This is a genomic window from Mycoplasma sp. AC1221, from assembly GCF_054353815.1.
In genome coordinates this window covers 1-57,671 of the sequence record NZ_JBTHHH010000002.1, presented here as the reverse complement: position 1 = coordinate 57,671, position 57,671 = coordinate 1, and the positions used below count along the sequence as shown (strand labels likewise).

At 27.2% G+C, this 57,671-nt stretch carries 40 protein-coding genes (1 of these 40 running past the window's edge); 29 read left to right on the top strand and 11 right to left on the bottom strand.

Features of this window, described 5'->3' with window-relative positions:
- The 17 genes from ACXYRK_RS00575 to ACXYRK_RS00495 form a co-directional block, all read left to right on the top strand.
- Positions 1 to 290: the 3' portion of a hypothetical protein gene (locus ACXYRK_RS00575; RefSeq protein ID WP_458614514.1), read on the top strand. Its footprint begins 412 nt before the window's first position; 290 of the gene's 702 nt are visible here — the last part of the coding sequence; its start codon lies beyond the left edge, outside the window; the stop codon is at positions 288 to 290.
- Positions 291 to 498: 208 nt separating this feature from the next.
- The gene (rpmF, locus tag ACXYRK_RS00570; RefSeq protein ID WP_435128492.1) at positions 499 to 702 is read left to right on the top strand and encodes a 50S ribosomal protein L32; all 204 of its coding nucleotides are present in this window, start codon (positions 499 to 501) and stop codon (positions 700 to 702) included.
- Positions 703 to 776: 74 nt separating this feature from the next.
- The gene (gene ruvA, locus ACXYRK_RS00565; protein ID WP_435128490.1) at positions 777 to 1,370 is read left to right on the top strand and encodes a Holliday junction branch migration protein RuvA; all 594 of its coding nucleotides are present in this window, start codon (positions 777 to 779) and stop codon (positions 1,368 to 1,370) included.
- Complete coding sequence (gene ruvB, locus ACXYRK_RS00560) at positions 1,351 to 2,304, top strand: Holliday junction branch migration DNA helicase RuvB (RefSeq protein ID WP_458607254.1); 954 nt, start codon at positions 1,351 to 1,353, stop codon at positions 2,302 to 2,304. The genes ruvA and ruvB overlap by 20 nt, the downstream gene beginning before the upstream one ends.
- A gap of 114 nt (positions 2,305 to 2,418) precedes the next feature.
- Positions 2,419 to 4,857: a protein translocase subunit SecDF gene (gene secDF / locus ACXYRK_RS00555; protein WP_458617509.1), complete on the top strand. Its 2,439-nt coding sequence runs from the start codon at positions 2,419 to 2,421 to the stop codon at positions 4,855 to 4,857.
- An 89-nt stretch (positions 4,858 to 4,946) separates the two neighbouring features.
- On the top strand, positions 4,947 to 5,972 hold the full coding sequence (locus ACXYRK_RS00550; RefSeq protein ID WP_458617507.1) for a glycosyltransferase: 1,026 nt from the start codon (positions 4,947 to 4,949) through the stop codon (positions 5,970 to 5,972).
- Positions 5,972 to 6,625 (top strand): RDD family protein, encoded by a 654-nt coding sequence (locus ACXYRK_RS00545; protein ID WP_458617505.1) that lies wholly within the window; start codon positions 5,972 to 5,974, stop codon positions 6,623 to 6,625. Before ACXYRK_RS00550 ends, ACXYRK_RS00545 begins: the two co-directional genes overlap by 1 nt.
- A gap of 9 nt (positions 6,626 to 6,634) precedes the next feature.
- Positions 6,635 to 8,812, top strand: coding sequence for an ATP-dependent helicase (locus tag ACXYRK_RS00540; protein WP_458617503.1), 2,178 nt, complete (start codon positions 6,635 to 6,637; stop codon positions 8,810 to 8,812).
- A 1-nt stretch (position 8,813) separates the two neighbouring features.
- On the top strand, positions 8,814 to 10,427 hold the full coding sequence (locus ACXYRK_RS00535; RefSeq protein WP_458617501.1) for an MHO_4530 family protein: 1,614 nt from the start codon (positions 8,814 to 8,816) through the stop codon (positions 10,425 to 10,427).
- 130 nt (positions 10,428 to 10,557) lie between these two features.
- The gene (gene dnaE / locus ACXYRK_RS00530) at positions 10,558 to 13,512 is read left to right on the top strand and encodes a DNA polymerase III subunit alpha (RefSeq protein WP_458617499.1); all 2,955 of its coding nucleotides are present in this window, start codon (positions 10,558 to 10,560) and stop codon (positions 13,510 to 13,512) included.
- Positions 13,505 to 14,392, top strand: coding sequence for a 5'-3' exonuclease (locus ACXYRK_RS00525; RefSeq protein WP_458617497.1), 888 nt, complete (start codon positions 13,505 to 13,507; stop codon positions 14,390 to 14,392). The genes dnaE and ACXYRK_RS00525 overlap by 8 nt, the downstream gene beginning before the upstream one ends.
- Complete coding sequence (locus ACXYRK_RS00520; RefSeq protein ID WP_458617495.1) at positions 14,368 to 14,949, top strand: dephospho-CoA kinase; 582 nt, start codon at positions 14,368 to 14,370, stop codon at positions 14,947 to 14,949. Before ACXYRK_RS00525 ends, ACXYRK_RS00520 begins: the two co-directional genes overlap by 25 nt.
- A gap of 45 nt (positions 14,950 to 14,994) precedes the next feature.
- Complete coding sequence (locus ACXYRK_RS00515; protein ID WP_458617493.1) at positions 14,995 to 15,984, top strand: replication initiation and membrane attachment family protein; 990 nt, start codon at positions 14,995 to 14,997, stop codon at positions 15,982 to 15,984.
- Positions 15,984 to 16,913, top strand: coding sequence for a hypothetical protein (locus ACXYRK_RS00510; RefSeq protein ID WP_458617491.1), 930 nt, complete (start codon positions 15,984 to 15,986; stop codon positions 16,911 to 16,913). Before ACXYRK_RS00515 ends, ACXYRK_RS00510 begins: the two co-directional genes overlap by 1 nt.
- Complete coding sequence (gene fmt / locus ACXYRK_RS00505; RefSeq protein WP_435128455.1) at positions 16,913 to 17,749, top strand: methionyl-tRNA formyltransferase; 837 nt, start codon at positions 16,913 to 16,915, stop codon at positions 17,747 to 17,749. Before ACXYRK_RS00510 ends, fmt begins: the two co-directional genes overlap by 1 nt.
- Positions 17,750 to 17,766: 17 nt before the next feature.
- Positions 17,767 to 18,147: a S1 domain-containing protein gene (locus ACXYRK_RS00500; RefSeq protein ID WP_458614103.1), complete on the top strand. Its 381-nt coding sequence runs from the start codon at positions 17,767 to 17,769 to the stop codon at positions 18,145 to 18,147.
- A complete protein-coding gene (locus tag ACXYRK_RS00495; protein ID WP_458614102.1) occupies positions 18,134 to 19,399 on the top strand; it encodes a hypothetical protein in 1,266 nt (421 codons plus the stop codon). Before ACXYRK_RS00500 ends, ACXYRK_RS00495 begins: the two co-directional genes overlap by 14 nt.
- Positions 19,400 to 19,425: 26 nt before the next feature.
- Here ACXYRK_RS00495 and pgsA read toward each other — a convergent pair whose 3' ends face one another.
- From pgsA to ACXYRK_RS00465, 6 genes are read right to left on the bottom strand one after another with little or no spacing between them, the layout of a single operon-like run.
- The gene (gene pgsA, locus ACXYRK_RS00490; RefSeq protein ID WP_458617489.1) at positions 19,426 to 20,076 is read right to left on the bottom strand and encodes a CDP-diacylglycerol--glycerol-3-phosphate 3-phosphatidyltransferase; all 651 of its coding nucleotides are present in this window, start codon (positions 20,074 to 20,076) and stop codon (positions 19,426 to 19,428) included.
- Complete coding sequence (locus tag ACXYRK_RS00485; protein WP_458617487.1) at positions 20,063 to 20,707, bottom strand: MHJ_0274 family protein; 645 nt, start codon at positions 20,705 to 20,707, stop codon at positions 20,063 to 20,065. The genes pgsA and ACXYRK_RS00485 overlap by 14 nt, the downstream gene beginning before the upstream one ends.
- Before the next feature lie 8 nt (positions 20,708 to 20,715).
- Complete coding sequence (locus tag ACXYRK_RS00480; protein WP_458617485.1) at positions 20,716 to 21,066, bottom strand: hypothetical protein; 351 nt, start codon at positions 21,064 to 21,066, stop codon at positions 20,716 to 20,718.
- 2 nt (positions 21,067 to 21,068) lie between these two features.
- On the bottom strand, positions 21,069 to 22,655 hold the full coding sequence (gene mgtE / locus ACXYRK_RS00475; RefSeq protein WP_458617484.1) for a magnesium transporter: 1,587 nt from the start codon (positions 22,653 to 22,655) through the stop codon (positions 21,069 to 21,071).
- Between the two features lie 2 nt (positions 22,656 to 22,657).
- Positions 22,658 to 23,239, bottom strand: a complete 582-nt coding sequence (locus ACXYRK_RS00470) for a diadenylate cyclase (RefSeq protein WP_458607241.1) — start codon at positions 23,237 to 23,239, stop codon at positions 22,658 to 22,660.
- Between the two features lie 9 nt (positions 23,240 to 23,248).
- The gene (locus ACXYRK_RS00465; RefSeq protein WP_458597448.1) at positions 23,249 to 23,470 is read right to left on the bottom strand and encodes a hypothetical protein; all 222 of its coding nucleotides are present in this window, start codon (positions 23,468 to 23,470) and stop codon (positions 23,249 to 23,251) included.
- A 316-nt stretch (positions 23,471 to 23,786) separates the two neighbouring features.
- On the opposite strand from ACXYRK_RS00465, the gene ACXYRK_RS00460 reads away from it, so the two are divergent.
- The 5 genes from ACXYRK_RS00460 to ACXYRK_RS00440 all read left to right on the top strand — a co-directional run bounded on the left by ACXYRK_RS00460 (position 23,787) and on the right by ACXYRK_RS00440 (position 29,483).
- A complete protein-coding gene (locus ACXYRK_RS00460) occupies positions 23,787 to 24,995 on the top strand; it encodes a hypothetical protein (RefSeq protein WP_458617482.1) in 1,209 nt (402 codons plus the stop codon).
- Positions 24,982 to 25,953: a DHH family phosphoesterase gene (locus ACXYRK_RS00455; RefSeq protein ID WP_458607239.1), complete on the top strand. Its 972-nt coding sequence runs from the start codon at positions 24,982 to 24,984 to the stop codon at positions 25,951 to 25,953. Before ACXYRK_RS00460 ends, ACXYRK_RS00455 begins: the two co-directional genes overlap by 14 nt.
- Positions 25,944 to 26,918 (top strand): DHH family phosphoesterase, encoded by a 975-nt coding sequence (locus ACXYRK_RS00450; RefSeq protein ID WP_435128423.1) that lies wholly within the window; start codon positions 25,944 to 25,946, stop codon positions 26,916 to 26,918. The genes ACXYRK_RS00455 and ACXYRK_RS00450 overlap by 10 nt, the downstream gene beginning before the upstream one ends.
- Before the next feature lie 73 nt (positions 26,919 to 26,991).
- Positions 26,992 to 28,977, top strand: coding sequence for an excinuclease ABC subunit UvrB (gene uvrB / locus ACXYRK_RS00445; RefSeq protein WP_458617481.1), 1,986 nt, complete (start codon positions 26,992 to 26,994; stop codon positions 28,975 to 28,977).
- A complete protein-coding gene (locus ACXYRK_RS00440) occupies positions 28,977 to 29,483 on the top strand; it encodes a hypothetical protein (RefSeq protein WP_458607237.1) in 507 nt (168 codons plus the stop codon). The genes uvrB and ACXYRK_RS00440 overlap by 1 nt, the downstream gene beginning before the upstream one ends.
- Before the next feature lie 13 nt (positions 29,484 to 29,496).
- On the opposite strand, the gene ACXYRK_RS00435 is transcribed toward ACXYRK_RS00440, so the two are convergent.
- Genes ACXYRK_RS00435 through trpS form a run of 3 tightly spaced genes read right to left on the bottom strand, consistent with a single transcriptional unit; the run spans position 29,497 to position 32,687 of the window.
- Complete coding sequence (locus ACXYRK_RS00435; protein WP_458597440.1) at positions 29,497 to 29,946, bottom strand: hypothetical protein; 450 nt, start codon at positions 29,944 to 29,946, stop codon at positions 29,497 to 29,499.
- On the bottom strand, positions 29,939 to 31,687 hold the full coding sequence (gene thrS / locus ACXYRK_RS00430) for a threonine--tRNA ligase (protein WP_458617479.1): 1,749 nt from the start codon (positions 31,685 to 31,687) through the stop codon (positions 29,939 to 29,941). The genes ACXYRK_RS00435 and thrS overlap by 8 nt, the downstream gene beginning before the upstream one ends.
- Positions 31,674 to 32,687, bottom strand: a complete 1,014-nt coding sequence (gene trpS / locus ACXYRK_RS00425) for a tryptophan--tRNA ligase (protein WP_458617477.1) — start codon at positions 32,685 to 32,687, stop codon at positions 31,674 to 31,676. Before trpS ends, thrS begins: the two co-directional genes overlap by 14 nt.
- 400 nt (positions 32,688 to 33,087) lie before the next feature.
- On the opposite strand from trpS, the gene ACXYRK_RS00420 reads away from it, so the two are divergent.
- Positions 33,088 to 45,507, top strand: coding sequence for a beta-N-acetylglucosaminidase domain-containing protein (locus ACXYRK_RS00420; RefSeq protein ID WP_458617475.1), 12,420 nt, complete (start codon positions 33,088 to 33,090; stop codon positions 45,505 to 45,507).
- 32 nt (positions 45,508 to 45,539) lie between these two features.
- Here the strand turns inward: ACXYRK_RS00420 and ACXYRK_RS00415 are convergent, their stop codons facing one another.
- Complete coding sequence (locus tag ACXYRK_RS00415; protein WP_458617473.1) at positions 45,540 to 47,867, bottom strand: HsdM family class I SAM-dependent methyltransferase; 2,328 nt, start codon at positions 47,865 to 47,867, stop codon at positions 45,540 to 45,542.
- 266 nt (positions 47,868 to 48,133) lie between these two features.
- Here ACXYRK_RS00415 and ACXYRK_RS00410 point away from each other — a divergent pair, with 266 nt between their 5' ends.
- The 3 genes from ACXYRK_RS00410 to rlmD all read left to right on the top strand — a co-directional run bounded on the left by ACXYRK_RS00410 (position 48,134) and on the right by rlmD (position 52,794).
- Positions 48,134 to 50,902 carry an exonuclease/endonuclease/phosphatase family protein gene (locus ACXYRK_RS00410; protein WP_458617471.1) on the top strand — a complete coding sequence of 923 codons (2,769 nt, stop codon included), beginning with the start codon at positions 48,134 to 48,136 and terminating at the stop codon, positions 50,900 to 50,902.
- A 67-nt stretch (positions 50,903 to 50,969) separates the two neighbouring features.
- Positions 50,970 to 51,515, top strand: coding sequence for a 16S rRNA (guanine(966)-N(2))-methyltransferase RsmD (rsmD, locus tag ACXYRK_RS00405; RefSeq protein ID WP_458617469.1), 546 nt, complete (start codon positions 50,970 to 50,972; stop codon positions 51,513 to 51,515).
- Positions 51,505 to 52,794, top strand: coding sequence for a 23S rRNA (uracil(1939)-C(5))-methyltransferase RlmD (rlmD, locus tag ACXYRK_RS00400; protein WP_458617467.1), 1,290 nt, complete (start codon positions 51,505 to 51,507; stop codon positions 52,792 to 52,794). The genes rsmD and rlmD overlap by 11 nt, the downstream gene beginning before the upstream one ends.
- 37 nt (positions 52,795 to 52,831) lie before the next feature.
- Here the strand turns inward: rlmD and ACXYRK_RS00395 are convergent, their stop codons facing one another.
- The gene (locus ACXYRK_RS00395; protein ID WP_458617465.1) at positions 52,832 to 55,162 is read right to left on the bottom strand and encodes an HsdM family class I SAM-dependent methyltransferase; all 2,331 of its coding nucleotides are present in this window, start codon (positions 55,160 to 55,162) and stop codon (positions 52,832 to 52,834) included.
- Positions 55,163 to 55,359: 197 nt separating this feature from the next.
- Between ACXYRK_RS00395 and rpmG the strand changes: the two genes are divergently transcribed.
- The 3 genes from rpmG to ACXYRK_RS00380 are packed head-to-tail and all read left to right on the top strand — an operon-like array spanning position 55,360 to position 57,604.
- The gene (gene rpmG, locus ACXYRK_RS00390; protein ID WP_458607229.1) at positions 55,360 to 55,512 is read left to right on the top strand and encodes a 50S ribosomal protein L33; all 153 of its coding nucleotides are present in this window, start codon (positions 55,360 to 55,362) and stop codon (positions 55,510 to 55,512) included.
- 35 nt (positions 55,513 to 55,547) lie between these two features.
- Complete coding sequence (locus tag ACXYRK_RS00385) at positions 55,548 to 56,594, top strand: M24 family metallopeptidase (protein ID WP_458617464.1); 1,047 nt, start codon at positions 55,548 to 55,550, stop codon at positions 56,592 to 56,594.
- Positions 56,594 to 57,604, top strand: a complete 1,011-nt coding sequence (locus tag ACXYRK_RS00380) for an alpha/beta fold hydrolase (RefSeq protein WP_458617463.1) — start codon at positions 56,594 to 56,596, stop codon at positions 57,602 to 57,604. Before ACXYRK_RS00385 ends, ACXYRK_RS00380 begins: the two co-directional genes overlap by 1 nt.
- Positions 57,605 to 57,671: the final 67 nt, after the last annotated feature.

Below are 57,671 nucleotides of genomic sequence, written 5' to 3'. Positions count from 1 at the left end.
ATCATAAAATACTAGATAAAAGAGAGAACACACAACTTAATTTCCGAAGCAACGGAATATTTGTTTATGCAAAAGATTATGATATGCAGCAGAAAAAGTCAGATTATTTTTACAAGATACCATTATCTAGGCATTTTCATTATCCAGCCAAAATATTAACAAAAATCAAAGATATTCAAACCCGAAATTATGTGTTTATTTCACAAGATTATAAAACTTTATTTTATAAAAACCAACCCGTTGTCTCAGGGATGTTTTACGATTTATATCAAGATACATTAAAATACTAACTATAATTATCTTCCAGTTGTATTTTTACAACTGTAATATAGTTAAAAAAGTAAAAGTTAATGTTTTTGGAAGAATCTATTAAGTATAAATTTCATTAGATAAAAAACATAATTTTTTTATTTCTATTTATAATCTTTTTTAATATAATTAAAAAGCTTTCAATTATTAAGATAATTTTTATTAAAAAAACCACAAAGGAGGAAAACCATGGCTATTGTACCAAAACGTAAAACATCTAAACAACGTAAACACAAAAGACAAACACACAGTGCTTTAACATTACCTAATTTAGTAAAATGCAGTAACTGTTCAGAAGCAATTGAACAACATGTTGTATGCTGAAATTGTGGTTTTTACAAAGGTGTAAAAGTTAAACACTATGTTGCACAAAGTGACAGAATTCAGAAATAGTAGCATTTGCTATTTTTTTTCGCCTTTTTTAGTTTGTAATTAGTTCTTTTTTTATATATATTGTGGAGGAAAAAATGATACTTTATAAAATTGGTGAAATAGTTCACAAAAATAAAAATAACTTGATATTTGAAAACAAAGGAGATGGCTACATTGTAACTGTTCCAAGTATAAATCGCTTTGAATTAGGACAAAAATTGAAAATATACATTTATGAACATTCAACAGATTATCTACATAATTTCTATGGGTTTAAGGAATTTAAAGAAAGAATCCTATTTATGGATTTACTAAATGTAGATAAAGTAGGACCAAAAGTAGCGATTATCATCTTAGATAAAGGTTGAGAATTAATAGCAAATGCAATTGCACAAAATAATTGAGAAGAAATTGCAAAATGTCAATTTGTAAGTGAAAAAACAGCACGACTTATATGCTTAGAATTAGGTGATAAATGAAGAAAAATGGTTGATAAAAGCATTCAAACTAATTCTGAATCAACTGCAATGATTAATGAATTATCAAACACATTATCAACATTAGGATTCAAGAAAAAACAAATTGATTATGCGCTTTTAAATATTACTGAGAAAAAAGACTTTGATAAGATGCTTGAAGAAAGCATTGGTTTAATTACTGGAAATAAAGATGGAGAAATTAGAGCTTAGACCTCAAAATTTTGATGATTTTATAGGACAAAATCATTTAAAAAATACACTAAAAACAATTATAGAAAGTTCAAAACTCCAAGACAAAGTACTTCCACATATACTTTTTTATGGTTCACCCGGTATGGGTAAAACAACATTAGCTACAATTATAGCAAATGAATATGGCAAAAGCATTCATTATGTTCAGGGAGCAAATATTGAGAAGAAATCTGATTTAATCAGTATGCTTTCTGTAATTAACGAAGGAGATATATTATTTATTGATGAAATCCATAGTATTAATAAAGCAGTGATTGAATTTTTATATAATGCAATGGAAGATTTTGTTTTTGACTTAATCATAGGTGTAGATGGTAATTCTCGATCGATGCGTATGAAGATAAAACCATTCACTTTGATTGGAGCAACTACTAAAATTAATGAAATAATCCAACCACTTAAGGATCGTTTTGGCTATATTGGTAGAATTATTAATTACACAAAAGATGATATTATACGAATTCTTGAGAATACATGTACCAAATTGAATATAAAAGTTGCAACTGAAATTTTAGAAATTTTATGTGAATATTCAAGGTTAACACCTAGAATTGCAAATCACATCATTCAACGTGTTCACGATTTTGCTATCTCTCATAATAATGGTATTATTGATAAAAAGATTACTAAGAAAACTTTAAGAAGTTTGGAAATTTATAAATACGGATTAACAAACGAACATATTCAGTATTTAGAAATTCTAAAGGATGGTTTTGATCAAAATAGTGTGTCATTAAACACTATTTCAGGTCTAACTATTCGAGAAAAAGGCGATATCCTAACTGAAATTGAACCGATTTTGCTTTATCTTAATTTAATTGAAAAAAGTTCACGAGGAAGGAGAATTACATCTAAAGGGATTGATTACTTAATTTCACAAAAAATATTATAACAAATACTAAATCTTACTAAAAAAAACCATAAATTGTGGTATATTATATTTATGAATAATATGAAAAAATTATTATTTTCAAACAAATTTTTTAGATCCATAATAAGTATTTTTATGCTCATTTCTGCAATCATTACGATTGTGTTTGGTAGCATTTTTTATATTGGTAAATCATCGAACACATCCATAGATTACACTAATGGGATTAAAACTGTTATATCGGTGAAATATAATGGTAATTTAGCAAATGCTTCTGAAACAGAGAAAGTTAATCTAGATATTGCAAAGAGAATTAGTGGTAGCAATGTTACAACATTATCCGATGGTTATTTGTTGGTAAATAAAAGTGGAAATTTTAACGATGATGAAAAATCAAAATTTGAACATCAATTGGTAGATAAACCAAGTTTATTAATTACGGATTCTGATTTAAGACCATTATTCTTAGAAGGTAAATATAATTCTAATCTTAGTTTAGATACTGCTGATTATGATAAATTATTCCCACCATTTAAAAAAGATGGTGCTAGTTATACACCTTCAAATTTTGATAATTCAAACTTTATATCTATTGCTGTTTCAGAAAATTCAGAATGGGCACAAGCAACTGAGGGTGTATTAAGATCGAAAGATAAACATATGCTTTTTTGACTTAATTATAAGGATTTAGAATTAATTGCAAAAAATGATGCATCAGGTTGACAAAAAGCAAACAAAAATCTTTGAAATTATGTACATGTTAATGAACGTGTTAGGGAACCAAATGCACAAAAAGATAACTTGATTAAAGAAAACCTTAAAAAATATTTTATCGGTAGTTTATTGATTAATCAAAACGGACAACCAATTCGTCTATCAAATAATTATACAAATAATCAAGCTACAGATTTGGCAAATGAGATTAATTTTGCACTTGATGATTATAAATTAGATCTTGTTTCAAGTGTATATGCTCATCAAGAAATTGATAATTCTACAATGTTTTATACAATGATTGCTGCAATTACTATTTTTGTAGTTCTTTCTATCTTTATGATAGTTAATTATGGTATTTTAGGAGCATTAAACACTATTTCTGCAGCGTTATATATTTTCCTAACATTATTAATCTTTACAGCATTACGAGGGGAATATTCACCATACACCTTTATTTTTGTTATTTCTAGTTATTGATTCTTTTTGGATACTAGTATTTTACTTTTTGATCGAATGAAGCATCGGATAAAAAAAGGAGATACTCAGAAAAAAGCAATCAAAAATTCATATCGCGATTCAGTTAGGTCGATTGTTGATACGAATATTTTAATCCTAATACTTGGTATATTTACCTATTTCCTTGGACAAAACACATTTAATATTGCTTCGGTAATATATGTAATCGCTTCAGTCTTTTTAGTTTTTGTTGTTTTAATATTTAATAAATATACTCTTGAATTTATAATAAATAATGGTTTTGAAAAAAAGAATTGAATTTATGGAATTTATCGAAAAACAGACACATTACCTAAATCAAACTTTTCAAAAGTTAATTGAATAAAAACATCTAATTACTTAATTATTTTTATTTTCATTATAATAGTAGTTGGATTAATTGTTTTTATTGCTTTATCTACAGTTTATAAAAATACATTAGCATCATTTAGCATTGATACAAATGCAGGTCGTGGAACAATGTTTTTTATTACTGATAATTATAATAATTCGCATTTAGGTTTATCCAACTCAATTGCAAAAGAATTAGTAAATAAACTAAATGAAAATTCAGAACTGAAATCTTATAACATAGTATATAACATAGCAAGAAATTCAAATTATGATTACTATAGCATCATTGCAACATCTAAGCAAAATTTATCGGGTCAAGAAATTATCCAGATTCAAAAAATAATAAAAGGTGCAACCGATATAAGTTTAAAAATTGATTTTATCAAACTTTCTAACAAAGAACTCAGCAAATCATTAGTTATTTCAATTATTTTATTTGCTATTTTCTCTGCATTAATTGTAATTTACTATATTATCCGAATAGGTATTACATATGCTGTAGCAGGTTTATTAGGATTTATCTTATTGTTTTTAAGTCTATATGCAATTTTATTCATTACTAGAGTACCATTAAATAATTATGTTCTAGTAGCATTCTTAATCTTGGAATCAATATATATTTATATTACAACTACTTTATTTGCCAACATCAAAGAAGTAATACGACATAGATACCATCAACACAGTTTGTCAAAAACGGATGTTAAATTAGTTATAAACGATGTAATTAGCAAATCGATTACTAAGTTTATTTATCTGCTCATAATAATAATGATCACTTTAATCATTTTAATAGCTCTTAATAAAACAACAAACCTATGATTTGGTGTCTTTATGTTGCTTGGATTATTAATATTACTTATATCAAGTTTATTTGTTACAACAAGATTTTTTGTATTCTTTGAACAAATACATCAAAGAATTAAAATCAATCGTGATGCAAGTGGTTATTGAGAAGTTAATAAAACAGAAGAGCAAGTCTTCAATGGGATTAACGATTATAAATAAAAATGACTTTTCACAGTTTGAAAGGTCATTTTTAATGAATTTATGCATAAATATGATAAAATTAATGTTATAGTAAATAAGGAGTTCAAATGAAGCTTTCATTGATTTCGCTTGATAATAAATATAAAAAAGATGTTAAAAAATATTTAAAAGATTTAGTTGAACAAGATAACCAGGATTTTGAGGTTATTTTATGCCTTAATCATAGCAATGAAGAAGCACAAGTTATGAAGGTAATTAGTGAATATTACGACTTCTTTAAAGAACGCTTAATTGTTATATATAACAGTAAAATTAATTCATATCAGTATAACTTACTTAGTGCTTTTAAACTCGCTAATGGCGATTTTATCGCTGTAATAAATAGCAAAAGTCATTTAAAGAAAAATTATGTTTCTGAAATAGTCAATCAAGCAAAATTTTATGATGTTGATATATTAGAACTTAAACCAAGAATAATTGGTTCTATTAGTTGAAAACCAAAACTTCGACAACAAATTGATAAGTCTGTTTTAATTAGCAAAAATAAATCAGTAATTGCATATGCTTTCCCTTTTATTTTTAATAAAATTTTCAAAAAACAACTAGTAAAAAAGGTAATAAATTATATTCCTGCAAACAATTATGATACTAAAATGTGTATTGAAATAAATTATATTTTATTATTAGAAGCAAAAACTTATATGTATTTAGATTACAGAATATATCGTGAATATTTTGATTCTGATATTTGATTTAATACCAAATATTTCCTTGGTAGTTTTAATGGAATAGAAAAATGAATGCTAAATAAACCAATTGAAGATAGATGTGCTGAAGAATTTATATATGCTAAATCCTATTTTATTAAGTTGCTTTTAACTGGATTTTTAACTGGTACTTCTTTAATGTATCGTACAATTTTCTTTAATGAAAGAAGTATAATTAAAGAAAAAAGAAGTAAATTTTTACTTGATAAACATTTTGAGTTATTAACGAAGTTAGAAAACCAATTTTGTGCAAATAATTACGATTCATCAAATCCATATATAAGAAAAGCATCAACTGAAGCTTCACTGATTTTATCTGATAGCAAGAAACTTCGCAAAATACCTATTTTGTCAGCATTAGAATAATGTATCAAAATGTTAATTTTTTAAGAAGATTTACAATCGATTTAATAAATTTTATTATTTATGCAATAGTTATTTATTTAATCTTTTGAGGATTTTCACATAATTCAGTTATAAAAGAAAAAATAAATGCTTTAAATTACTATTTAGCATTTGTTATCGCAATATTTTGATCAAATTTATATTATTTCTTTTTCCCTTGACTAACAAAAGGAAAAATGCTCGGTGAATATATTTTTAAATGTAAAGTAATTGACACCGACAGTAAAGTATTTAAGATAAAAATGCTCTTAAAGAGAAATATTATTGCTGCATTTTTTATATCATTTATTTTTTTATTTTTTCTTGCGACTATTTATCCATCTGATATAAAAGTTACAGATAAAAAAATCCCACAACTCAATGAAAGTATCAAGAATGATATTGCTATTAAAGTTAGCACTACCTTATTTTCTATACTTGGTTTTACTAAATTTGCTAATTATTTTTTATTAGTTTTTTGAAAAAAAAGACTTTCATTAACTGATTTTTTAACTAACTCAAGAGTGGTTTTTAATAAACAAATTGAAGCAACTTCAAACAATCAATATATATTAGAACCATTTCGCTATCAATGAAGACAAATATATCGTAGTGATCAATTTAACTTACCATAAAGGAAGCATATGAATATAAATAAGAAGATTAATTTGCTTGCTGATCTTAATGAACATCAAGCACAGGCAGTTAAATATTTCGATACCCCTTTACGTATTATAGCAGGAGCCGGAACAGGGAAAACTAAGGTACTTACTCGAAAGGTATCCTATTTAATCAATGCATATGGAATTTCTCCAAGTAAAATCCTAGCTGTAACCTTTACTAACAAGGCTGCACAAGAGATGTCGGGTAGAATTCAAAAATACTGTAATGAAAGCAAAGATAAGCTTAACATTATGACATTTCACTCCTTTTGTGCTGGTATTTTGAAAAAAGAAATTCATTTATTAGGATACAAAAATAATTTTATTATTATCGATGAAGCTGATAAAGAACAAGTTCTAGCAAAAATATACAAAGAATTTGATATTACAACAAATGAAGTAAGTTATAAAAGTGCATTGCAACATATTTCTCACATAAAAAACTTTAATAAAAACATTTCTGATTTATATAAAGAAGAAGGTGAAAAAAGTATTTTAAACAAAATTTATGTACAATATACTAATTATTTAGCGCAAAATGGAGCATTAGATTTTGATGATTTAATTTTACAAACTAATAATTTATTTACATTACGTCCCGATGTTTTAATAAAATATAAGAATAAATATGATTATATTTTAATTGATGAGTTTCAGGATACATCGGTGCTGCAATATCAAATTATTAAGAGTATTATTACACCACATACACATTTAACAATTGTAGGTGATCCAGATCAAACTATATATAATTGACGAGGAGCAGATGTTAATTTAATTTTAAATTTTAACAAAGATTTTCCAAATGCTAAAACAGTTGTTTTGGATGTTAATTATCGTTCTACAAAGAAGATTTTAGATGCTGCTAATAAGTTAATTAAGCATAATAAAATTCGTTTTAATAAAGATTTAGTTACTGATAATGAATCGGGAGTAAATATTAAATATATGCATAGTTTCAACGAAGAAGCAGAAGCTCGATGAGTTGTAAATGAGATAAACTTACTTAAAAAAGAGAAAAATCAACTTAAATCGATTGCTATTTTGTATCGTTCTAACTTTTATTCACGTGCTTTTGAACAAATCCTTATTGAAGAAGGAATTCCACATCGGATTATGAATGGGACTAAGTTTTATCAACGTAGTGAGGTCAAAGACACAGTTGCATTTTTAAGAGTAATCTTTAACGGTCATGAGTTATCAATGCAGCGGATTATTAATGTTCCAAATCGTGGTTTAGGTGAAAAAAATCTTCAAATCATTAAACATTTTGTTGATTCAACTAATGAAAACAGTACCTTAACAGCATTGATGAAAAACTGAAGTAGATTTATTAAGGAACATCGTTATGTTTCGGAAAAAATTAAAGGTTTTATCGGTTTAATTGCCAGATATCATAAAGCCTTGATTAAACCAAAAGCAAAAATTGCACAAGTCATTGAGTTTTTCTTAAAAGAAATACAATATTTTAAATTTATTGAAAAAAACAAAAACCTACGCGGAACTGCCGAAGAAAATGTTAATGAATTAATTAACTCAATTGCGATTTGGGAAAAGAAAAATCCAGATAAAACAATTGAAGATTATTTAAATTATATTAATTTCTTATCTGTAAATGATGATTCAGATGGTAATACCAATTTTGTTACTTTGATGACTATCCATTCAGCTAAAGGATTAGAATATGATAACATCTTTTTAGTCGGGCTTACTAAAGGAGTTTTTCCGACTCAAAGATTGTATGATAAAGATAACAAAATCCTTGATGAAGAGATGCTTGAAGAAGAACGCAGATTAGCATATGTTGCTGTAACAAGGGCAAAAAAGAAATTATTTATAAGTTCATCACGAGGCAAAATAATCGGAACAAATTTAGATAAGGAACCATCTCAGTTTGTAAATGAAATAGGAATTAATGTGCAAGATTCGTTGATTGCTGGCTCAAACTACGGATTAGATTTAAGCATTACAAACGAAGATGAAATCAAATCAATTAATTCAAAAATGATTATAGGGGATAAAATTTCGCATACAATGTTCGGTGAAGGTGAAGTAGTTGATTTAGGTGATAACAATGACGCTGTGATTAAATTTAAAGATGGAGAAACGCGAACGTTAAATAAAACCCATCATTCTATTCGGATTTTAAAAGAGAGATAAGATGCTGCTTTGAATTATTTTAGCTATTATTTGTGCAATTTTAATTTTAATTATCATAGTTGTTTTTGCTTTGGCTATTTTTTATCTATATCGCCGAAGTGCATCTGGTGTTATTTTGTTTAAAATTGATTTTAACAATAAGCGAGTAATACGATTAAATCCAAGGTTTTATTTTCTAGCAACAATTTTTGATTCTAAAAAAAGTGATTTTAAAATGTATAAGTATATACCATTAAAAAAATTTTTAGAATATTTTGATTCAGAGAGTGTAAGCGAGATAGAAGTTATCTTAGAAAATCAAAATAATAATTTTTCGTTGCAAGATTTACAGGTTTTTATAAATAATAAAATTCGTAATGACTTTAGTTTTATTGACAAACTTATTTTTAGATTTGATAGAAATTTTACTCACAAAAAACCTTATCATATGCAAGTTACAAACAACCAAAAAGGTGAATTTTTTTGTCAGATTAAATGAACAAATTTTAGAGAAAACAAACCATTAAATATCATAAATAATTCATATGAAGAAAAAACAAATATAAGACTCGGTTCATATATAGTTTTGGGTTTTGCTTTAAAACCACATACCTTAATTTCAAATCATATAAATGATACAGATTTAAGTAATATTGGTGATTTATTTAATTTTAATATAAAGAAATCATACTTTTTTAATAAAGATGGATTGATTTATTTTCTTATAAAAAAGAATTTTTTAACTAAAATAGAGCATTATATTAATAAAGTAAAAAACATCAATGAATTATCATTATATACACAAATATTACTTGCAGCAACGGTATTTGAACGTAAAATTGATTCGCTAAATCAAATATCAGCAGTAGAAGAAATTTTAAAATTTTCATTATATAACATTGTTGCAAAACCAGATTCATACAATGAATTTCTTAATAAAAAACTAATAGAAAAAGATAAAGAGTTTTTGAAATTTAAAACAGATTTATCGCAATATTTATTTATTAATAATAATTTAGATGAAAATTTTGATATTAGTAAACACAAAATATTAAAATATAATTCCAATGATGTCACAAGATTATCAGTAGCAGAATTAAAATGCAAAAATAACTTTGAAAACAATAAAAATTTTATATTATTTAAAAATAACCCTTACTTAAACTTTATTTTCCAACCAAAATGAAATGATTTTTTATCGCAAAAATTGACAAAAAAATCAAAAAATAAGTTATTTAAAATTTCTCAGGAAGTTTTTTTGCAAGATAATTTTTTTATAACACAAGAATCACCAATCCCACTAGTATATAGCGAAAAAAATATATTTGATGTTCCAAAACTTAAACAGAAAATATCGGAAAATTTAAAAAAGCGTATTGCAACAACATTATATGTTAATACAATTGACAAAAATTTATTTAATATAATAAACGATGTTAAATTAAAAGCTATTGTAATAGGAAAGGATATATCAAAAAAAATTCATTTAAACAATAACATCTTCTTAGAAGTGTTTTCATTAGTTACATTAGCAAAGAATCGCAACATTCTTATAATATATGAAGATGTTATTAAAAATATTGATACATATATAATGCAAAAAGCAGAAGTAGAATATTTTTATACATCTGAATAACTAATTGTAATCTACCTTTTTCTCCTTTGTAAAGGTGGGAAAAGGTATTTTTTATATATATAACTTGTGAATAAGTATGTTAATAATATTATTATATTTATTTAAAAAATAAATATAATAGAATTTAAATATGAGAAAAAAAATCTATCTACATACAAATACTGAATATTCATTTTTAAATTCTACAATTAGGGTTGCTGATTTGCTGCATTTAAGCAAACTAATGAATCAAGAATATATCACCTTAACTGACTTTCAAAATTTTTATGCTTTGCAGTATTATTGAGAATTTATGGATGAATATGATTTTAAACCTATCATAGGAGTTGAATTAGAACTTATCCAAGGTTTTAGAGTTATTGCTATAGCAAAAAATAATAATGGATTAAATTACTTATATAAAATCGTTACAAATATTTCACAAAGTCAAATCCCTGATTATTATTACCTTGATAATAATGATATTTACTTAATTGATCATGATGAATATGGACATATAGCAAAAGAAATTAATTTAGATTATTATTTAGATAATTTCTATCTTAATTCAAAAAAAGTATTACATCATCAAAGTGTTTATGCTCCAACCAAAAGGATTCTACATTTTGATGACAATGAACTATTACCTATCTTAACTTTTATAGCAGGCAAAAACAAAACAATAAGAGTATATAATGATTATTTTGATGATAATGAATTTGAAGATATTGATGAGATAGTTTATCTAAATATGCTAAAAATAGTTGAATCAATATCAATTAGTAAACCTGATTCAAAAATCAAATTAGCAAAGTTTTCCGAAAATTCCAAAGAAATATTTCAGTCAAAGGTATTAGGTAAACGCTACCAGCAACTAATTAAACATTATGACAAAGAACAAGTTATTCAAAGAATTAAACATGAAGTAAAAGTGATTGATTCGCTTGGATTTATTGATTATTTTTTAATTATTCATGATGCACTCTCTTATGCCCGCGAGCATAAGATAAATATCGGACCAGGTCGAGGTAGTTCATCAGGTTCCTTGGTAGCATATTTATTAGAAATTACATCGATTAATCCACTTGAATTTGACTTACTTTTTGAAAGATTTTTGAATGTCGATCGTGTGTCATTACCTGATATTGATATTGATATTCAAGATAACCGTCGCGATGAAGTATTAAGTTATTTAAAACAAAAATATGGAAGCGAAAATTTTGCATTAATATCGACTTTTCAGACATTGGCTAGTAAAAATTCAATTCGCGATGTTGCTCGTTATTTAATTTCAAAAAATTTAATCAATATCAGCAAAACTGAAATAGATAACATTGCATCAACACTAAGTTTAAATGATAAAAACCTTTTAGATGCTTACGAAAATAATTCAAAATATAGATTACATATTTCTAAATTTCCTTTATTACATCAACTAGCATCAAAAATTGAAGGACTACCACGACAGGTTGGTTTACATGCTGCTGGTGTAGTGGTTGCAAATCAACCAATTAATCAATTAGTAGCAACTCATTATAATGATAATAGTTTTCAACAAATAGAAATGACAATGAATTATTTAGAACGTTTCGGTTTAATTAAGATAGACTTTTTAGGACTAAAAAACCTTACTTTTATACAAGAAATTGAAAACCAACTACCTGAAGAAAACCATTTTGATAATATAATGAATCAATCTTATTCACTTTTTAATGATAAAATAACATTTGATTTATTAAACAAACAATATACTGATGGAATTTTTCAACTTGAATCTCCTAAAATGAGACAAACTATAAAACAAGTGCATGTTGATAGTTTTGATGATATTTATGCAATTATTTCACTATTTAGACCAGGACCTGCAAAATATATACCGATATACGCTAAAAATAAACAGAATATTCACTTAATCGAAAAAGTACATCCGATTTATGATGCTATTGTGAAGCAAACATATGGGATTATAGTATATCAAGAACAAATTATGCAAATAGCTCAAAAATTGACAGGGATGACTTTTTCACAAGCAGACCTTTTACGTCGTGCAATTTCTAAAAAAGATGAGCAAGAGTTACATAAATTAAAAGGTTTATTCTTTGAAGGTGGACTAAAAAATAATATTCCAGAAGAAAAGCTTGAAGAAATTTATAGTAAAATAGAAAGTTTTGCAAATTACGGATTTAACAAAGCTCATGCTGTCGCATATGCATTGATAGCATATAAATTAGCCTATTATAAAACACGCTATCCACAAATTTTTTATCAAGCATTATTATCAGATGCAGGGATGGATTCATCAAATATCAAAAGATATTCAGAAGAGGCTTATATGCAAGGTATTTTAGTTGTAGCTCCTGATATTAATATCTCTAGTGCCTCAGCAGTGTTTTGAAAGGATCGTATTTATCTTTCCTTGCAGATTATCAAAGGTATTGGTTCGGTTGCTGTAACTAAGATTATCAGTGAACGCAGTAATTACGGATATTATCCTGATTTTATAACTTCTATTTTAAGATTAAAAAGGGTAGGTATTGGTGAAGCAGTTATAGATATTTTAATTAAAGCAGGAGTTTTCAGAAGCTTTGGTGGAGTTAAATATTTACTTACTATGATTCCAACTATTAATGAACTTTTTGCCGCCTATCAGATGCAAGTAAAAAGAAGTTCGGAAAATTTAGATGATTTTAATTTTTTATTAACATATATATCAAATGCACAGCTCTCACAAATGATATTTCCACCAGTTACCGAAGATTTAACCGAGCAAGAAGCATATGAAATTAAATATTTAGGGGCCAAATATACAACGGATAATAAAGAATATTTAAAAAAAATAAAAGATGATCATATTCCGTGTCTGATTAATGTTAATGAAGTAGGTTTATGAATCGATGTTGAGATTTTATCAGTTAAAAACGGAAACAATCCTAAACACACAAAGGTAAAAGTTAAAGATATTTCAGCGGTTGTAGAACTGCAAGGTTGAAGTCAAAATATAAAAAATTTATTAAATCGAAAACCAAAAACACGAATTCGAGCATTTGTAAAAAAGCACAACGGATTTTATAATCTTATCGAATACAAGGAACTAATCAATGACTAAGCAAGAAATTTCATTAGTAATAGATGGAAATTATTTAATTTTTCAATCTTTTTATGCATCATATCGAGGCGAATTAACTAATATTTTAAGAAACGATGAAGGTTTTCCAACTAATGCATTACAACTATTTTTAATGCAAATGATTAAGTTAATTAAACACATAAAACCAAAATACCTTTTCATCGCTTTTGATGCACCAGGAAAAACGAAAAGACACTTGCAATATAGTAAGTATAAATCAGGTCGTGCTTCATCTCCGAATGAGCTATATTTGCAAATTGATAAAATCAAAGAGATTTTAAGTGTGTTAAAATTACCATGATTTCAGCAATTTGGTGATGAAGCAGACGACCTTGTTGCAACTTATGTCACAAAAATACCAGGTAAAAAGTTTATTTTTTCAGCCGATAAAGATTTATTACAATTAGTTAGTTCAGATGTTGAAGTTATATTGAATAAAAAAAATGAATATCTTCATATTAATGAGCAAAATTTTGTTGAATTTTATCATATAAAACCTAATCAAATAGCTACATATAAAGGTTTAAAAGGTGATCCATCGGATAATCTACCTGGAGTATGTGGAATTGGTGATATAACAGCAATTAAGTTAATTAAGGCTTTCAATGACTTTGATAATATCTATAAAAATATCGTAAACAGCAATCTCTTTACCAAATCAATTAAAGAAAAACTTTTAGCAGGTTATAGTGATGGAAAAATGTGCTATGAACTGGCAAAATTAAACACAGATGTAAGTGATTTTGATCTGAATATCCAAAAATATCTGCTCAACATCGATTTAGAAGCTGCAAATGATGTTCTTGATCAACTACAACTTAATACGGTAAAATCATGACTAATAAAACTAAAAAAATAGCAATTGTAGGTAGAATCGCCTCAGGAAAAAGTTATTTTCTTAACACATTAGCTTCCTTGGGCTATAAAACCATAAATATGGATGAATATGTATTAAATATATATCAAAATGATTTAGCCTTTATCAAACTGATACAATGCAGCATCGGAGAGTTTTTAATAAAGGATGGTAGAATATCAAAACAAGTTTTAAAAGATTGATTAGCACTTGATTATAACAATTTTGAAACTCTTGAAAGACTTTTATATCCATATTTAAAAACAAAATTACTACAAGAAACATTTGAGTTTGTTGAAATACCAATTTTATTTACTCAAATAACAGATTTTAGTGACCTTTTTGATGAAATTTGAAATATGTCTATATGTCCGAAAAAGCGCAAGGAATTTGTTAATAAGCGCTTTGTGGAAAAGTCATTTTTTGAGTATTTAGATAAAAAAAATAACTATAAATGAACTAAAAACGAATTTTTTAGAAACAAAAGGGTTGTGAATATCCCTATGAGAAGTCGTGATACTAAGCAAAAAATTATGAAAATTCTGCAAAAATATAAATAAGTATTTAAAATTATTCTTACCTGATTATCTAAAAAGGAGTACCAGATGAGTTTAATGCAACATTTGGAATATAATAATTTTGTTATTTCTAAAAATTTTAATATCTCTACAGATGATTTACATAACCTAAGACAATTTTATGGAAGTTTTTTAGGCCCTGAAGGAGTATGTTTATACGAGTATTTACTGGATTTAGCAGGTGGGCAAGATTATAGTGTGGTTGAATATGATTTTTCAACATTAGCAATTTTTATAAATATACACGAAACGCAACTTCAATCGGCTCGTGTCCGTTTAGAAGGAGCTGGTTTGATTAATACATATAAAGATAATAAAAAAGCCTTAACAATTTTTGAAATTCAAAAACCACTTACACCTGAAAATATCCAGCGAAATACCTTTTTGACTAATTTAATTGTAAGTAAAATAGGGAAGATAAATTTTGATAAGTTCATAAAATCCAGAAGGCAAAAAATTGTGTCTTCATATGAATTTAATTATGAAGATATTACATCAGATTTTTTTAGTGTTTTTTCAACTGTAAATCAAACAGAATCAGAGCAAATTGAAAGAAAATTAATTATGAATCAAGGTGCTACTTTAATAAGTGATCAAGAAATTAAGGTTTATACTAAAAAACATAACCTTCCTATTCCATTAGAAATAGGAAATGTACAATATTCTAATGCATATGAAGCAATTTTAAAACTTACACCACAGGCTTTTTTTAAACAACTAAGTAATGAAGAAATTTCATCAGCTGATGAAATTTCATTAAAAACATGAACAGATAGAATTCCAGAAAGCAAATGTTTAAACTTAATTATGTATATAGCACGTTTAAAATATAAAAGCGATAAGTGACATAAACACATCTGAACAATGATTTTAGAAATAAGTTCACAAAACTTGTTTAAATTTGAAGATATTGAAAAATATTTAGATGGTAAATTAAAAATTGATAAGAGATACACCCATATTTTTGAGCAAAAAACTGTATTAAAACAAGATTTTCTCACCAGAAAGACTAGTTAATGTTTGATTTTTCAAAACCCAGATCTAATTTTCAAAACCCACATCTTTCTTTAACAAATTTACCATCAAAACAACAAGTTATTAATGAAATTAAACAAAATCCAATATTATCACCTATTTTTAAAACATTAGCATTTACAGAGAATGATATTATTAATTCATATGCCAATTTAATTGACTATGTTCAAGAACAAAATGATCCGAATCGTTTATTTATTACAAATATTAAACGTGGGTATAATGGTCAAATAAATTTTACCAAGACACTTAATCACAAATCACCTTATATAACTGACTATAAATTATTGAATAACATAAAATTTAAATACATTTCTTCGCCGATGACATCTGAAAGTTTGTCACATTTACAAATTAACTCAGAATCAGAAAGTGGATTTAAACATATGATGGAAATAAATTCACCATGATTAATTAATGAAAATAAATTTCGTGGGTTTTTCTTATACGGTGATGCAGAAAGTTCACGAAATCTAATGTTATCAGCTTTGACTAACGAATTTGCTTTAATGAATAAAAAAGTTGCCTATTTAAATATTAATAATTTAGATTCATATTCAAAAACTTTCATAAGACGCAATAGCGAAGATATAGTAAGTGAAATTAATGATTTTTTAACCAGTATTTTGTACTTAGATGTAATTATTTTTGACGAACTTGGACTAAAAAAGTTTTCAAATTGATTTTTAGAAACTTTTTTAGAACCTTTATTAACAGAATGTGTAGCGAATAAAAAAATAGTTATTTTCGGTTCTTATTATACCCCTGAATTACTGGATAAACAGTTTTTCAAAGACGGGTATAAAGATGATCGAAACGGATTAACACCGATGGCTAAAAAAATACTAATGCTTATAAATAAACTATCAAACTATCGTTCCTTATGAATTGGTAATAAAAAGGATAAATAATGAAAATTATCTTAGCAGGAACACCTGAATTTGCTGTTAAACCCTTTGAACAAGTGATAAATAACTTTGATGTAGTTGCCATTGTCAGTCAGCCAGATCGTCCAGCATCACGTGGATATAAAGTAAATCCTACACCAGTGAAATTACTTGCAAAAAAATATAATATTCCTTTATATCAACCCCAGAAAATATCGCAAATCTATGAGCAGTTAGCATCATATCAAGTTGATATATTTTTAACTTGTGCTTTCGGTCAATATATCCCAACAAAAATTCTTGATTTACCAAAAATAGCATCTATAAATATTCATGGTTCTTTACTTCCTAAATATCGTGGTGCAGCACCGATTCAATATAGTTTGTTAAATAACGATTCAGAAACAGGAATTTCACTAATATATATGACCAAAGAATTTGATGCAGGAGACATTCTGTTTACATCAAAAATTGCTATCTTACCAAGAGATACATCACAAACAATGTTTGAAAAACTTTCAAATTTAGCTTCTGAAAATATAGTAAAATGACTAAAAGATATAGAGTTGAATAAAATAAATCCTATAAAACAAGATGTATCCAAAGTAGTTTTGTCTCCTAAGTTAAGTAAAGATGATGCACTTTTAACTAGTTATATGAGTAAACAACAAGCATTTAATATCATACGTTGTTTTTCAAGCAATCCGGGTGCATATATAATTTATCAAAATAAACGCTTGAAAGTATATTATGCTTATTTTGAGCCAATTAAGAATGCAATAAAGTTAGATTTTAGTGACGGTTCATTATATGCTAGTGATTATCAATTCGAATCTAAAAGACGGGTAATTTTAAAATAATAAGATATAATTATATAATGAAATACAAGGTCGGTGATATTGTTATAGCAAAAGTGTTTAAAGTAGGTCCACAATATGTTTCATTGCAAACCAAGGATTCTACTAAGTTTTTTATTTATCGCGAAGATATTAGCGATTATAAACCTTGCAAAATTTACGATATATTCAAAATAGGAGATATCGTAAATTTTGTCTGTTTATATTTTAATATAAACAAAAACTATGGATATGGAAGTTATAAAAAAAATCATCCTAATGAATTAAGAACATATGGAAATTATTGATTAAAAGAAACTTCAAAAGGTTTTAAAAACTTAATTAATTATATGAACATACGCATCAAGGAATTTTCAAAACGAGAAAACAACCAGGATGTAAATAAAGATGTCAAAGGTTAAAATAAATACTTTATACAAAGCAAAATATCTACAAAAAGAATTATACATTTTTAACACTAATATTATCAGTAAACTTAAAAGTTTAAATTTTAAAGGTTCACAACACCTAGGATTTGATGATATAGCAATAAATTATAGTGTTAAAGGATTTAATAATATTATTAATTTTTGTAATTTATTATATAAAAATAATATTAAATATTTGCTAGTAATAGCATCAAAACAGACACAATTGATGCTTCAATCAGCACTTGAATTTATTTTTGGTAAATATGATTTTTATTCTGATGTAAAGATAAAATTAATTTTTATTAATAACGAAGATACAAAAGTTAACATTGAATCTAAGATTTATGCATATTTTCATCACTGTGATATAAAACATACAGGAATAATGTTTTTAGATGTATTTGATAACATCAATAAATTAAAAAGTAAATGGCTGGTTGAATTAGTTCTATCAAAATTTAACCAGCATGCAAGTGAATTTTTTGTGCAAAAACTTATTTATTTTATTGGTAAAAAAGAATGGTTTGCTAATTTAGCAAAATATAATATCCCTGATTCTAATATATTGTTTGTCTCATCATCAGTTCATAACCAATTTTCTTTTTTCTCAGAGTTATATTTAGTATTATTAGCTACACAAGGAGTAAATTTAAATAAATTAATTCACGGGTATAAAAACATTTCTGAAAGCATTTATGCAAACGATTCATATTTTAACAAAGCACTAGGTTTGTTTTTACATTTAGTTAATTTTTATAAAGCAAACAACACAAAAAAAGATATTTCATTAAATATCTTTGTTGGTTATGATGATTTTTTAGAAAATTTATCAAAGGTGTTTGCTTACCATTTTAATATGCTTACAGTAAGAAAAAAAGTTTTTAATGATAGTTGTGTTTTTTCTCGGGATATTTCTAGCATAGGTCAATCTATTTTATCAAACGGTTTACCAAAAACTTTATTTTATTTTGTATTTAAACGTAAATATTTTGATTATCAATTATCTTCGAATATTGATTTTGATGATTTATTATCAAATCTTTCTAATTTTACCTTACATGCCTTTAAAAATACCAGTCTTAATTCTTTTAATAACTATTTTATTTCATATATTGATGATTCTAAATCTGTTGAGATAGAAATAGCTAATAACGATGAAGAAGCATTTGGAGAACTAATTGGTTTGTTATATTGAAGCAAAATATTATATGCAATTTATTATGATTTAGATTTATTTACATAAAAAGTTGGTAACACCAACTTTTTGTCTTAAAAGAAAAATTTTGTTGCTAATTTTATATAAATATATCCAGAAAATAACGAGAATAATTGTGCTATAAATAAAGGAATGTTTATTATATAAATTCAGTAATATAAATAACTATGATAATATGAAATATTAGGTATAAATTGCATAATAATTACAAATAAAAGTAATATAGGTATAGCAAAACTCATTAATAAAGTCTTTAGTTTACCTCAAAAGTTTGCTGAAATTTCCTGATTATTTTTTATCAATAACCCACGACATCCATCAACAATTATGTCACGTAATATGAATAATACTGTTGACCAAATTGGCGTATAAGAAATAACAGAAAGATAAATTAAAACAGAAGTTGTCATTATTTTATCAGCTAGAGGATCTCATAACTTACCAAAAGCAGTAATAATACGGTTTTTACGTGCTATTTTACCATCATAATAATCAGTAATCATCGCAGTGATAAAGATAATAAAAATAAGGATGTTAAAAATTAAATACATAATAGCTAAAAGCGAATTAGTTTGATTTAAAATATCTTTATTTGCAAAGAAAATCGTTGCATTAATACTAATAAGGATAATAATTGGTATAACTAAAATAATTCTTATTAAAGTAAGTTTATTAGGAATATTTAATGATTTAATTCATTGCATTACGTTTTTCTAACAATCTTTCTTTATATTTTTCTTCAAAAGCAGATTCGATTTGTTCAGGTGTTTTTAAATCATCTACATTTGTTCGTGCAACTTCCGTTGCTATTTTTTGTGCTTCTGGTACATATTTTTTAAAGTCAGCAAGCAGAATACCAAATTTCTTTTCTCAAAGATTAGAATTTAAATCTCTTAGCATCTGTATTTCTTGCACTTCTTTTTGAAATTTAGGATTTTGAATAATAAAATTTTTAAATTCATATTCATCTAAGATATCATTAAGAAGGCTTTTTGTAGCCATATTGATATGTGACATTTTGTATTCACCAATACTTACAACAAAATTTTCATGTGTTTGGTGATTTAAATCAATCAATTTATTTAACTTAACAGTAGTCTCATACCAATATAACTTCGAATTTCGTTCATATTCAGCAGCAGCAGCCTTTGTTCTTTTGTTTTCAACCTTAGTTTTAATTGATTGATAAACAAAATAACCTATTAGTGCAAGAATAACTACACCAAAAATAACTCAAATAATAATCCCACTACCACCAAATGGAGAAGCAGTGGTATTAGTTGAAATTGAGCCTTGGTTTGCAGTCGGGGTTTCTTCAAACCTAATAATATTCATATATCTCCTTATTTTCTTTTAATTTGTAATCTTCATTTAAATGTTTTTTCAAGTCGACAACCTAAAGCGATTTTAGTTTTCAATTCTTCAATGTTTGGAGCTTTCTCTAGCTCACCTTTACTTAAGCGCATAATTATATCGATAAGCATTGCATTTATTAAGTTTTTACTAATCACTTCTTTGTTTTCAGGTTTTTCATATATTACGAATCCACCATCAGAAAGTCTTTCGTGAATAGCAACTTGAGTACCAGATACAAGTTGATTCATCTCTTTTTTTATTTCTTTTAATTCATCATTAATTTCGTTATAGTGTTCTGCTAATAACTTTAATTTTTCAATATCTACTGTATTATCCATAATTAAACTCCTAGATTTGGTAAGTTAATAGGTGTATAAATATTCATATTTTGAATTATCGGGATGCCGATGTCTAATAATTCTTTGCTATGATGTTCGTTGTGTGATTTTGATGATATGATACCAACTTTTCAGGCAAATCATAAAACAAATAAATTCAGTCCAAAGAAAACCAAGGTTGATAAAGCATCAGAAAGAGTGGTTAAAATAGGTGCTGACATAACAGCAGGATCTTTTTTGAAGCGTATCGCTAAAAGTGGAATAGTAGTTCCTAAAAACTTAGCAAAAATTACTACAAATCATAAAGATAAAGAACTAGCAATAATGATAAATGATAATGTTGCTCAGTCACCAATTTCATCTTTAAATTTTGGTGAAGCACTGTAAATACCATAATAAACATATAGACGCATAACATTTACCGTAAACATTATTGCACCAATTATCAAACCTACATTAAGTTCTTTGAAAATTACCTTTCGATATTCTTTTTTAGTAAAGTCACCTAATGCAGCAGCTCTGGTAATTGTTGTTGACGATTGTGAACCGGCATTTCCGGCGGCACCTGAGATAATAGGAATAAGTGAAACTATAATCGCTGTTGATACTGTAATACCAAGTCCTTTTATGACATTTTCAGAAAGATTTGTAAATTCTTGAATAATAAATTGTGATGCAGTTGCAGATAGCATAAGGATAATAAGTCATAAAACACGGGATTTGATAATTTTCAAAATTGATGTTTTTAAATAACTTTCTTCTGCTGCATCAGCATTAATACCAGCCATTTTATAAATATCCTCAGTTGCTTCATCTTGAATAATATCAATAACATCATCGGAAGTGATCATCCCGATAAGTCGGTTATCACTCGTTACAACTGGTAAAGTTGCTTTATCATGGTTTGAAAAAACCTGTGCTGCAAATTCTTTATCATCAGTAGGTTTAACACTTGCAACAGCATTATATATATCTTCAAGCAAGACATCTTCATCGGAAAAAACAAGTTCTTCTAATGTTACATCACCTAATAAAAAACCATGTGGATTAGTTATGTAAAAATTATAACCCATTAAAATATTTTGATTATAATCTCTTTTAATTTTAGCAATCGCTTTTTTACAAGTTCAATTGGATTTAAGGATTGAAATATCCACGCTCATGTAACTTCCGACTTGATCATCATTGAAAGAAAGAATTTGATTAATTTTTTCTCTTTTTTCCTTAGGTGTCTGTGAAAGAATTTTGCGAGTTAAATTTGCTGGTAATTCTTCTAAAATGTCTGCTAATTCATCAGTTTCGATTTCTTGTAAAACTTTTTGTCCTAAGTCATCAGTAAATAAATTAACAAGTTTAATTTTTACATCATCATCTAAGTATGAAAAAACCTCAGCAGCTTCTTCAGTTTTTAAAATACGCAAAATATAAATTTGATGTTCATCAGGAAGTGATTCAACCGCTTTGGCGAAGTCAGCGTGTGGTGTATCTTCTTCAAGATCCCGAATTTTCTTAACACTTTTTTCTTTTGTTAAAATTTTAAGTTTACCAATAAGAGTAGCAAGGGTAATTTCAACTGTGTTGTTTTCCATAATTACTCCTTAAGATACTTAATCAATTGTTCTTGAAATTCATTCATTTTGATTACTTCAATGCTACTACGTTTCAAAATCCTTATCGAACCATTTTCTTCAGAAACAACAATTGTAACTGCATCAGATTGTTCAGAAATACCAATTGCAGCACGATGACGCGAACCGTAATCTGCACTTACTGATTTACTTGTAATTTTATAAAATGTAGCAGCATAAAATATCCGATTTTCACGTATTACTACTGCCCCATCATGTAAAGGAGATTCTTTGTTAAAAATTGAAATAAGCAGAGAACTAGAAATATTTGCATCTAAAACAACACCATCAGTTCTCAAATTATCAATATTTTCTGTGTTCTCAATGGTAATTAATGCACCTATTTTATGTTTTGATAAATATTCAACTGTTTCTCGCAACTGATTGATTAAACGGATTTGACTACTTTTACCGAGTTTATCATATTTATTCTTTTTTAATTTTAAACTAAAAAATGTGTGTATGGTAGGTCATAAAATTATTATTATAATTACAGTTAATAAAATTAAAATAATTATTAATAATACTAAAATTACATCATCCAAGATAACTTCCTATAAGGTTTTACCGATAAAGAATGCTATTAATAATAAACCAATAATCAAAATTAAAACTAAAAATGAGATAAATAAGTTTTTTGTTAAATCACGTTTAATTCAAGGGAGTTGTTTTTGTTGTTCTTTATAGATTTGTTTTTGTTGTTTCTGTTTTGCTTTTGCTATTGCATATGCAATTTCTTCTTGCCTAAATTGCACAAATTTATCTTTTTTATCCATAAATCCCCCTAATTTTTATAATCATATAGTTTTACAATTATATATTTTTTTCTTTCTTTTGTTATTAAAAAATAAGCGAAAATAGTCACTTTAGATAATAACTTGTTATGTATTATGTTGGAATGACATATATAAATATATATCAAAGCTTATCAAAGTATAATTAATAATGAAATAACAAAAAGGAAAATTTAGCAGAAGTTATATAAATTTCACAGTTAATAAGATATAAGTACTAGAAGTATTCATATTCTAGTTTGTTAATTTAGAAAAATTCTTAATTAAAAAAAACCAAAAAATGATAGAATTAATATATATGTTTAAAAAGAAATTTAAACTGCTTTTATGATTTTCACTCCCATCAATTTTTTTGACTGCTGTTTCATGTAGTTCGATTAGCACGGAATCTGAACTAAAGGATTTTCATAATTTTTATCTTAATACAAGAAAAGAAAATAATCCGAGATATAAATATTTACTTGCCTTAGTTGCCTATTTTGATAATTCTTTTAAGCAAACATTTGAGCAATTAAGACAAGGAAGCGGAGAAGTTGCAGCAAAAGATTTAACAAAATTTGCAGCATCGATACAGGCAAAACATAAATTATTTAATCTTTTAAAGAACGAATTATCTATAATCCCACTAGAGAAAATAAATGATTCAAACCAAGGTATTGCTTCATTAACTTTTTTAGAAAAATATAAGTTTATACACGGAGAAAACGAGAATCGTTTTCGTTCTTTAAAAGACACAACCAATGATTTTTTATATCTTGGGGATTTTAATTTATTATCACAAGGATTATTGTATAATCATTTTATATATATAAATTCACAATATTTTCCAAGAGATATTAATTCTGATATATATATTTTTTATAATCAATTCCAAGGTTTTATCGCACTTGCAGACCAAGGAAAAAAGAATTTATTTTATAATTTAGCAAAGGATGTAAATTCTAATAATCACCTTGATAAAAGATTGCAAAAATATCAGCAATTGATTAGTCAAAATGTTAAAGAAAAATCTAATTTGACTAATATACAGTCAAATTGAGAAAAACTGTTAAAAGTTCAAAAAGAACTTATAGCATATTTTGGACCATTTTTTGATGATATGAGACAAATATTCCAGGCAATTGATACATCGTTTTTTAAAACATTATCATTTGAACCGATTTTGGATGAATCAGATTTTCTAAAAATAAAAAATTATTTTAACTTTTTAACTACATTTTCAGATGTGTATTATATAACTATGAGTGATTTAATGCTTTCAAAACAGGATATAAATGATAAAATTAATAACTTGATTTTAAATATGCAAAATTCAGATGTTTTTAATAACACCGAATTAAATAAATTTAAAAACAACTTAAATAATCTATCGAATGAACAAATTTATAAGAAATTATTAAATATATTTAATGATGGATATAATACTAATGAATTTAAAAAACAGATGATGAAGAAAATAAATAATTACATAAAAAAGCACAGTAAGGAGTTATATGAAGATAGGTAATTCAAAAGTAGCAATTGATGCAATTAATAAATATGAAAATATAATTATTTTTCACCATATTCGTCCTGATGGTGACTGTTTAGGTTCTCAATTTGGTTTAAAAGAACTTATTAAAACAAACTTTCCAAATAAAAAAGTTTATACGGTAGGTGATAATGTAGGCGTTTTTGATTTTATGAACTATGATTTTGATAAAATTGAAGACATCGATTTTAACAATTCATTAGCAATAGTTGTTGATGCATCAAGTGGAGATCGGATTCAGTGTGCTGAACTTTTATATCAAAAATTAACTACTGCAAGATTAAGAATTGATCATCATCCAAATGAAGCAGATATTGATTATGAATATAATTGAATTGATGAGCATTATGTAGCGGCTGCTGAGATGATTGCGCAATTAGCTTATGATGCAGGTTGAAAAGTATCAAAGAGTGCATCAGAACATATTTATTTAGGTATTAATACAGATTCAGGACGCTTTTTATTTCCTGACACATCGCAGCGAACATATCAACTTGTAGCATTTTTAATGCAAAATGGGTTCCATCCACAAAACATTTTGAGACAACTAAGTAAGAGAAGTTTAAAAGATATAAAAATAATTGGTAAAATTCTTTCAGAATTCAAACAATCAAACAGAGTTTTATATTATGAAATCAAACAAGATTTTTTAAATGAATTTGAAATCAATTCCTTACAGGCAGCATTATATGTCAATGAGTTAGCAAATATTGAAAATAATTTATGTTGAGCTTTATTTATCCAACTTGAAGATGGTAGAATACGTGGTAGATTACGTTCAAGTGGACCGTTAGTAAATGTTGTTGCAAACAAATATAATGGTGGTGGACACGATAATGCAGCAGGAATTACATTAGAAAACTGAAACCAAGTTAATGATGTTTTAAAGGACTTGAATCAAAGCATAAGTGATTGAGAGGAAAAATGCGAGTAGGTAATTTAACAGATATAAAAAATGCAATTGAAAAATATGACAATATAGTTATTTTCCATCATATTCGTCCCGATGGAGATTGTCTAGGTTCACAATTTGCACTAAAAGAGTTAATTCAAGATAACTTCCCACATAAGATGGTTTATGCAATTGGTGACCATCAAGATGCTTTTAAGTTTATGAATTTTGAACACGATTTGATCCCTAATGATGAAATCTTGGCAAAATCACTTGGGATTGTTGTGGATGCTAATTTCAAAGAGAGAATTGAATTTAGTGATGTTTTAGATAAAAACTTGTTTGCTCAAGTTATTAGGATAGATCACCATCCTAATGAAGATGATTTAGCGGAAAATGCTATTAGATGGGTTGATTCAACATATGTAGCCGCTGATGAAATGGTAACTGAATTAGCAGTTGAAAGCAATTGAAAAATAACACCAAAGGCTGCTAATTATTTATATTTAGGGATTTATACCGATTCAGGACGCTTTTTATATAATAACACTTGTGCAAGGACTTTTAATTTAGTTGCACATTTATATCAAGCAGGATTAGATGCAGATTTTATTCATAAGAATTTATCTCAAACAACCTTGGAAGACTTAAAATTTAATGCCTGATTGATGTCTACTTTAAAAACTCGCGAAGGGGTAGCATACATTCAAAATGACTTGCTTACCACAAAAAAATATGGAAAAACTTCTCAAGGTTCATTGCGTGTAAATTCGATTGCTAATATCAAAGGGTTTCCGATTTGAGTGCAATTTTTAGAAGAAGAAGATGGTAGGGTGCGTGTTGAATTTCGTTCAAATGGTCCAATAGTTCGTAATGTAGCCTTAAAATGAGGCGGTGGTGGTCATGAACGCGCCGCTGGTTGCATTATTGATAGTTTTGATCAAGTTGAATCAGTGATTGATGATTGTGCTTATGAAGTTGAAAGATATACAAGTGAGCAAGAATAGCAAAAAAGTGCATTTTTATGCATTTTTTCTATGCTAATTATAGTTTTTAGCAAATGTGATATAATAAAATCATATGAGTATCTTCAAATTAAATGCGCAGTATCAACCATCTGGTGATCAACCACAGGCTATATCATTTCTTGTGAACGGCATAAACAAGCACCATAAACATCAAGTGCTTCACGGTGTCACTGGTTCTGGAAAAACCTTTACAATAGCAAATGTGATTAAAGAGTTTGATAAACCTGTTTTAGTTTTATCGCACAATAAAACCTTAGCTAGTCAACTTTATTCTGAATTAAAAAACTTCTTTCCTGATAATGCTGTTGAATACTATATATCATATTTTGATTACTTTAGACCTGAAGCTTACAAACCTAATACAGATACTTATATAGAAAAAGATTCGCGTACAAATGAGCAAATTGAAGTAATGCGATTGAGTGCAATAAACTCATTGATTACTCGCAAAGATGTGATTGTAGTAGCATCAGTTAGTGCAATTTATGGTGCATTAAATCCAGATGTATACCGCGAATCTTTTTATCGTTTCTATGTAGGATTGCAAATAAGCAAAAAAGATTTTATTTATAAACTTATTAAAATTTTATACAACCGAAACGATGTTGAAGCAAAGCCTGGTGAATTTTCTGTTAAAGGTGATGAAGTTATCATCAGACCATCAGATAATGAAGAAGTTGCTGTGCGAGTTAGTTTTTTTGATGACATTATTGAAGAAATAGCTATTATTCATGCTTTAAATAAACATGTAATTGAAAAAAAGAAAATCTTTGTGCTAGTTCCCGGAGATGCTTATGCAACCGATGATAGCATATATGATCAAATTATCCCTAAAATCCGTTCTGAATTACATCAACGGCTTGCTGACTTTTATAAAGAAAACAAACTGCTGGAAGCGCAAAGACTGAATCAAAGAATTAGCAATGATTTAGATGAGTTATCTGAATTTAAGATGTGCAAAGGGATAGAAAATTATTCAATGTATTTAGATGGTAGAACTTTTGGTGAGCGACCATACACACTTTTAGATTATTTCCCCCCTGAATCGTTGGTTTTCATCGATGAATCGCATATGTCTATTCCACAACTTAATGCAATGTATAAAGGGGATCATTCGCGAAAGCAAACCTTGGTAGATTATGGTTTTAGACTTCCATCTGCATTAGAAAATCGCCCTTTGAAGTTTGAAGAAACTGAAAATAATTTTGATTTTTTTAAAATCTATATTTCAGCAACTCCTGCTGAATACGAGCTAAATAAGGCACAAAATAATGTAACTAAGATGTTTATTAGACCAACAGGTTTAACTGACCCAGAGGTGGTGATTAAATCCACCGTAAACCAAATTCAGGACATTCATGATACTATTATTCAGCAACGACAAAGTGGTGGTAAAACTGTTGTAATTACTATTACTAAAGAAAGTTCAGAAAAGATTACGGAATATCTTATTTCACTTGGTATAAAGGCGGCATATATTCATTCGGAATTCAATACCTTTGAACGAAACGAACTGATTCGTAAATTACGTATCGGACAAATCGAGGTTTTAATCGGAATTAACTTACTACGTGAAGGAATTGATATTCCAGAAGTATCAAAAGTTTTAATTTTAGATGCTGGTTCACAAGGTTTTATGCGAACTGCCTCATCATTAATCCAAATTATCGGACGCGCATCACGGAATGCAAATGGACAGGCTGTTTTATATACGGATAATATTACCGAAGCAATCCAAATTACTTTGGATGACAACAAGTTAAAAAGACAAAAACAACTTGAATATAATAAAATTCATAATATAACTCCTAAAACAATCACAAAAGCAATACCACCTTCTATTTATGCTGACGGGATGCAAGGAGCAATAGATTTAATTTTAAGAAAGAAAAAACAAACCAAAGAAAATCAATTTGCTAAAAAAGATGATGTGATTAAAGAATTAAGAAAACAAATGGAAGCAGCAGCAAAGCAACAAGATTATGAGCGTGCTATTCAGTTGCGAGATATGATGTTTGAGCTGCAAAAAGGAGAATAATGTATACATATCAAGATATTTTAGATGACATTGATGTCATCCAAATCCGCTCTGTGGATGTTGTTTCAGTATACAATGCTTTTTTAAAAGTGTTTGCTATCGAAGTTGATAAAAATAATCCAGTTTATCACGAAGTAACTTGAAATAATTACCGTTCAAATGCAGGTTTTTCAAAACCGTTATATCGTTTCATTTTTTATATGTTTTATTATTTGAAAGACTTTAATTATATTGGTAAAAATCTCACAAGAGAACAAGCATTCGTAAAGATAAAAGAGTTGTTTGAACTCGATGCTACCTTTGAGTATCAAGCAAATTCACAAGCAGAAAACATTCTAGAGCAAGCAAAACAGATTTTTAGACTTGCTTATGTTGATGGTTCAACAAAAGATTTGTTAGTGCTAGTAGAAGAATTTGATATATTAAAGGATACTGATAAAAAACAAGCATTAAAGAAGATTTATTTTGATTTTGAACCATTTAATGGGTGTGATATCCCAGATTAAAAACATCGTAATATTACGATGTTTTCTTTTGTTTATTCAAGTATTTATTACGAAGTTTTTCAATGTTTTTAGGATTTATATAATAAGAAGCTAAAAAGTAAAATAAAACATAAATAAAGAATACAGGAATAGTATCATATTGGTATAACGATCACTGCAAATCCTTATTTTCATTATAAGCACTTGGAACTCATGCTATTGTTAGAGAAAGACCTAAAACCATAACTAAATACTGAAAATGATATGCTTTATATTTTTTATAAAAAATAAGTAAAAATACAGGAATTAAGGTAAAAATAGTTACCAATGTAGAAAGCACAATTAATGCTCATCCTGGAACGACAAAATTAGTTATTATCCTTCAAGGAACCACTTTACCACTAAAAATAACTATAAAAATAATTATTGCAACAAAATAAATGTTAAAACCTAATACTCATCAATTACGAGTCTTTTTATTCACGGTTTTCCTTTAGTTTAAAAAGCATTTGCATAAATTCTTTTAAACCTATTGTAATAGTTTGTTCGCTTGCATAAGAGCGATAAGAAATTTGGTTGGTGATTCTTTCTTTTTCACCTACTATTACTTGGAATTTCGATTTAGACATTTGTGCTTCGCGTACTTTTTTAGCTAATCTTTCATCTCTTAAATCTACTTTTGATCTGATGAAGTTAGCAAAAAGTTTATCATTTATATCTTTTGCATATTCAATGTCATCATTATGGTTTGTTGCAGGGATTACAGTAACTTGCTTAGGTGCCAGTCAAAAAGGTAAAACTCCTTTTGTTTGCTCGATTAAAATAGCAACAAATCTTTCATAGGTTCCGATTAAACCACGGTGAATTAAAACAGGTCTTTCTTCTTGATTGTTTGAATTAGTAAATGTGATATCAAAACGTTGTGGTAGCAAGAAGTCTAGCTGCAAGGTAGAAACTGTTATTTCGTGTCCTAGTGCTGTAAAAATTTGAATATCCATTTTTGGTCCATAAAAAGCAGCCTCAGCGACTTTTTCGACATAATTTACACCTAAATCATTAAGCACGTCGCGTAATTGTGCTTCTGCTTCGTCTCACATCTGATCATCATTATAATATTTTTGAGTATCTGTTTTATCACGAAGTGATAAAGAAACATAACTAATTTGGATTTTAAATGCTTGTAATGTTTCCTTAATCAGTGAATACATTGATTTAAATTCCGATGCTATTTGATCTTTTCTTACAAAAAGATGTCCTTCAGTAAGTAGCATTCCACGGACTCTTTCTAATCCTGTTAAAGCCCCTGATTTTTCATAACGATAAAGTTGTGATTGTTCGCTATAACGAATTGGTAAATCGCGATATGAGCGTTTTTCACTGCTATAGCATATGATATGATGTGGACAAGTCATCGGACGAGCAATAAGTTGCTCATTTTCATCCATATTAATAGGTTTAAACATATCATCTTTGTAGTGTTCTAAATGACCAGAAATTTGGTAAAGTTGTTTTTCTCCAAAATGTGGTGTTAAAACTTCGGTAAATCCATATTTTCGATCATTTTGTAATACTAAATTTCTTATTTCATTATGAATATACATTCCATCTTCCAATCAAAATGGTAATCCTTGCCCACCAAGTTTATTAAACATAAACAACTTTAATTCTTTACCAATTTTACGGTGATCTCTTTCTTTGCGATCTTGTAAAAGGGCTAAATAATTATTAAGTTGTTCAGCATTTTCTCACGATGTACCATAAATTCTAGTAAGTTGGATGTTATCAGAATTACCTCTTCAATATGCACCAGCAAGGTTTAAAAGTTTAAAATGTTTGATATTTTTAGTATTTTCAATATGTCCACCAGCACATAAATCCACAAAAATAGTTTCATTATTTTGTGGGTCCTTTAATGCATAAAAAGTAATATCTTTTCCTGCTGCTTTTAATTCATTATATAATTCTTTTTTATATGGTTTGTCTATAAAATCATATTCATCAATAGATACTTGCTGCATAATTAAATTTCTTGCAGCGAGCTTTTTCATCATTTTTTCAACTTTAGCTAATTGAGTATCTGAAAAAGGTTCTAAAAATTCAAAATCATAATAAAAACCTTCATCAGTTGCAGGACCAAAACCTAATTTAGTATTTGGATATAATTTTAAAATTGCTGCTGCTAGTAAATGTGATGTAGTATGGTTTAAATGTTTATCTGCTTTCATCGTTTTCTCCGTTAAATCCCATATTTTGCATTAGTTTGTTTATGATTGGTTTTGCTATTGCTTTAGCTTGAATTGCTCCTTGCTCTGCTACTAAATCAACTTTCATCAAAGCATCGTGATAATTTGTTTGAATTTTAATTAATAGATTTTTCACATCTAAAGCCACAGCAGATTTAAATTCTTTGTAATTTGCATTTTCAAACATTTTTGCACTTTCTTGCAAAGTAATATTATTTAATGCTGCATGGATGTTTAATAAGTTTAATATTCCAGGTTTGTCTTCAGAAATATATACTTTGTTTTCTGAGTCAGTTACAGCTTTTAGAACTTTATTATAAGCGCTTTGTGGATCTTCAAGCAAGTAAATAACACCTTTGTCACTTTCACTTTCAGATTTAGACATTTTTACATTTGGATTGCTTAAAGATTTAATCCTTGCACCAACTTTTGCGATATATGCATCAGGGATTTTAAAATCCATTTTATAGTTTTTATTAAGTTTATCAGCGATTTTGCGTGTTAATTCAAGATGTTGTGTTTGATCTTCACCAATAGGGACTAAATCAGGGTTATAAAGCAAAATATCAGCAGCCATTAATGTAGGATACATCAAAAGTCCTGATGGGATTTTTTCAGTACCATTACCTTGTTTAAGTTTTTGTGATTTATCCTTAAATTGAGTCATACGAGATAGTTCACCAATTGTGGTTTCAGAAGTACAAAGTCATTGCAATAAGGTATGTTCATAGACATCCGATTGATAAAATATAATAGTTTTATCAGCATTTAATCCACATGCTAAATACATTGCAATAATACTTTTTCGTGCTTGACGTAGTTCTTTTGGATCAACTGCACCAGTTGTTAAAGCATGTAAATCTGCTACAAAAACCAGTGATTGAAATTCATTTTGTAGATTAATAAAATTTTTTATTGCACCGATATAGTTTCCTAATGTTAAATTACCTGTTGGTTTAATCCCACTTAAAAATCGCTTCATCGTTCTCCTAAAATAATATTATATTTTATTTTCTTATTATAGTTTTAAATAAAAAGAGGATTATATTGTTAATTTTCTTAGTTTAAAATCTTATTTAAAATGAAGAAATTTAATATTAATTCATCAATAAAAAAAGTAAAAAATACAAGAATATTTAACTGGTTTTTTTATGATAAAAATAAATATATTTTTGTATATATAAATGTTGATATTTTTTTCATAAAAAATTATTTTTTTTTTATTTTTATTATAAATAAATTAAGAAATAGTGATATATAAATTTAAATTATTATATAATATTACATATTATATACAATGAAAATTTTGAAAATAATTAAACACCTTAATTTAACCAAGAAAATAATTTTGGTGTTTTAATTATCTAACATAGAGGTAATTTATGCGATTAAAGAAATATAAACTTGTTTTAACAGCAACAGCTGCTGCGGCAGTAGGATTAACTGTATCTACTGCTAGTGCAACAAATCAACAACCAAATAATTCAAGCAATCATAAAATATATCAAATTTTTCCAACTGTTAAATCTATAACATATGTAGATAATAAAAAATATTTATTATCTAAAGAAGTTAATTTAGTTTTTGAAAAAGGAATTGATGAAGCAGTTAAATCAAGAATTAAAGAAGCTTTACAATTAAGAAATTTAACTGTTACTGAAAGTCGTTCGTTTAAAGATAGTGATGGTAAAACAAACATTTTAATTGGAACAACCGACAACACCGATACATATATTGATAAAAAAGCAAGTTTATTAGGGCTTGATTTTAACGCATCTTTAAAATCACATAATGATTCATATATTTTATCTTCAAAACGTAATTACATTACTTTGTTAGCAAAAAATAACACAGCAGCATTTTATGGTGCCACAACTTTTTGACATATTCTTAATCAACTTGATGGTGATCAAATTGAAACATTTAATATTCAAGATTATTCAGATGTAAAACTTCGTGGAGTGTTTAGTTATAATAACGGGACACCATGAGATTTAAATGCAAAAATAGATTTTATGAAATGAGGAAGTTATTATAAACTTAACTCATATCTATACTTTGATAAAGATGATCAAAAAACAAAAGATCAATGAAAAACAGAATATACATCTGATGAACTTACAAATAAATTTTCAAAGTTAATCCAAGAATCCAAGAAAACTAAAATAAATTTAGTTTATATGCTTGATCCTTTTGATTCAAATGATAAAATCACAGTTGCAAACTACGATGAAAGTTTATTAAAGATAAAAACTAAATTTGAACAACTTATTACAGCAGGGATAAGAAAATTTGGTTTATTTGCAGAAAATCAACCCTTTTCTGAAAATACTTCGCAACAAGTGACATATGAAACAAAAATACTAAATGATTTAATTATTTGATTAAAAGAAAAACAACAAACTACGAGTGACTTAAGTACTAATTTAATTTATGCACCTGCTAATAGAAATTCTACTATAACATCAAACCCTTATGCTAATTTTCCGTCAGAAGTTGAAATAATTAATTCAGCAACTGGCGCTTATGCAGGGGTACATAATACATCTTTAACAACATTTAAAACTACAACCAACAAAACCCCTGTTGCATGAGTTAATTGACCAAATAATTCAGATGCACCTGCACAACTGATATTAGGTGGTTATAAAGAATTTTTTGGAACTGATGTAACAGCAGACAACTTGCAAGGTGTATTAATTAATCCGATGCAACATGCACAAGCATCAAAAATTGCTGCATTTGCTGCTGCGAATTTTGGATGAAAGATCTGAAGAAATGATACTGAAATAAATAATATTTATCAAGCAGCATTTTCTAATGCACTTAATAAAAGCAATATTTTTGATATTGAAACTCAATCATATTTAAAACTTTCTAAACATATTAAAAAACCAGATATTAGTAATTATCCAAGTATCAATGAATCCGAAGAAATCCAAACTAAAATAGATGCTTTTAAAACAAATTTAGCATCGAATCATTTTGATAAAACAAAAGCAGAAGCATTGATTACAGATTTTCATGATCTTGAAAAAGCAGCAAGTATTCTTAAAACATCACAAAATGCTGAATTTAGCAAGGAAATGTCGGTTTATCTTGATACATTTATAAATCTTTCACAAACAGCAAAAGTTCTTCTTTTATCTGTGATTAAAAAACAAGAAAATAGCAGCAAAGACTTTATCAGTTATTATAATCGTGGAATAGAATTACTTAATGAGTTGAAAACTACTCATAAAATTACTTATAACGGACAATCATATGATGCTATTGTGGGTAGTCAACATTTGATGCCTTTTTTAGAATGATTAGTTTCTTGATTGAAACCAAGAATTGAATCATCACTTTTTATCCCGCCTATAAAATTGACACAAACATTTATAACTAATTTACAACGTCAAGATAGCCTGGGTAAAGGTGGAACCGATACAGTTTTTTACAAAGGAAACCCGTATCAAGTTATTTTAAAAAATAGTAGTGGACAATTACATCAAAATGATTATTTTGGTGTTGAATTTAATCAACCAATCACCCTTAAATCATTACAAGTGAAATATTTAGGACTGCGTGAAGATTACTTTATAAATGCAAAAGTTCAATATCAAACATCTACAAATAGTACTTGAACTGATGTAAATGGTTGAAATGTTAATGTTACATCTGCAAATCAATATAATCCGATTGTTTTAAATAATCAAAATATAGCAAATGTAACAAAAGTAAGATTAATAAACAATGATACTACTCCTAGACAAAAATGAGTTCGTTTACAAGAATTCGTTATTAATTCAGGTGAATTAACATCAAATAAAACATGAGAAAGATATTCAAATGTTAGTTATAATGCTGATAATACTACTAATTTAATGTATCTTGTTTATCAAAACAAAAGCACTGATAAAATGTTTGATGATTTAGATTCAACAGGTGCTGCATTTACCAAGGTGGTTCAAGGTAAACAAGGAAGCAGTGATGTTAATGTTGGTGCAAACATTCCGAGGGATGCTACAGTAGGTTTTAGTTTAGATAAAAAGCAATGAGTTTCACATATTTATATTAACCAATCATTTGATTCTGCAACTGATTTACCACAAGATGCAATCATCGAATATAAAGATGAAGATGAAAAAGATACCAGTAGACAATGAAAGCAATTTGGTTCAGCTCATTTAAAATGAGATGAAAATTCAACAGTTGTAACAGGATATGCACATGCAAAAGATTTTAGAATTAAAAACACATCAGAGGTTCAGCATTGATGACGTATAGATGAAATAAGAGTATTTTTAACTAATAATGATAGATACAACTATACTACTGCTGATATTAATCGTTTGTTAATACACGATAATAAAGGACCAAATTTAATGTTTGATGGTGATGATCACACATTCGCTTGATTAAAAGCGACATCAACAGGTGGTTCATTAAGTCAAAATGATGGTTTTGATATTAATTTTTCAAATCCAAAAAATCTTAAATCAATTCGTTTGTTATATAAATATGTCAATGATCAAAATCCAGGAGCAGGAGATCGCACCAGCCAAATAAGTATAGAAAAGAAAATCAATAATGTTTATATTCCTTGAAGAACATATGATTTATCTGGTGATGATATTACGATTAATATTTCAAAAGCAGATAATTTTGGAACCGTTACAGGACTTCGTTTAAGAACCTTAAAAGCAGAAAATTTTGGATTTAATATTAATACCATTGCATTCACAGAAAATAAACAAGACAGTACTGATTATGTTTATAGTGAAAATGCAGCAGTTAATGATTTGCTTGCTAAATATGATGGATACGATACATTTGAGTTATACCATCAAAAAAGTCCTGAAGAAAAGCAAGATATTACCTTAAAAGCAAACGAGAGAATCGGTTTAGATTTAAGTAAAATTCAAAATATTCAGACATTTAATAAAGAATATGACAATTCAACCGCTAATTCTAATGCATTAAAATTACAATATTCTGATAATGGTTATGAATGAGTTGATGCTGCATCAGATACTATTGCTGCAAACACTAAAGCCCGCTATATTGCTTTATTTAACTCAGGAAGTTCGGATTTAACTTTAAGTTTTAAAAAGATAACTGTTACAGTAGAAAACCTTGCTTTAAATCCAAAATTTGATTCAACAGATATCACACAAAATCCACAAACAGAACGAAATAATGAACTAGATGGTTCGGTTTTTACATACGATCAATTTGGTCCAAATATTAATGCAAATAATTATATTATTTACGATTTAGGTCGTCAAACAGATATAAAATCTCTACGTTTATATACTCAAGATGATACATCTGATTATCCAAGGGATATGGATGTACAAGTTTCATCTGATAAAAGTTCTTGACACACTGTTTTTAGTATCGGAGATACTACTACCGATGCTGATTCAACAACAATATTAAAAAATGTCGCTACTGGTTCTTACGATTCTAAATATGCTGTGAATCCTAAACTTATCAATGACCATCGTTATCCAGGGTTTAAATATTGAGGAAACGATTCGATTTCAAATCAAAAAGCTAGATATATCAAGATTTTAATAAAAGCTAATTATCCAAGCAATAAAAAACTTAAAATCAATGAAATAGTCGTAAATCATAATAAAATCCAACAACCTAACTATACTAGTAACTATTTTTTAGGAACTAAATATGAACCAACCGATGATAGTAAATTAGATTTTCTTCATGATAAGGATTTAAGTACTTATTATCAACCAAAACAAGAAAACGGTGAATTAATTTATACCATCGATGATAAGTCACTTATTAATAAACATTTACGTATTTTAACCATTGAAAGTAATTCGCTTGCAAAGGTATATTATCGTAACGAAAATGAAACAAACACCTTCCATCTCTTAGGAACATTAACTAACAACCTTAATGAATTTATCCTACCTCAAAATCAAAAAGTTGTGCAAATTAAAATTGCTTGAGAAACTAAAAGACCTAAGATACTAGAAGTTTATGACTTTGATCCAGTGCAAGTTGCATCGGTATCTACCGATAAAACAGCTTTACAAAATGAAGTTAATAAAGTTGATCCGAGTGATTATAATTTATGAACTGAAGCATCTAAAAATGAATTTTTACATTGAAAAACTACTGCTACTAATGCTTTAAAACAAATTACAGAAGGAAATCAAAGTAAAGATCAATCATATACACAAGCAAGTTTAGATGCTATTAAAGATGCATTAATTTATGCAAGAGATCACTATAATAAAAAGGTTGATCTTACTTTAGTGCAACACGAAATTACCAATAAAGCATTAAATAACCCGATTGTATATACATCTGAATCATATCAAGAATATGAAAATAAAATATCAAGTGTGCAAAGTCAAATTACACACCCAGAAAATCTAAGTCAACACCAAGTTGATGCATTTTATCGTGATATTTTAAATAAAAAAGCAGCATTAATAAAACAAACTTGATTAACTGATTTGAATAAACAAAATGAATTGATAAAGAAGATCAAAGAAGAATTGACAAAATTAGAAGATATCCCTGAGTCAGTTAAGTTACATAATAAATTTGATGAATTTGCAGATACAAATGTCTTACAATCTTTATATAATGAAATTAATGCTCAATATATAAGTGAAAATAATCAAAAGACACAACTAAAACAACAAATTGAACATAATAAAACATTATCTGAAGACCCTGAACATATTAATACATTAACTGAAAAATTACCTAAAACAACTTTATTATATAGTCTACAGCATCTTAAAACTCAATCTGAAGAGATGTTAGCTCAAGAACAAAGAGAAAAAACTGATTTACAAACACAAATAAAGGGCCTTTTAAGTAATTTTTATGATAGCGAAAACACAAAACCATTATCAGAAGAATTAAAAACAACAACTAATTTAGTGCAACTTCGCTCTTTAAAAACCAAAGTAGAGCAGCAAAAACAAATTGATGAACAAGAAAATAATTTAAGAACTTTAATCAGACAAAATATTACTAACCTAGAGGATTTTTCAAATTTAATTTTATATAATGAAAAAACCTTAAAGAAAACTCGTGGTGTGTCGGCACTTGAAAAAATGTATACTAATTCATCTGCTGCTGTAAATAATGAAAGTCATTTAAAACAAGAGTTAAAAGTTCAAATAGATGAAAAAATTAGACAACTTACCAAACAAGAAAACATTACTTTATATACTGATAAATTTAATAAGTTAAAAACCACTGATAACCTTAACTTCTTTATCGGATTAGAAAAGAAAATTCAAGAAACTATTGAACAAGAACAAAAAGAAAAGCTAAAAGCACAAATTAATGCTGTTTTAACAAATTTAGAACTAGAAACTCATAAAAATGAAATTAATACAGGCTTAACTAGTTCAGATACTGTTGCAGCACTAGAGCAATTATTACAAAAAGCTAATGAATTTAAAACTAGTGAAGATAATCAAAAAGCTCAACTTCGTTCAGATATAACTCATACAGCAGGTTTATTGGAAATTCAAAATAACCAAGATACCATTAATAATTCTTTACCTACTTCACAAACAATTGCACAATTGCAAAGTTTAAAAATACAAGCTGATAATCTAAAAGCACAAGAAGATGCTAAAAAAGTAGCGTTAAATACTGAATTAGATAATTTAGTTTCAAGATTACAACTTGATAATCATATCAATCCTATTACTAATCAAAGACAAAATGCAACTATTCCTACATTAGAAACACTAAAACAAACTGCTGAACAATATCTTCGTGACGAAGAGCAACAAACTCAACAATTAAAAAATGATATTAATGTTTTAATTGATCAATTAGGAAAAGATTCAAACAAGGAATTAATTAGAAATAATTTATCATCTACTTCTCAAATTAATGCTCTTGAAAACTTGAAAACACAAGCAGAAAATTTAGTTAATACAGAAAAAACCGAATTAAGAAACCAAATTAATTCAACACTTGCATTATTAGAATTACAAAATCATAAATCAGATGTTCAAAATGAATTGAATAATGCTAATTTATCTGTTGCTCAGTTAACTGCATTAAAAAACAAAGCACAAGGATTTTTAAATAATGAAAATCTACAAAAAGCACTTTTAACTAATCAAATTCAAGCAATTAAATCTAAATTAGAGCAAACAAACCATATCCAAGAAGTTGATAATGATTTAAATTCATCACATACTATTAATTCTTTAGAAACACTTAAAACTAAGATAAATAACTTTAAACAAGAAGAAGATAATCTAAAATCCGATTTAAAGAAACAAATTCTTAATGCAATCACTAAATTAACTTACCCAGAAAATCAAAGTAGTTTTCAAAATAAACTTAATACCACTAGCAGCATTGCTAATTTACAAACTTTATTAAATGATGTAAATTCTGCTGTTGCAACTGAAGCTGAAGAACTCGCTTTAAAAGCACAAATTAAGCAAGTTGTAGCGACTTTAGAAGATCCGGCAAACAAAAATCAAAGTCAATATCAAGAAAAAGCAATTGATGATTTACGTGGCAGATCAACAATTGAAAGTATTTTACAGCAAGCACAAGAAACGAAAGCTTCCGAAATACATCGTCGCGATCAAGCAAATAATAATATTAAAAAACTACTTGCTAATATGCATAATCAAAAGATTGCTGATGAGCAAGAAGCAAAATATCATCCGATAACTGATTTATTAAAACTCGAAGAATTTAATAACCAATTAATTGAAATTGCAGATGAAGATCAAAAACGTTATGATATTACACAACTACTTAATTCGCTTCAAGATTATAATAATGTTGTCAAATATAATGACAAGTTATTAGCAGCAACTCAAAAAGTCGGACTTGATCAATTAAAAATAAAAGTTCAAGCTGCAGTGGATAGCGAAGAAAATGCTCGTGCCACATACACTTCTACAAAACTTCCTAACTTACTAGCACAAATTCAAGATGTAAATAAACATTCTTATTTAGATGCTAAGTTGCAAAAACTTAAGAATTTATATAATACCAAGAATTTAAATGTTAACTCTGTTTATGCATTAGAATCAGAGATGAATGATCAAATAGCAGCAGAAAATCACGAAAAACAAGACACTGAAAACAAAATAAGAAGCATTCTTTCAAAATTAGAGAAATCTGAAAATCAAAGCTTTGTTAATGAGTTTTTAAATAATTTATCAAGCAAAAACTTAAATGATTATCGCGATTTTTTACCTCAGGTACAAGCTCGCTTAGATGCTGAAAATGCTGAAAAAGCACAACTTCGTAGCGAAATAGAGCAAAGTGTATCGCAACTTGATTTATCAGAGCATCAATTACAAGTTAATAATATGTATAATCAAAATAGCACAATTGAACAACTTAATAATGCTAAAAATCAAGCACAACTTCTAATAAATAAAGAAACACAAGAAAAATCTGAATTGAGAGCAGAGATTGCTAAACTTAAAAATCAACTTGAAGATCCTGAAAATCAAAATCAAGTTGATACTGATTTAGCAAACACATCTAATAATTTAATTAAATTAAGAGAAACCAAAAGTGCTACTGAACAAAGAATAAAAGATGAGACATTCGAAAAGAATTCATTAACAAACCAAATTGATCAGTTATATAACAAGTTAGAATTAGATAATAACCGTCAAGAAATAGAAAACAAAAAAACAACTGATACAAAACTTCCACACATGCGTGTTTTAAGAGAAAGAGCACAAGAACTTTTAGATCAAGAACACGCTAAAAAAGAACAATTAAAGCAAGAAATAAAAGATAAAATTGATCATTTAATGTATCCTGATAATCAATTATCAAATCGTGCATCATTAGCAAATTCAAACACCATTGCTGAATTAGAAAAACTAAGCAAACATATTGATGCAGTTAATGCAGAAGAAGAACGACTTGAATCGGTGCGTGCAAAAGCACTAGAAGAGGCAAAAAAACTTGAGGACCCGATTAATCGTTCATTGTTAAGTGATGATTTTATTAAAACTACACAGCCAAAAGATCTCGATGAGTTATTTGTTAATGTTAAATCACAAGTTGCAAAAGAAGAACAAGAAAAAGAGCGGCTAAAAGCAAAGATTAAAGAAGATTATGATAAATTAACAAACGCAACAGAAAAGCAAAAATTGAAAGCAAAAATGGATTCGGCTAAAAAACTTGTTGAATTGCGTAATTTAGACAAAGAAGTTTATGCACAATTTGCTGAAGAAACATTACAACAACACTTAATTTCTGAAATTAAAACAATTGAAGTTCCAAAACTTAATGATCAAAATACTATAAATAGCATTTATGATCAATTAAACGAATATAAAAATTCAACTAGTTTGAAAATACTCTTAGATCAAGTTAAACAGGAAATAAAAGAAGAAGCAGCACAAAAAGAAGCTCTTAAAAAAGAAATAGAAGAAAATATAAAGAAATTACAAGATAAAAACAATTTAGATACTTATAAACACCAATTTGATTATGCTAAGAAAACCAATAATTTAAATGATTTTAGAGCATTAAAAACTGACCTTGATCAAGCATTGCAACAAGAAGAACAAATGCGTCAGCAGTTATCAAATAATATTGATACACTTGCTAATCAACTCGAAGATGCAACTCATAAAACGACTATAACAACCAAAAAACCCAATGTTACATCTGATTTAAATAAATTGCGTGAATTAAATAACGAAGCACAAGATTTAATTAAAAAAGAAGATGAAGAAAAGGATAAGTTACACAAGGAAATAATAGATGAGTTGTTAAAATTCCATGATTTTAATAATGCGATTAATTTAGCATTAAAACGTAAGAATACAACTGAGTTAAATGCTTTAAGAGCATTGAAAACCCAGGTAGATAATGCTAAAGCAGAAGATCAAAAAGAGTATGATTTAAGAGAAAAAATCAAAAAGATTGTTGAATCACTAGAAGACTTTGATCATATTAGTAAATATAATATGGATGTTTTATCGCGAACAAACGGACAAAGCAACTTACAACAATTATTAAATAAAGTAACAGCAGCTCAAACTAAGGAGAATTCAGAAAAAGAAAAATATAAAAATAACATAAAGACTAATTTAACAAAATTAGAAGATCCTGATAATATCAAGAGCTTCAATGATTTAAATACAAAAGTTGAAAAAAATCCTAATCTAAATAGTTATTTTGGTTTAGATTATAAAATAGATCAAGCATTAAAAACTGAAGAGACTGAAAGAAAACAGTTAAAAGCAAAAATTAATGAGATTTTAGCAAAATTGCAAGATCAAGGTAATATCAAGAAAGTTAAAGATAAATTGCAAACTGCTACCACTTTAACCCAACTTCGTGAATTATTAAAAGAAACAGATAATATGTATGCTGAAGAAACACATGAAAAACAAAAACTTCAAGATCACATTGAAACTGTATTAAGTAAGTTAAGATTATTTGATCAAATTGCTACATTAAACACTGAATATCGCAGCATTAAAAACTCTAAGGAATTAAATGATTTAAGATCGTTTAAAACCAAAATTGATGCTGAATCAGCAGTTGAAGAAAGTGAATTTAGCAAGTTATTTGGACAAACAGCAGACAAAATTGCTAAATTGCACGATTTTGACACCTTTATCAAATGAGCTCATAAATTAAATCAAAATACACATATTGATTCGTTGCATGCTCTTAATGATGCATTAGTTGATGTTATCAACGAAGATACAATTAAGTTTAACATCCGTGAAGAAATTAAAGAAAAATTACCACACTTAGAAGAAGCGCAGCATATTATTAAATTAAATGCTAAACGATTGTTTACAACTACCAGTAAGAGAGATTTACAAAATTTCTTAGATGAATTAAATATAGCACTTGCACAGGAAGCAGCAGAAAAAGCAAGAATTAAAGCACAGATTGATTCACAATTAGCAAAGCTAGAAGATTCGCAAAATATACAAACATATACAGAAAAATATGCTAATTCGCAAAACAGCGATTTACTCATAAATTACACTCCACTTAGTGCTAAACTTTCTGATGTTTTAAAACAAGAAGAACAAGAAAGAGAGCAATTACGAATTAAAATTACATCATTATATCCACAATTAGAAGACTTTAATCATATAGTTGTTTATAATGAAAACAATTTATTGAAACTAACTAATTTAAATGATTTAAGAGAGTATTATACAGATACCTCTAATGCTTTACAAAGTGAAAAACAACGAAAAACAGAATTAAAAACCTTAATTGAAAATAAACTAAGAGGTTTAGAAGATAACTATAACATTATTTTATATAACAAAAAATACCATCACAGCAACCAAATCAATCAACTTAACTACTATGAAGCATTGTATGCAAAAATTTCTGAAGTATATGATTCTGAACACAGTGAAGTTCGTTTGTTAAAAGAACAAATCAGTGATTTATTAAATTCATTAGAAGACTTTGAGCATATTTTTACCTATAATACCAAGAATTTCGCTAACATCGATAATCTAGAAGATCTAAGAGTTTATAAAGCAAAAGTTGCAGCAGCAAAACATAGTGAAGATGTGCAAAAGGAAAATCTAAGAAAACAAATTGTTGCTAAGGTTGCTTTATTAGAAGAACCAGAAAACATCGAAATATATTCTGATAAGTTTCATAAAACAACAAATTTAAATTCTTTAATCGCTTTAAATGATAAATTAGATGAAATATTAAGCAAAGAATCGGTTGAAAAGACAAAATTACAAACTCAGATTCATAACTATATGCCACTTTTAGAAAACCTTGATCACATCAGTTTATATAATGAAGTAAGTCTTTTGAAAGCAAACAGCATACCAAAATTAAGAGTATTCTTAGCAGATGTTACAGATGCATATACATCCGAATCAGAACGTAAAGAATCGTTAAAAGAATTAATCCTAAATATGCTAAAAAAACTTACTACACCTGCATATATTAAAACATATACAAGTTTATATAATAAAATCGAGAATTTAAATGACTATGAAGCTTTATATCGTTTGCTTAACATCGCTCTAAGCATCGAATCCGATGAAATAATTTCATTAACAAATCAAATAAAATCAACTGTTAAACAACTTGAGCAACCACAAAATATTGTTAAATATGATAATAATGAATATGTAGAAATTAAAAATGTTATCGATTTAAGAAAATATAAAAATGAAGTAGTTCAAGCAAAAGCATCAGAAGATAAATTAAAAAATGAATATCGTTCTAAAATCGAAGAAAGTATTAGTAAGTTAAGTGATCACAAAAACATTGATACATATACAGACAAACTGGATTCAACATCTTATTTAGATTCATACCAAAAGTTATATGATGATGTCTTAGAAACCTTAAAACAAGAAGCAAGTGAAAAATCAGTTTTAAATAAAGCATTAGAAGATGTTGCTGCAAGATTACAAGCAGTTACTCATATTTCTGAATTAAATTCAGTAAAATACGATGCAAATGATTTAAATACATTAAGAGAAAAACTCTCATATGCAAATAATGCATATCAAACAGAAACACAACGTAAATCATACTTACAAACTTTAATAGAAAGCAAGTTTGATAGACTTAAACCAACAAATGAAGTAGCAGCATTAAAAGAACAATTTAATTCCAATGATAATTTAAATGGTTATGAGTTAATTAATAGCAAACTAGATTCATTGATTGATTCTCAATCAATTGTTTCAGCAAAACTAAAACCATATATCCCCCTTGCAAGTATTTTGACCTTAGGACTTATTTGAATTATCATCCTTGTTGTTTTAAGACACAGAAGAAGAAAACAAACTAGCTAATGCTAGTTTATTTTTATTCCTATGATGCAGTGTTATCCACGTACTTTAATGCATTCATCGAATACTTTTATCATTTGTTTTACTTGGTTGATTTCTTCTTTATCAAGTAATTTAAAATGAAAGTCTAATATCCGTTCTTCGATAATATTGGTTTGAATGTGACCAGTAGCAAAAGCTTGAAATTGGATTTTATAACTTTGATCAAATAAAAATTTAAAAAATGAATACCTTACCTTTTCGTCATTGATATAAATTCGATAAAAACCATTTGAGATAATGACATCTGAATTATCCAAATTAAAATAAAAGAATTTATCATATGAACCATATAAATAAGGTAAATAAATGCTGTCTTTGTGACCTATTTGCTTCGCTCTTGAAATATTTTGAATTTGTCATCCACGTAGCTTGTTTGAAAGTGTATATAAACCTTTGCTATGTGTTTGAGCAATCGGGATGTATGAATAAATTTTGCTTTTTATAATTGATTTTTCAAAGTTTTTTGTCTTTTTTTCAATAATTAATCCGTTTTGATTATTTTGTTTATATTCTCGCAGAGAATATAAACTTTTATCATTTAAAATTAAAGAAATTTTTGTGTTTGATAATTCTGGTTTTAACTTTAATGAACTGTCTAAGTCTTGCATATAGGTATATCCGTAATTTATCGAGTGATTAACCTGTGACAATCCAATGATTTTTTCATCATAAGCAAACTGCTGCATTCTTTTTAGAATTTCAGGTAAATCAGTGTTTAAAATTGCTTCATTATTCGCATCTTTTAGAATTTCACCATTTTCTTCATTTATTTTATAAATAGGAGGTAAATTTTTTGTATTAAAGTCAAAACCGATGTTTTTGACTACATCTGTAAAAATTTTATAATTGTGTATTCGTTTAGTTTTCTTTACAAATAATACATCAGTTTTTACTCCTGTTTCAGCACCCTTAAATACCCCTTCTGGAAAAGAGATATCTGCTAAGATATGAAAATTATCAATTAAGTATTTTCTGATATAACTTTGTTGTTGATTATTTAAATAACCACTAGGCAGCACAATTGCTAAAATTCCATTCTCCTTAAGCAGATTCATTGCTCTTTCGATAAATAAAACCCCTAATTGTCCGTTACAATGTTCATTAAGTTTGTAATGTTTTAGAATACTTTGATTCCCCATAAATTTAACTTTGCTACCAAAAGGTGGATTTGTAATGACAAAATCAAAAAAGCTGTTATTTTTATTTCAATTTGCAATGCTATCGATTTGATGAATTTTAGTTCTACCATCACCGTTTAATACCATATTAAAGAATGCAACAGAACAAGCGTCTTTTGAAATATCTCAATAATATAAATTGTCTTTCATATCTTTATAATCTGGATTATTTTTGTATTTTTGGATAACCCCAGTTAAAAAATCTGCACTACCACCAGCTGGATCAATGACAGCTTGATAGGGTTTAATATCTAAAATATTAACTATAAAATCAATTATAGCAACAGGTGTATAATATTGTGCCATATTAATTTTATCTAAAATTTTTGAACTAAACTTCATAAAGAAATCTTGTGGTACGCTGGATTTACTTTTAATAAATGAATATGGTTGTAAAAGTTTTATTACTTTTTGCAAGTCATCATATTTAAAAATAAGTTCTTTTTGTACTTGCTGTCCTTGCACAAAATTTCTTTGATAATAATCATATGCATCTGCTCATAATTTTTCAAATACTGCAATATTTGTAGTTAATGCAGTAAATTTTAAATCATGTTTATGAAATTGTTCATCATAATATTTCGCTAATATCACCTGAAAAAGACCTTTATATCGTTCATTTTTTCCATAACCAAGTGAATGAATAATCAAATCTAACTCATCAAATAACACTTTTGCATTTTGTATTGGGACTAATTCATCAAATTTAAATAAAGCAGTTTTAAACTCTTCGCCATAATTAGGTAGCATTGATAAATTGTATTCATTGCCTTTATAAAAAAGTTTTTGATGACTACCATTATAAAAAATACCGTATTTGGCTTTCTTTAAATTTATTGCAGTTTGCAACTGATATAAGATTGCTTCTTTTATTTCTTTTTCACTGATATCATCTCTTTTAACTTCTGCTACTAATAAATATGAATCACCATCCTTAATCGCTAAATCAATTAGTTTTGGATGTGAACCTTTGCTACCTACTTGCATTTTTTCTTCTAAGTATATAGCATCTTTATTATAATTTTTTGAAAGCAATATGTTTATTAAATCAATTCTTAACTTTTCTTCAGTTGATGTTTTACCATCTTTTGCTTTTTCATTGATATTTAATTGACCTCGGATTGGACATATTAATTTAGACATTTTTCTCCTATATTTAAATATTACTATAATAAATTGTATTTATAAATTTATTAGTTACTTTATTGAAATTTTTGCAATTTTTGTTTTATAAATGTAATAGATAAAACAAAAAAGCAGTGATTTGTCATTAAAAATCTTATAAATGGGAATTTTATTCCATATAAATGAAAACTATGTTATCAAAAATACAATTTTTGCAAAAAGTGATGTGATTTGTTAAAGTTTTAGTTATAAAAATTTATAATTATTATGATAAAGGAGTTGTAATGTCAAAGTATAAAAAATGATGATTTTCTGCTGTTATTTTAGCTTCTACATCGGTTGTAGTTGCTGTCGCTTGCAATGGTGAAAATAGCACTCAAAAAAGCGATGGATTTGATAAATCCACACCTAATAAAGATAAAAATCCTAATAAAGGTAGTACATCACCTGTTATAAATCCAAAAGAGCAATCAAAACCCCCTACTTCAACAAATCCAAGTGAAACTAATCCGATTAAAAATACACCACAGCAATCTAATCCAACTAAACCTACTAACAATCCAGAAGATGGTAAACTATCAGAAGATAAAAAAAAGGATAAGTCATCTGAAAAATCAGATCAATTTGGAGAGAATAATCAACAAAAACAAGAAGATACAAAACCTATTGATAAATGGGCAAAAGATAATGCAAACAATCTTTTTAAACTCGTCTCAGTTGATAATCTTAAAGAATTAATTTCAAAAAAAGAAAAACTTTTTTATAACTATGAAACAAGAAAATTAGTTAAACAACCAGGTGAAACAAAATATTTGAAAGTGAAAGAACTAGGCAGTGATTCAACTTTTGATGTTTTTAGTTTAAAAACCGATTCAGAATATCAACCTGCGAATGCAAATGAACCAACAACAAATAATGGAACTAAAACATTTATCAATGGACAAATATATTATGTGATAAAAGGTAATGTTATTGCATTTTCTTATAAAATTGCACAATATATACCTAAACAAGAACCAATTATTTCAGATGATATTTATTGATCAAGTTTTAATATTGAAAATGGTCAACAAGTTGATACACCTGATTCGTTGAAACAAGAGCAAATAAATAAATCAGAGCAATTACAAACAATCAGTGAACCTTTTAAAGTTTATTCTGATAATGCTGATGAATTTATGAATATGTTAGATGATTTAACTTCTGATAATAAACAACTTCCGGATTTAGTATATTCAGATGGTAGTTTTAGTTTTGATAAGCACAACGAAGACTTAGGAGATTATATTACTTTTAATAAAGATGATTATGCTAAATATATAATTGGTTCAGATGCATCAAAACCAACTCATTTTAAGATGAATTGAGATACAGATACCGAAAAAATTACCATAACATATAAAAATAAAAATAATCCAGATAAAATAGAGACTCAAGTTATTAACCTTGATAGTGATGATGAAAATAATCCAGTCGATAATTCAAAACAACAAACTCCTAATAAGCAAAAAGATAATAAGAATCCAGAACAAACAAGTGGAGTGTTTGTTTTAAATGTCAAAGAATTTAACAAAATAGCAGAAAAATATGATAAATCACAAGGTTCAAAATATAAACATAAACTTTATTTGTATAAAGGTAATTTCTTAGGTTTTTTTGGACAATCAAACGAATCAAGCAACCAAATATTGAATTTTAATAAAGGTTTTGATCAAACAAACATTGCTGGTGATCAAAATGATTCAAAATATTTTGCAACATCATTAGATAAAGATAAAAAAACCTTTACAGTAACTTACTTTAACAAAAGAACAAATCAAGAAGAAAGTCAAACATTTACATTAACAACAGATTCAAAAGATGATTATTCTGATAACTCACAAAGAAACTTAAATACTAGTAGCACTAAATTAGATAAAAATCAAACTGTTTTTGTAAGACCACCGTTTGGAGTAAAGTTTGAAATAAAAAATAACACCAAAATGCCACCGATAATAACTGTTTTTGATCACCTTGATTCACCTGGAGCGAAACTTAAAAACTCTAGCAAATATAGCGAATCGTTTGTTAAAACAACATCAGAATTATATAAAAGTCGTTTTAACAATTTGGTAGTTAAAAAGAACGGAGCTCAAGAATTTTCTGAATTTGTTGCTATCCCGCAGTTATTGAATTATTATAAAAACTTAGATAGCAACAATGAATCACTTGTAATTTTTGGAGGAGATACAAATATTGATTCATCCAACTTTAAAGTAGATAAATATTTCTCATCTGATGTTCATCGAGTACTTGTTTCAGATTCACCAAAAAACCCGGATTGATACACATCGTTAAACACAAAAGGTGGTTATGCAAATCCATATGATAAAATGTATTATTTAAATGGCGAAGATTCATATTATGATACTATTACAACATCTGATGATGCTAATTTAAAATTTAAAGTTGACACTTATAAAGCATTTAAAGAATATATAAAAAATACTAATCAATATGCAGGTTATGATAAAGACAAAAATTTTAATTGAAATATAAGATATAGAATTTCTGATCATGCACCTGTTTTTACAGATGTAAAAGTAAAAAATATTACAGTAAATACAGCAAAATCAACTGATTCAAATTATCCAAAACCAGCAAATACTATAAGAATAGCACACTGAAATATCGAAAATTATGGTAAAAAAACTACAGATTACAAAAGTACTGCTGACTTTAAAATAGATGCTATTGCCACCTTGATTAAAAAAGTTGGTTTTGATGTTATAGGTTTAACTGAAATAAACGATAAACAAGGAAATTCGGTTAACTACATCTTAGATGAGTTAAATAAAAATGGAGGTAATTATAAATTAATTTTACAACCCCGTGAACAAACATTGTGACAAAACACAAAATATGCTTTTTTTCAAGGTGGAGCAACTGAGCAAATTGCTATTATATATAATGCGAATGTATTACAGCCAACAAATTTTACTAAAACAAATCAAAATAGTGCTTCATTTCGTGAAAGCATAAATTTATACGGAGAAGTGATACCTAAAAATTAATATTCAACATTTTTCAAGTTTTAAATTATGATAAAATAACTATAATGTAGTTATTTTTGGAGGGGTAATGTTACGGATAATAAGTGGTTTATATCGTAGTAGAAAGATTAGTCAGCCTGGTTTAAGAGATACAAGGCCTACAACAGATAAAGTTCGTGAGGCTGTTTTTGCTTCATTGCAGTTTAAAATAGAAAATAAAAGTTTTTTAGATCTTTTTTCTGGTTCGGGTGCGATTGCGATAGAAGCATTAAGTAGGGGTGCTTTGAAAGTATATGCAGTGGAAAAAAATGTAAAGGTCTTTAGAGTGCTACAAGAAAATTTGCAGAGTCTAAAAATAGATAAGATTAACACTGTAGCAGCAGATGCCTTGAATTTTTTGCAAGGTAATACAATGAAATTTGACTTCATTTATCTTGATGCTCCATATTTAGATTACAAATTACTAAATGATACTTTACAATTAATTTCTCAAACAAAAACATTAAACATTGATGGAGAAATAATTATTGAAACAAATAAAGTTTCTGAAGTAGTTATTCCGGATGACTTTATAGTTTATAAAAGCAAAAGATATGGAAAGGTAGATATTTTATATCTTGCTTATGCTCAATAAAATCATCACAGTTACTTGTACAGAGTTAAGTTATCAAGGATTAGGTGTGACTCGTGAGCATAATAAACCCATTTTTGTGCATGATCTTTTTGTCGGTGAAAAGGCGAAAGTTCAAATTTATAAAGAAACTACTAAATTTGCTTTTGCAAAAGTGGTTGAATTAATCACTAAATCTGAACATCGTGATAAATCATATTCTTGCATCAATAGTGCTCCACTGATTAATTTAGCATATAACCAACAAGTTGCTTTTAAAGAGAATTACCTTAAATCACATCTGATTCGTAATTTAAATATTAACGAATCAGTAATTGATGCATTTCAACCAGCAATCCAACAAACTCATTACCGTAACAAAATTAAGGTTCCGTTAAAGTTGATTGATAATATTTTGTATTATGGAGAATATGACAGTAATTCGAATAATATTATAGTAACTAATGATATAAAAATCCAAAATAATATTTCTTTAAATAGAACATTAGATAAAATAATTAATGCATTGAATCAATATTCACAAAAAAGTTATCGTTATAAAGTTTTAGAAGCATTTCGAGAAATAACTTTAAGAATAAATCATATAAACGAAGTGCAAGTGTTATTCAATCTTTCTGATGATCAAAATGTTTATAGTGAAATAATTAATATTTTAAAATCTATTGATAATATAGTTCAATTATATTTTTATCAAAATCAAAAATTAAAATTAATTTTTGAGAAAAAACCTTTTTCAATTTTGATAAATAAAAAATCCTTTGATGTGCATATAAATTCGTTTTTTCAAATAAATATTGAGATGGCTACCAAAATTTTTAATGATATGCATAAAAAAGTATCAGAAAACTTTAAACAAAATTTCATCGATTTATATTGTGGTGTTGGAATTATCTCACAATTAGTTGCTTATAAAAGACATAAAATCTTAGGTGTAGATATTTCAAGAGAAGCAATTGCTGCAGCAAAAGATAATGCATATGTAAATGGATTTAGATCGGCTAAATATATAAATGGCGATGTTTATCAAGTTATAGATTTGTATAATTTAGATATTAATGATACTATTGTCGTTTTAGACCCACCCAGAGCTGGTTTAGATGCAAAATTGACCAAATGATTGAATAATATAAATTCATTTATTTATATGTCATGTGAACCAAGAAGTTTTATACGTGATTTACAAAACTTACAACAACAAGGTTTTAAAATTAATTACATCAAAGGTTATGATATGTTTCCAAACACCCCACATTTTGAAATAGTCGCTTATCTTAGTAAGTAAACAAAGCAAGTAGGCGGAAGCACTACTACTTGCTTTTTTACTTAAAGATTTTTAAAGATGAAATGTAATCATTCATATAATCGATATCCAATTGATTATAAGAATTAACGGGTAGTTTAATTTCTACATTCGGAATTTCACTTCGTAAGGTTCGACCATGGCCGATTGATTTAAAGAGTCTTTCACTGATAACGGTAGCAAGGTAAAACTTAGCTAATGGTTTATTATCAAATTCAGATTTGTATTTTGGAACAATATCACAAATATTCACAAAAGAAGTGGCACCAAATTCGAAATCACAATAATAGGTTTTCCCACCACCACCATCTCCTCCGTTAATGATGCAAATTTTATCACTGAATGTCTGAGATACTTTTTCTTTTATAAGTAAACCACCAATACCGTTATTGTCTTTTTTTGCTACTATTATTGGGATTCCGTTCTCATATTTATTTTCTAATTTACGATCAATTGATTTCTTTTGCATTCCTTTTGAAATAAATTCAATTACATCAGATATTTTAAAATATTTAAATTTAATATTTTGATATTTTTGCATATCTACAGGTGAGAAAATTAATTTATTACTGATGCCGCATAAAATTTTGGCAGATAAATTTTCTCTTATATATTTTATAAAAGTGTTTTTATTTACTTCAAAAGGGCGATTTGTTGTAAATTTTTCAAATGCAAGTTCTTCATCATATTTTAAATTTTGCATTACAGCTTGAAATTCTGTGTATTTACCCTTAAGAACTTCTTTAAGTCTTGCTACTTTTTCTTCATATAATTTAGTTTTCAATCGTTTTTCATTAGTATAGATAAATCCATCATTAGTAAAATCTACTAACAAAATATCTTGATTATGTCAGTGTGCTAATAATGCATCTGCATTTTGTCTTAGTGCATCTATTTTCTTGAGTGTTCGTGAATCATATTTTTTTAAAACTATCACTGATGTATTGACACCTGCATTAGGTTGAAATAAATCCCTAGGAAGTGAAATAATTTGTGTAATTTTAGACATTTCAAATATTTTTTTGAGATATGCAACATTTTTTGCATCTCTACCGTTTAGGTTTGTTTTAGGTATAATACATGCAATTAACCCATCTGGTTTTAAATATTTTAAAGTTGTATATAAAAACTTTAATTCATTATCACTTTGACTAAAGGGTGGATTCATTAAAACCTTAGAATACTCATATTTTAATCTTTCAAGTCTTTTAAAGCAGTCATCTTGATAAATTCGCGAACTTCCATCACCGTGTAATAGCATATTAATTCCTGCTAATGTCGAATTAAATTCGTCATATTCGATTCCAATGATTCTTTTTTCCTTTACTTCGATGCAAGCTTTATCAATTTGATATTCTTTTTCTTTTGCATTTATATTTGTTTGCTTTAAATAAAAATCATTTATGCTAGAAAACATATTAAACATTGCATTTACTAAAAAGGTACCACTCCCACATGTTGGGTCCATTATAACATCGTTAAATGGATCAACATCAATTAATTCGTACATTATTTGAGCGATGTGATCGGGTGTAAAAACTTCTCCTTTTTCATTTGAATTAGCTGAATTTCATTTACGAAAAACTTTTAAAAAAGCATTCATTATATCGTGGCCTTTATAGTCTTTGTGACTGATATTAATAAGGTTATAAATATTACGAATCGAATCAACTATTTCAATTAAGTCAGAAATTTTAGCCATTTTCAATGTCTTATCATCAAGGTATTTATAGATATTATTTTTCTTTTCTTGTTTTGATATATCATCAGTAAGTGGAGTATCTTTTAGAGCATCCAAAATACTAGAAAGCAGCAAACTTGTTGATTCACGATTTAACTTATCATCTCCTTGAAATTTATAACAAAGCATCACAGCGCCAATGAACGGGACAGTCATTTGCTTGTTTATTTTAGCATTACGAAAAGAATTTGCAAGCTGCATTGCATAATTACTGATTAAAACTTCATTATTTTCTTTGATATCTTTAAAGTAGGTATCTTTGTAGTATTTATGGTTTTTTACTTCAGTTTCATTATATAATAATTTTATTTCACCTTTATCATTCTTAATAAAAACATTTAAGCTTATACCGTTATATTGAAAACCGATGGTATTCTTATGTTTTTCAAACTTCATATAGTCATAAATTTGCTTTTCAAATTTTACCCCTTCTGCTTTAGCATCTAAGATAAAAATTACACCATCATAAAAATAATACCCATCTGGTTTTGTTGCTTCATATTTAGCATCAGATGTTTTTTTATAAAGAGGAATGGTACCATCAGTATTATTTTTTAGTCCTAATATATTAGTAAATGCTTCTACAATTTTAAACTCGCTGCGTGCCATAAAACCTCTATAATATTTTGTATTTTAATTCTACCATTTTTTTCTTATTGATTTTAAAACATCTCATAATTTTAAATTATTAACAAATTTATTCACAAACTATGTTTGAAATAGATACTTAGTAAAATATTTGTAAATTTAAGTAAGAAAAAAAATATTTTGGTAAAATAGTAATACTAAATAAATAAAGGAGTTATATGCCAAGAGAAGGTTATACATTAGCATGTACAAAGTGCAAAATGGAAAATTATATTTCAAAGAAAAATAAAAAAACTCATCCTGAAAAAGTAGAGTTAGCAAAACACTGTCATAAATGTAATGCGCATACAGCACATAAAGAAAAGAAATAATGCAGCAATAACTGCGTTTTTAATTTAGGAGTTTTATGAACCGTAAAAAATTAGATGAAATGTTCGCTAAAACTGGTGTAGAAGTTTTAATTTCTGAAGCACCACAAACAAGACTTTGATATGCCGGAGTTCAAACAACTGATGGATTCATCGCTATTGAAAAAGATGAAGCAACCTTATTTGTTGATGGAAGATATATTGAGTATGCACAAAAAAATGCAAAGAATGTAGAAATTGTTTTAATTAAAGGTGATGCAGTTAAAAATTGATTTGCAGCAAAGAACTTTAAGAAAATAGCACTTGAAAAAGAATATTTAGTAAAACAAGTTCAAGATCAAATTTTATCTTGAGTAAATCCGGATCATATTGAGTGAGTTTCAGCGCAACATCTTAGAATATTAAAAGATGATGGAGAAATTGAGTTAATACAAAAAGCTGTAGATATTTCTATGCAGGCACTCAATGAACTTAAAGAGTGAATCAAACCTGGTATGAGTGAAAAAGAAGTTGCTTTTAAATTGAATTATTTATTAAAGTTAAAAGGTGCAGAAAAAGAAGGATTTGAGGAAATTGTCGCAACTGCTGAAGCTTCTGCGGAACCTCATCATCATCCAACTGATAAAAAACTTGTTAATAACAATTTACTAAAAATAGATTTTGGAGCTCAATACAAAGGATATACAGCAGATATTACACGTACCTTTATTTTAGGTGATGAAAAACTAGCAAATCCAAAGCAACTTGAAATCTTAGAAATCGTTAAAGAAGCAGCAGCAGCAGGGAGAAAAGCGGTTCGTCCTGGTATCAAAGCATCACAAATTGATAAAGTATGCCGTGATTATATTGAAGCAAAAGGTTATGGACAATACTTTGTGCATTCTACTGGACATGGGTTAGGTATTGATGTTCATGAGTTTCCTAACGTTTCAAAATTTTCTAATTATGTTTTAGAACCTGGTATGATAATAACAGTTGAACCCGGAATATATATCGAAGGTTTAGGTGGTGCTAGAATTGAGGATGATGTTCTAGTTACAGAAAATGGTTATTATGTCTTTTCTAGACCTAATGAAAATAAATAATGAACCAATGAAATGATAAAAATATCTTAACTTTGAGTGATTCCCTTGATGTTGGAGATGGATATAAATTGTATTATCGTGTTAGTGGAAACCGCTTTAGTGGATATCCTGTAATTATTTTACATGGAGGACCAGGTGCTTTTAATCCAAATCCATATTTAAAAATTTTTGATAAAAGTAAGTTTTATTTAATTTCTTTTGATCAAAGGGGATGTGGTTCTAGCAAACCAAAATGAATTCCTGATTCAAACACGATAGATGATCAAATTGAAGATATTGAGCGAATTAGAAAACATTTTAAGTTAAATAAAGTAACCTTATTTGCAGGAAGTTGGGGGACTACATTAGCATTACTTTATACTATTAGATACCCAGAAAATGTTGCTTCTATGTTACTGCGTGGAATTTTCTTAGCACGTCAAGAAGACATTGATTTTCTATATGAACCTAATGGAGCGGCAACCTTTTATCCAGAAGCATATAAGAAATTTTATAATGCAGTTGCTAAATATGATGGTGAAAAAGTTTTGGAAAAATACTATAATGCTTGAACTAAAATCTTAAAATCTAAGAACGCAAAAGAAAAAGAGATTAAATTGATTCAAAACTTTTGCGAGTGAGAAGAATCAATTGTTACAATTGAACCACAAGAAAGGTATTTAAGCCGAAAACAAATTCGCCAAGTACCTGTTCTTCAAGAAGAACACAAAGATTTATTTTACAATCAATTACATTTCTTTTTAAATAAATCACTTTTACCTTCGGATAATTATATTCTTGAAAATGCACATAAAATAAAAGATATTAGAACATATATTGTGCATGGTCGTCAAGATGTAGATACCAGACCAATAGGTGCATATTTATTAGCTAAAGAACTAAATAATGTTAAATTAACTTTTATTAATGGTGCGGCACATTCAATCAATGAACCTGGTATCAATCATAAGTTAAAAGTATTTGCTGATAATATATATGATTATCTTACAGAAAATCACATCCAAAAATAGATGTGATTTTATAATTTAAACTTTTAATGATTTTTTATACCAACAGAAAAACAGACCAATTTTTATA